Here is a 57,671-nt window from a genome sequence, read left to right as displayed (position 1 = left end):
GAGATATAAGTAAAGATTTAGAAGCTATGAAGAATTTTGAGCAAGTTCGAATCATTGAAACCATGGGCAGGAATTCTGGTTGGCTAGCTGCTGCAAGCGGCTTATTAAAAGGTTCTATAGAGGACGGTCCGCATTTAATTTATATCCCTGAAGTTCCAGTTACGAAGCAAAATTTATTGCTGAATGTACAAGACATGGTTAAGGAATTTGGCATGGCAACAGTGGTTGTCAGTGAAGGGGTTCGTTTAGGCGGGCAGCCAATAGGAAAATCAGTCTTGGATGGAAGAGTGATTTTAGGGGGGATATCGAGCGTCATTGAGAATCTTGTCACGACTGAACTAGGTCTTGTCGCAAGGGCTGAGATTTTAGGCATGAATCAACGCAGTTTTCTAGCAGCAGCATCATCTCAGGATCGGATAGAAGCATATGAAGCAGGTAAAAAAGCAGCTGAACTTCTATTAGCTGAACAAACCCAGTTAATGGTTTCTATTCAAAGAAGTGACGAAATCCATTATACTTTTAAATTAGAGAGTTGTCCGCTTGAAAAAGTGGCAAAAGGTGGAGAAAGATTGTTGCCAGCCGAGTTCTCTTCTAACTATGGAGAATATAATAAGTGGCTTACACATCTAATAGGAGAACATATTCCACCTTATCCCCCTGCTCTCAAAAGGAGAGGTATAAATGAAAAACAGTATAGTGGATGCAAATAAAAATGAACCTTTATATCATCAAGTAAAAGATATCTTAATTAGCCGTATTGAAAACCGTCAGTGGACCCCTGGTACGATTATTCCTACTGAACAAGAATTGATGGATGAATTCAATGTCAGCCGTACCACAATTCGTGAGGCAATCTCTATTTTAGTGAATTCGGGTTTGCTTGAAAGAAAACAGGGCAAAGGCACGATTGTAAAGGCACAACAGCTAACAGGAAGTCTCGGAAGATTAAGAGGCTTTGCAGAAGAAGTAATGGAAAAAGGACTAATTCCACATTCAAAATTGTTACGTATGGAATTTAGTGACACGCTATTTCATGAAAAAGCCATGCTGAATATACCAGAAGGAGAAAAAGTATTGGTAATTGAGCGTGTTCGGCTGGCAAATGAGATTCCCATTGCGATTGAAAGATCATGCTGGCCTGAAAAAATCGGGAATATGTTAATCGAGCATGATTTAGATAAGGCCAAATATTATGAAATTCTTGAGAAAAATAATATCTTTTTGAAGCAAGCCAATGAAAAAATCATTGCCATAAATGCGACCATTCAAGAAGCGGATCTTCTAGGAATACGAGCAGGTGAGGCTCTGCTTGAAATGTCCCGTCTAAGTTTTGGGATTGACAATCGTCCTATGGAGTATACAAGAACAAAATATCGAAGTGATCAATACAGCTATAGTATTGAATTAAAACGTTGAGGAGAGTTTGATTATGCCGTTTATTTCAGGAAAAGTCTTATTAGATCATGCTTATGAGAATAAATATGCGATTGGGGCTTTTAGTGCTCATAATGCAGAAACGATTCAAGCCATTCTTTGGGCAGCCGAAGAAGAGCAGGCTCCGATTATGATTCAAGTAGGACAGCGAGTTATCCATCATATTGGACTTGAACAAATGACAAAAATGATTGAAGTGTTTGCAAAGGATATCACAGTTCCTGTTTGTATCCATCTTGATCATAGTCGTGAATATAACCAAACGATGCAGGCTATGCAATTAGGATTCCAATCTGTTATGTTTGATGGATCTTCACTTTCTTTTGAAGAGAATACAACGACAACAAAAAAGGTAGTGGAAGCCGCTCGTGCTTTAGGTATTGGTTCAGAAGGAGAGATTGGAAAGATTGGCGGGACAGAAGATGATATTACAGTAGCTGAAGAAGACGCGATGATTACATCAGTAGAAGAAGCAGTGTCATTTGTGGAAGCGACAGATGTAGACTATTTAGCTGTTTCAATCGGTACTGCCCACGGGATTTATAAAAATCCTCCTAAACTCGCGTTTGAAAGATTAAACGACATTTCTCAAGCGGTTAAAAAACCAATCGTTCTACATGGCGGATCAGATGTGCCAAATGACCAAATTGAAAAAGCAATCTCGCTTGGAATTGCAAAAATTAATGTTGATACAGAACTGCGACAAGCTTTTACGCAAGGTATGCTGGATGTTTTACAGAAAGATCCAAACGAATACCACTTAGCCGTTTCACTTGGTCAAGGCCGGGAATTCATGAAAGCAAAAGTTCAAGAAAAAATCCGCTTATTTGGAAGTGTGAATAAAGCGAAGCACTTTATTGAAAACCAAAACATCGTGATGTTATGATAAATAAATCACTATGTTATGAATCGCTTAGTCGAAAGGTGGATCAATCATAGAATTCAAGTGTATGGTGTCTTATCACATCATCGCTTGAATTCTACATTAGGTGACAATATGAATATTTTAAAACCAACAAATAGCTTTCTGGAAAAGTGGATTTTTATGATTCTCCCGCTGCTCATGTTTTTTGGCATACTTTCAGGAGAATTTCTTGAACATCTGACAATCTTAACGCCATATTTATTTATGGTGCTAACATTTATCTCATCTTTTTCGGCAGATTGGAGGAAATTTAGTTATTTCATCACCAAACCTTGGTTATTTATCGTAATGACATTGGTGCTTCAATTGATTATTCCCTTCTTTACTTTAATCGTTGTCGGAAAAGTTTTCCCTGGTGAGCCGGATTTAATCGTTGGAATTACACTAACGATGATGCTACCTATTGGTGTTACATCGATTTTTTGGGTGGGTTTTGCTCAAGGTAACGTGACGATGGCTTTATCTTTAGTTTCATTAAATACGTTATTGAGTCCCTTCATCATTCCTGCAACCTTTTATTTAATGTTAGACTCTGTCGTTCAATTGGACACAGGTAATCTCGTTCTAAGCTTACTCAAATTAGTGTTGATTCCTTCGGCACTAGGAATGGTTGTAGGGGAATGGATACGAAAAAAGAAACCATCACCAATCTTTATAACTGCTTCTTCTTTGATAAGCAAAATTTGTTTATATTTAGTCGTTTTATTTAACGCAGCTTCTATTTCAAGCAATCTTGAACTAGTAAGCGATAAAATCGTCCATTTAGTTATTGTACTCTTTAGTTTAATGGCTGCTGGATATTTGATTCATTTTGGACTTAGCATGTTGTTTACGCAGGATTTGGAGAATCGTATATCTGTCGCTTATTCAGGGGGGATTAGAAATTATACGGTTGGTGTCGTTTTAGCAACAACTTTCTTTACACCTCTGGTTGCCTTTCCCGTTTTACTTGCGATGCTTCTTCAACATCCGATTGCAATGCTTTTTAACATTTTTTTCAACATCATCAAACGAAATAAACGTCCTAAATTAGATGTCAGTTACGAATCACGGTTTAAGGTTTAAAATTTTTAATAGTAAAGGAGTAAAGCGATATGCCAGTTGAATTAAAAAACGAGCATTACCCTTTGTACATCAATGGTAAATGGATTGAAACGAAAGAGAGAACAGAAGTGAAAAACAAATATACGAATGAAACGTTTGCTACGATGGGACTAGCTTCGAGCACGGATGTTGATTCAGCGATCTCCTCGGCAAGAAAAACATTTGATACAGAAAAAAGGTTATCTCCATATAAAAGATACGAGATTCTAAAAAAAGCGGCTGATTTATTGCTGGAAGAGAAAGATGAATTAGCTAAAATCATCACAATGGAGGTTGGAAAACCTTACAAGGATTCGTTAGTAGAGGTAGAACGTGCGGCTCAAACCATTGAAATTTCAGCAGAAGAAGCAAAACGCATTCATGGTGAAGGAATTCCTGTTGAAGCTTCTCCAGGATCTGAAAATCGAATGGCCTTTACAATACGTGTACCGGTAGGCGTTGTATGTGCGATTACCCCATTCAATGTTCCTTTGAACTTAGTAGCTCATAAAATTGCACCGGCACTTGCGGCAGGGAATACGGTTGTACTGAAGCCAGCGGAAAAAACTCCTATTATTGCGGCTAAATTTGTTCAAATCTTAGAACGAGCAGGTTTACCAGCTGGCTATTTAAATATGATTTCTGGTCCTGGCTCTGTTATTGGAGAGCTTTTAATTCAGGATCCGCGAATTAATTTATATACGTTCACAGGAAGTCCTTCTGTAGGTCTGAAGATCAAAAATGGAATTGGTCTCCGGAAAGCATCTCTTGAACTTGGTTCAAATTCAGCTGTTATTGTTCATGATGATGCAGATCTTGAGAAAGCAGCAGCATTATGTGCCGGTAAAAGTTTTGCAAATGCTGGTCAGGTTTGTATCTCAGTCCAACGAATTTATGTTCATAGAAGCGTGGAAGAAGAATTTTTAGCAAAATTGAAAGCAGCAACCGATAAATTAGTTGTTGGAGATCCATTTTCCACAAATACAGATATCGGTCCAATGATAAGTGAGCAAGAAGCCCAGCGTGCGGAAGATTGGGTAAATGAAGCGGTAGAACAAGGCGCTAAACTTGTGACAGGCGGAAGACGAGAAGGCTCCCTATATTATCCAACAATCTTATCACAAACTAAAGCAGATATGAAGGTTATTTGTGAAGAGGTATTTGCCCCAATTGTAAGTGTCATAGCTTACGATACCTTAGATGAAGCTTATTCGTTAGTCAATCAATCAAAATATGGCTTACAAGCTGGTATTTTTACTAGCTCCTTGAATATAGCAATGGAAGCTGCGAAGAAAATTCATACAGGTGGTCTGATGATTAATGATGCTTCTCAATATCGAGCAGACCAAATGCCGTATGGTGGAGTAAAAGAAAGCGGATGGGGAAAAGAAGGACCAAAATACGCGATTGAAGAAATGACAGAGGAACGAATTGTTGTTATAAACCTGTAATGATTTAATGTTTGTAGGATTTTAATAGAAAGATAGAATCTCAATTAGTGAATAGGATAAAATGGCGAAGCTATAGATATTTACCTTATTAAGGACAGACTTCACCCTGTGGTGTGGGCTGTCCTTTTGGTGTGCTATATTTACTAGCTGGGCGATGCAAGTCCGCTATGATACGGAGTTTGAAGGAAGCAGCAGGTAAATGAGGTGAAAGATTACGTTAGCTTGTTTTTCAAGAAAAGTAGTGGAATTAAGACTGGGTTTAACTCTAGTTCAAAACCTAAGTAGAGGGAAAAGTGTTCAAAAAAGGTAGAGTCTACAATTTATTTCCCCTTATTTATTCCGATTTTTCATAAATGCTATTCTTTTTATTTATTTTACTTATGGAATAGAAGGCAGTACACTTTAAATTAGTAGATAGATGAATAACGAACATTAAGGCCGCTATTTCAAGATTCAATTGATGCTAAGAAGTTAATTGGGGGATTAAGATCCAATGTGTCTTACTTGAAGCTTTTTGTAAGCGCTATCCCATTTTGCGGTTAATCTCTTTTAAAAAGTTATCACAGGTATTTATGAATGAGTGGCCATTCATGACCTTGGTCTTTACAAATAGCGGTTATTAAAGATATGGGTGAGATTTTTAACGATAAAATGTTCGCACTAACAATAGGGGGAGAATGCTTTGAAGGCGATGATTTCATTTTCAAACAAATTGATGCAAAGGTATATGCCTGACCCGTTTTTGCTTGTCATTGTACTTACGTTTTTTGTCATCGGTCTGGCTGTTTTTTTGACAGATAGCACGCCTGTTCAAATTCTGGGATATTGGGGTGACGGTTTCTGGAATCTGTTGGAGTTTTCGATGCAAATGGTGTTAATTGTTGTCACAGGACATGTGATGGCAAGTAGTCCATTTTTTAAAAAGTTATTAGGAAGCTTAGCCAATGTGCCAAAGTCGCCAGGTCAAGCGATTATCCTTGTCACGCTTGTCGCGCTCATTGCCTGCTGGATCAACTGGGGATTTGGTCTCATCATTGGCGCGTTGTTTGCAAAAGAAATCGCGAAAAAGGTAGAGGGTGTCGACTATCGCTTGTTAATTGCAAGCGCTTATAGTGGATTTATTATCTGGAGCGGGGGACTTTCTTCTTCCGTAGCCTTAACGATTGCTACACCGGGTCATTTTACAGAAAAGCTCATAGGGGTTGTTCCAACAAGTGAAACGCTGTTTTCACCATTCAACCTCATTGTTGTCATTGGGTTAGTGATTTTAGTGCCAATTATTAACCGATTCATGATTCCGCCAAAAGAACAAGCTTTTATAATCGATCGTAAACTATTAGAAGAAGCAGATGATCTGCAAGCAAGTACCGTTGAGGCGATTGACATGACACCTGCCGATCGTTTGGAAAACAGTAAGCTTCTATCCTTATTGATTGGTTTATTAGGTCTTGCTTTTTTAGGCTATTATATCGCGACGAACGGATTTGCGATTAATCTTAATATCGTTAATTTTCTCTTTCTCTTTATTGGCATCATCTTGCACAAAACACCAAAGCTGTTTCTAGAAGCAATTGCCGGTTCCGTCAAAAGTGCAAGCGGAATCATTATTCAGTTTCCATTTTACGCAGGGTTAATGGGAATCGTAACGGCTTCAGGGCTGGCTGGGATCTTATCGAACGCATTTATCTCTATTTCGAATGAAAATACCTTTCACATGTTTACGTTATGGAGTGCAGGTCTTGTCAACTTTTTCGTACCTTCAGGCGGGGGACAATGGGCTGTTCAGGCACCTGTTATGCTAGAGGCTGCGCAAACATTGGGCGTTTCGTTACCAAAAACAGCAATGGCTGTTGCCTGGGGAGATGCTTGGACAAATATGATTCAACCGTTTTATGCCTTGCCAGCTCTAGCCATTGCGGGTTTAAAAGCAAAAGATATCATGGGCTATGGGTTGATTATTATGTTAATTACAGGGATCTTTATTTCCGCCGTTTTTTACTTTTTATAATCCATCCTTGAGAATCCATTTCGATCGATTTCTAAATGGATTCTTTTTATATGTAAAGGACTTTTCGGACAGCCCTGTCCCTTTTTTATTAGTAGTCTATTTGGTGGAAAATGTCGAAAAATTTGTCCCTTTAAATTACCATTATATGGGAAAAACGGACTAACAATTTATCATTCTCGGATGTATAATCTAATAGATTTACATAAATATTTTTAGGGGGATTTTATGAAAAAATCAATTGCTTTATCATTATTGTTAACGCTTGGCCTGCCGTTTGGACAAGCATTTGCAGCAGAGGAGCCTGCTACATACCGTATTTCCGGGGCGGATCGTTATGAAACATCGGCAAATCTATCTTATGAGGGCTGGGAAACGTCTGATGTAGCCGTTCTTGCAACGGGCCGCGATTTTCCAGATGCTCTTAGTGCAACTCCTTTGGCATACAAATATAATGCGCCATTGCTGTTGACACAAACAGACTCTTTGCCTGCTAGTGTAGCAGAGGAATTGGATCGCTTAGGGGTAAGCAAGGTGTACCTTATTGGCGGAGCTTCAGTTATTTCAGCAAATGTAGTAAAACAGCTTAATGAGTTGGGAATCACTCAGGTTATTAGAATTAGTGGGAAGGATCGCTATGAAACATCAGTTAAAATTGCAGAGAAATTAGGAGCATCTGATGGGATTGTGGTTGCAGCGGGACAAAGCTTTGCTGATGCACTTTCAATTGCGCCAATTGCAGCAATCATTGAAACACCGATCCTTTTAACAAAGAAAGATTCGCTTCCTTCATCGGTTGCAACCTATATTAATACAGAAGATTCAATTGAAGGTTCGTTAGTCGTGGGCGGAACAGGGGTTATTTCCAACAGTGTTATGGCAGATTTGCCGTATCCTGAGAGAATTAGCGGAAAGGACCGTTATGAAACAAACAGCGAGATTATTTCATTCTTTGCTGAAGCGGGCCTTCTCGATATGGATTATCCATTTATCGCAACTGGTCAAAACTATCCAGATGCGCTTTCAGCATCTGCGGTGGCAGCAGGATGGTATAATGGCGTGATCCTAACAGACCCTAACAGTCCAAAGACTTCAACAAAATCAATCATCCAACAATACGGTGATTTGGCTGAAGAATATATTATCGTTGGTGGACAAAAAGCGCTTCCTGACAGTGCTGTTAATGCATTGTTTGAGTAAATGACCAAATAAAAAGCATGTAAAAAAGCTGCCGCATCTTTAAATGATGCGGCAGCCTTTTTGTTAAAAACGATTAATATAATGTGACCAAATCTGTATTTGGATAATAGAAATCTAAAATGGTCTGATAGCTTTGTCCAGCGACTGCACGGGCTTGGGCACCCCATTGGCTCATGCCAACGCCATGGCCGAAACCAGTTCCGCTTAAATGAAGGGTGGTAATGACATTTAACGCATCCTTTAATTGCTCGATTTTTGCTTGGGAAACTGCGCCGGTTCCGCCAAGAACCGAAATTTTCTCAACTTGATCCTTGTAACCTGTTAAGAAAGGTTGAAGGGTGTCGCTTAGTTCTGCACCTACAAGGATGAGCGGCGCTTTTTTCGCTCCGGCTAATGATGAGCTTGTTAACGCATCCGGGAAGTTAAGTCCTGTTGAATAGAGGACTTCAGATCCAGTGAAGGATTGTTTGAATCGTTCCAGGATTTTTGCCAATGTTTCGTAGCGGTCAGTACCAGATAATCTTGTCGTGGCAGGATTGATGCCTCTCACTTGGTTAAATACAGTATTTGAGACTGCATTACCTCCACCTAAAACAAAGCTGGACTTACTAGCGTGTGCAGAAACAAAGTCTTTACTTACTTTAGGTAATTCATCCTTCTTCGTTAACACAATCGCATATTTATTGATGGCCGCAACAGAAGAGCCGGCCAATGCATCAGCAAAGTTTTCTCCTGATGCCACAAAGAGACCTTGGACATTTGTTAACATCTTATTAATGGCTGCATTCGTTTCATAACGGGTTGGCCCGCTAATACGCGATACTTGATTTACGCTGCTTATATTATCTATCTGTGCCATGACTTGATCTGATACGGCTGTTTTACCGCCAATAATATAAACCTTCGTTGCTTTTAATCTTTGAATCTCTTGAACAACAGAACTGCTCAAATTCGTTGCATCTGTTAGCAGGATTGGCGCATGGCCAAATTGACTTGCTAGCGGACCAGCAGATAAAGCATCGGCATACTGTTTGCTTGTTGCGATAAAAACGGTTTTGTAAGCATGGCTTGCAGGGAAGCCGCTTGGATAAAGCTGTTTCGAAACCTCTACGGATGTTGCAATCCTCTCTGCACCGCTTACTCGCTGAATATCTGTAGACGTAGGCGATGCAATGGTATCAACGAGCAAGCTCTTCATGTTCATTGATCCAAAAATGGCACGAATTTGATTTGCCGTTAAGTCAGGATTTTGATACGTCATTTGTTTGATATTTCCTGCTGCATCCTTCACAAATCCAGAACTGTTTTTCTGAATATAGGTGATCTGGGCAGCACCGCTTATAATTCGTTTGCCGGCTGTTCTTGCCGGATCGATGGTGAATTCTTCAATCGATAAAATTTTAATATCTGATGTAGAGCCAAGACCTAGTTGTTGTTTAACCCAAGTCTTTACATTGCTTCTGACGATCGCATCTTTTTCCTGAACACTACTCCACCACGTTTCAGGCTTTTTCAGATCATAGCCTTGTAATGAAATTTGGTCTTCCTGGATTTCGATATTCCAGCGTTGTTTAGGATCATATCCATCTAGTTTAGCTGGTAAGTATGGAACCGCTTGGTACCCCCATGCTCCTTGATTCGACTCTGTATAACCTCCATTGCTTGAGGTAAACACAGCATCAATAAGGGACCCGCCATACTTTAATACTTGGCCTCTAGTTGCTTCAACAACATCTGAGATTTCGTCCCGGTAGTGGCTTTCCTCAATTCCGCCATAAACCTGATTCCCTTGGGTATCATTTACTTGGTAGCCTTTTTTGGCAACATAGGTTCTTGCCGCAATAGATTGAGCTTTTAACGCTTCTTCATGCCAGCCAGCAAGCGCTTCTCGCGGGACAACACCCTTGATATACTCTTCTAACAAAATTCTATTATACGGACGAATATATTTACTAGATTCGATCTTAAATTCAAACGAGCCGTGATATCTTCTTGAAGTCTCAGCGGTTGTACTGACAATTTGAACCGTATTGGCTGCATTTGAAGGGATAAGGTGAAGGTTTCCTGTTACATCTCCACGTTTATTCGTTTGGTCATAGACCGCTACTTTTCCGTTTTCCAATTTTAACGTCATGCTCGTAAGCCCTTTAATTAAAAGGTCATTCGCACTATTTCCTGTTGTGTATGTACCTGATAGGTTAATATGTAAAGCATTTTTATTTCCGATATAATTCCGTAATTCAACTGTTACATAAGGTTCGCTTGCTGCACTTGCTTGGATGTTAATTTGCAATAAGAGTGAAAATAGAACGACAATTGCTAGTGCGATCTTAGTAAACTTGCGCATCTCATTCCCCCGAGTCTATTAATATAGTACTATTTATTTATATCAAATAATCAAATGGATTTAAATAGAAAAAGATCCTTTTTTAAGGAAAAATTCCCCGAACCTAAAGTACTATATAATAGAAATAGTGCCCAATCTCGGAATAATCAAGAAAGTCTAACTGTATGTACGCTCCTTCTTTGGACGAATTGAATAATCAATTTGCAAAAACGGAATACCAAAAATCCGCATCTTGTGCTTGGCTGTGAGAAATCCTTCGCTTGTCTCTTGAAGTAAAAAGTACTCACATAATGGCAACTTGAATAGAGAGCGGCCAACTGCCAAATAAATACCTGCGTCTCCGTTTCCCTTGCTTGATAGAATAAGAGAATCGCCTACCACGTCAAGCTGCAGGATTCCGATCATCGATGAACCCGGAAGAGGAAGTGCGATATTCATATACGTTCTGGCCGCTGATTCATGCTGTGAATAAATCGCTGTAAAAACGGTTTTGTTGTTCACTTGACGTACCCAAGCGCGCGGCCTTTGTCTTCCGTCCAACAGAGGATCAACAGCTCGCAAGGTAAAGGTCATTTCCGTCCACTTGCTGGTGAGCGGCAGATTTAGTTGCTGAACCTGTGAGCTGATCAATTTGTAGCAAAAAGCAAATGGTTTAAACCAGACAGCCCATTTTACAGAAGCCAATAATTGATACTGATTTGTTTGTTCATAAAAATCCACGATGGTTTTTGGCAGCGCCTTTGTGTCAACGAATTCATGTAAATGATCAACAAGCCCGGCATATGGTTTGCCAGAATCTTTTAATCTCCCGCGAAGCTGGCTAACTGGGAAATTCCACTCTCCATGCTTCGTTGCCGGTGGTGCCAGCACCCAGCCAATGACACCTGCCAAGCCAAACACAACACAGTTGAGAAAGCCATGAAATGTGAGCATAACATCCATGCTAATAGACCAAACGCCAAATGCATTGCCTGCCGCATAAAGCATGGAAAATAAGATCGTGATGCCTAGGGCACAGTAGGAAAGGCGAATAAGCACTCCCTGCAGCTGTGAAGCAAAACGAGTGCGAAAAGCAAGAATGATAAAGCTATAAATCGCAAAAATATACAACAAGACTGAAAGAACCTCAAGGATCGGCGAAAAGGTGATGCCAATCGCGACGAGCATCGGGCCTGCCAAAATGATTGAGACAATCACCCGATACAAGGCAGAATCATGCAGCCGGCCAAATAGTCCAAGCGAAACCGGCAATAAAAACGCCGAGTAATGAAAATGGATCGCTGTTAACCAAGTGATGAGCAGACTAAAGCCCGTATCGATACCCGCTATATAAGCAAAGAACCATAATCCTCCGATAAATAAATACATCATCCCGATATCAATTGAGATCTCTGCCCAATTGGTAAAACCACGCTGAAAGAAGCGCTGTGCACCTCTAAAGGCAACATAACAAGTAAAGAGCAAATATAGAAAAGCGAGAATGATCTGCCCTGTACTTGATGTGACAGTAAATAATAAGAAAACGGCGAGCATCGCCATCCAATGAATGAGAACGGTGTATCGCTTTGTCTCCAAGAGCAGCTGGAGCATGATGGGCACGAAGATCAGTTGTGCAGCTGTCAGCATCAGCAGGTAGGGCTGGTCTGTCAAAATTGTACTTCCTAAGAAGAAAAGAAGCCCTGCAATAGTAATTGGACTAATAAGACTGCTCTTTAAATTCGCCTTCATACCTCATCAACCTTCCTAGCAAACGGTTTTGAATATCAACTTGAATCGTATATGCTTTCCGCACCTCATCATACCCTTCCTCAACCGTTACATTTCCTTGGAACATAGCCGGGATTGGAAGCTCATGCTTGCCGATCAACAGACGCTGTGCACCTGAGTGGATGCGCATGCGCCCATCAGGTGTCACTGTAAATGATAAATCCGAATAAAATAACCTCGGCTCTCCTAAATAATCCTTCACAACCTTGCGCTTTTTATCAATGGTCATAAACGCATGGAAATGCCTTGTCACCTTTTCAAAGTAAAATTTCCGCTCCCAATAGATTTCCGCTTCACCGGTTGGCAAGAGCCTGCACGTATTTTTAATGGAAAACGGCACATTCTCACCGCTTTCGGGAAAAAGAAAATTCCAGCGGGTCGCTATCGATAAAAAAGGTGTTAACCAAGCAGCCCCTGTTTCAATCTTTGCCATCGTGCCAACGGCAAAAAACGGCTGGTCAATGGGCAAGGCATAACGTGCTTGCAGCATCGGGTGAAGCCTTTGGAAATCTTCCCCTAAAAGGTCGCGATAGATTGTCACGATGCACCACCCTTTCTCGTACGCTTGCAGCTTGCTGCCGTGGGCACATCCTTTGCCAACAAGAGACCAAGCAACGAAAGCACCCAAAGGCTGGCATTCAATGTAACAGGATTAAACGGGTGTAACGAGATTGAAGGATCAGCTAATAAGGCGCTAATGGTTAAGATCGGAAAGATCAGCAACTGCAGCCTAAGTAAATGCCTTTTCTTACGGTAAAGGAGCCAAACGACTGCAAAAAGGATCTCGAGAATCCCGACAGCGCTTACGGCTTTTTCAGCAGCAGTTCTTTCAAATGCAGCCAATTGCGAAAGCATGGAGATTTCCTCAGGATGCCGGGCAATCAGCTTCGGCACCAGCCCATGATACAGCCAAACAAAGAAAAACAACATGGTGATAAGGATGTTACTAGAAAAACGTATGTATTGTGCCCGTGGTGATTCACCTTTTTCAATCCATCGTTTCAGCACATCAAAGCTAAGCGCAGTTGCCCACCCCATAAGCGGACGAAAAAGAAGATCCATCAGCCGTCCAAGGGCACCATAGCGCACCTCATAGTCATATTGCGTAAGAAAAATGATCCCATTATCTGCTGGAATGTAGCGCCAATATCCTTTCCCTTCACGAATCGGTGATATTTTCTGGTCAGTACCAAAATGCAGTGAGGAAGTTTTCGAGCCATCCTTCTTATGGTGTGTCCCGATGCTTTTTCCCCAGCCGGCCACTTTGAGGCCCAGACCTATTTTCGTTTCATATAAAAATTCTTGGGGATCAGCCTCGGATTCTTTCGGTAAATAGGTAATGGAAGAAAAACGCAAATCCCATTGCTCATGGAGTTCAGGGGTTTGCGTCATCTGCCATACCTCATCAATATTGGCTTGAATGGGAATTTCGACATAGATTGGCTTCGGTTTCATTTGGATCACCTCGGTTAAAACGTAACATATGGATGAAGCTAGGATGATAGAATGGCAGATATACTGCTATTCAACATCTTACTGTTAATAGAACACCATAATATATTTGTGATATATTTCACATACATTATAACATTTAATTGGGAATAGTTAGATATAAAAGATAAAAATTAGTTTGAAGACTCTTACATGTGGAGAAACAGGAAAATAAATTATCAACAAGCAATGATAAAAAACTTGTTATCTATCATTTGATATTCTCTAAAAAGGAAAAACTCCTTGTTTATAAAGGAGTTTCTTTGAATGATCAGATTGCTTTGGATGTGGTATAAGGTTGTTTTTCCTTTTTGAAGTAAATGATATAGAAATTCCATAGCTTTTCTCGATAGATTTATCTTGATAATCACCCACCTCCTCGCATTGAGGATCATGTATTACTTTGTGAGTTTTAACTAAATCTGGTTCTTGATTATTTTTACGAATCTTATTGGTCTCATGGATTAAATCATATAAAGATAACCACACCCAAATACTTGTAAAAAACCAAATAATCCATGATGGAATAGGAGGGAGTTCAAAAAAATGACAGTCTTGTTAGTGGGATGAACATTTAAGACATTACTAAATAAACCACCAAGACCAAATGCTACTCCTACACAAGTAACAAAAAACGAAAGGTTTACATAAAATGGAGTTTTGTTTTGGGATTTCCCATCAAAAGATAAGTAGATTTTAATGTAATCTAGAAAGAAAGGAAAAATAAATAGAGTTAAAGCTGAAAAAAATGTTCGATCATCAATTTGTTCATTTTTATTTAATTTAAAGAAAAGTGTTTCTGAAAGGATAAATACCCAAGTAAACAAGGCATATATAAATCTAATTAAAGAATAAGTCACATTTAACCCCCCTTTAAGTGTAACAAATAACCATTATAACTAAATAATTCCAGTTAATAGTTTGATTTTACTTTAAAGTAAAGAGAGATGCCATATACAACTTCTAGTTACTAAATCACATTTTAAAGGGGGAAAAAATGACCATATGTATATGGTTTAAGGGGTGGTTCTTAAGAATTGTATCATCACAGTCAATGAATTGACTCACTTTTTGATTAGTGAAAAGTACCTGATCCTCCTAATTAAGAGGCTCCAAACATATTATCCATACATCAACATTAAAAAGAATGCAATTCCGATTCTGGAAATGCACTCTTTATTAGACTTATTCCACCTCAAGCGTCTGTCTAGCCATCTCTTCATATTCCTTAAGCCCGGATAAAATAGCAAATTCAGCAATGGCTACCGGGTATGCGGCATTCAATTCAATGATATGCTCCTTCATCAATGGCCAAACATATCCTCCAGCCTCGTTGTAGGTATGGATGAGAGATTCTAGGCCCGATTCTCCAAACGCGCGGTAATGGAACACAAAATCAATCGATGGGTCAGCAACCTTGCCTTCTGTCCAATCAATTAAGCCGGTTACATTCGCCTCATGATCGATTAGTGTATGACCGGCATGAATATCTCCATGGATCATTGCGGTTTGCTTTGGCCACATCTCCTCATTGTTGACCCAGGCTTGCCACCTGTTCCATAGTGACTCCCCTACTCCAAACCTTTCTTTAACGGCAGCCATCCGACTCTTCATTGATTGTCTTATGTCTGCTGGTGATTGCACCTCCAAGCCAATCTCTTTTACTTTTTTATGAGGAATACGGTGCAAGGATGCCAACATTTCTCCTAGTGTACGGTGAAAATTCTCGGGTACATTGTTTTCATCGATTTCCCACATATAGGACTGTGTTTCATGGTTGATCGTTCCTGCAGGGGTGCCAGTTAATTTTCGGTAGGCGATCAGCTCATCCGTGTAGATCGACCAATTCGGGGCTTCGAAGTTAACGTTCGCATTGACAAGATCCAGCGTTAGCTTCTCTGGTTTTGTCCGCGGAATGACATCCTCCCGACGGGGAATTCTTAGAACCCATTCATGTTGCTGCCGATCCTTTGCAAAGACCACCTGAAAATCAAGGCCAGACTCGTTAAAGACAAAGGTATCAGCATCTACCTGTAAGCCGTGCTTCTCTGTAAGTTCTAAGATCTGATTTGTTGTTTTGCTCATATTATCACTCCTCAGTTACGTAAATTTCCATTAAAATCTCACTAGCTGCCCACGTTGGCTGAGGAGAATGGGAATGATTCATTTTTAAACAACAAAAAACAGACGAAGACGTCTGTTTTTTGATAGTAATTTGGATTATTAGATTGACAGACCTATCCCGTTTCCCCCACCAACTGGGAGCTAATGAGCACTATTGAATTTAGTGGCACAATTCGGAATAAGAACCAACATCCATAATCCCTCCGTTCATAAAAGTTATCTTTAGTATACCACATTCAGGAGGAATTTGTTGGAATTTTTTATGAATTTACACCTTCACATACACTTTCTTCTTATGCAGCGTAAGCGCAACGACCGTCCAAAACAGCAGCATCAACAACGCATAGGTTAATTGCGGCAGAGGACTAAAGGATTCAATCCATTGCAGCAATAGGGCTGACAAGGGTTGCTGTCCTTTCGTTGTTGCAAGTGTGATATGTGTCATTACCGAAGCAATAATGAACTTTCCGAAGTAAATTAAAAAGCTGTTGCGGCCAAAGGCTTCCAAAAATGTAACAAGCGGTCCAAGCGCTGTCTTTTTGGCATCGATATGTTTCCGATAGTCGGCAAGCAAATAAAAGCCTGAAATTAAAAAGGCCGTTACACCAGCAGAGATTAAAGCGAACGATGGCATCCACATTCTTTTATTAAAGGGGAGCACTTGATGGACAAGCAGGGCGAGGATCACGAGCAACACACCCAACAACAAGATTTCCTTCCAGCCGCCGCTCTCTTTTTTCGTCAAGATTAAGCGTCCGATCGCATAACCGAACAGGACATTCGCTAATGCGGCAAAGCTTGTCACAAGTCCTTCTGGATCAAAGCCCCTTTCTCCTTGGGCATACATATGGTTTTCGCCAAACACCTTCTCATCAATAAGTCCTGAAAGGTTACAGGTTGGCTGTGGAAGGCCGCCTTCACATGACTGGCTTGTTGAGAGCATAGCGGTTCCATAGACAAAAAGAATAAAGCAGGCGATCAATACTAATTTGATTGGCGATTTGATAAACTTTGTAATCGTCACCGTAGCAATCCCTAACAGGGCAAACATTTGTAACACTCCGGTGAGCCTGAGCGTGGAAAAATCGAGGCTCCAGGTGACGATCATCGTAAAAATGATGCCATATACAATAAGGCGTATCGTTCGTTTGATGATTTTTTCCCATACGACACCTTTTTGATAAGCGATGGCCATGCTTGTCCCAAAAATCGTGATAAAGGCAGGCAAAATGAGATCAATGATCGTCAGGCCGTACCACCCTGCATGACGTAAATACTCATAACCCCCAGAGGGAATGGTGCTTAAAAACACGGATAACACGACAATCAATCCCCGTGCCATATCAAGGGAATAAATTCTTTTTTTAATAGGCTTTTGTTGCGATTGTTCCATTACGGTTTCCTCTCAAATCCTTTTATTCTTTCCTAGGAAATTATACACTAGCTTGTAGAACGAGTGGTAAGTGATATACAAAAAAATGCTATCATAATTGGTATCAATTGAAAATGGAGGATTTCAATGAGAATTCTTTTTGTCTTACTTTCAACATGTTTATTGGCGATCGCAGCGGGCTGCACTGAAAAGCAAACGGCGGTCTTTTACTCGCCACATGCCGATGATGAGGTGTTAAGCTTAGGACCGTCCATTTTGGAACATCGAGTACGCGGCGATAAAATTGTTATTGTTTTATTATCAGAGGGGAAGGCGAGCGGAGCCTTTGAGAAAGTCAATCAAAAACTAACCGATAAAGGGCTGCCAACGATATCAAGAGACGAATTCGCAGCAGCGCGGGTAAAGGAATTTAAAAAATCAGTGAAAGCCTTAGGTGTGGCTGATGAAGATGTTCATGTGTACCAGCTGCCTGACGGTGATATCCAAAAGGATGAGGTCAAAGAGATTATGAAGGAAATGAATGAGCGGTATCCGGCTGCAAGCCATCATGCCCTGTCTTACAATGACCCGCATCATGACCATGCTGCCTCAGGCTATGCATTAAAGGAATTCCTGGAGGAAGAGCAGGACATATCCGGAACCTTTTATCTACCTGTCCAAGAGCATCAAAACCTCGAGTATGAAGGAATCTATAAGGTTCCCGGAAAATATCATGAGGATTTTGCCGAAAGCTTAAACGCGTATTCAATTTGGGACCCGGAAAACGGCTTTTATGCGATCGGACATACATCTGTTAAGCCATATTTCAACACAGCAGAAAAAATGAAGGAAAGCAGATGGCATAAATAAAAAAAGCGCAAGGCGCTTAGCATTCGGCGACAAGCATAAGGCGAACAGGAATAGAAGGTGTTCTTTACCTTCAATTCCTGTTTGACTAGACCCTAGAGCCGATGGCGCCTAGAGCTAGATTCAGAAACGCAAGCTATGTTAAGAAAATATATAAATTCTGATATTATAACAAAAACCCATTCTTACCCCTTGTTCCATCAGGCAAACAAGGGAAAGAATGGGTTGAATATATTTGTACGATCTAAATTTTATAAAAAGCTTTTTACGACTAGAAAGAAGGCCATCCACAATGGAATACTAAGCAACATCCCCCACATAATTCCGTTAAACACATTTCCTTGTTGTTCCATGATCAGCACTCCTTCATCTTTTAAGGTAGATTACTTTAAGCTTGTCCTTATTATATTTGAAAACGCTTTCAATGTATATAGTTTTTATACAAATTGGTAAAATTTAACCTAAAATTTTAAAAGTTTATATCTGCTTTTTGTGTCTTTATGACTATATGCAAAAGGTAATAAAACGATAAAGAGTGGCAAAAACTAAGAAGACTTCACAAGCAAAAGGAGGCGATAACGATGGGAGCAAAAGGCAACTCAGGCAAAGTCACGGTCATCTTCCATTATGCTGACCATATCGAGAAAAAAGAACATACTCAAATCGAATTAAATGCCTTATTAGGGGCAGACCTCATTTTCATCGATGAATTTAAAGAGGCGAAGAAAATTGACAAAAAGATTTGGAAAAGCCATGTTAACGGAATGAATTTGGATGTGTATTTAAAGTGAAGGCACCTGATTATTGGGTGTCTTTTTCAAACACCCAGAAAGAACGTCATCTTACGTAACAAGAACAAGGTAAGATCCTTCCAAATTTCTTAAAATAAAAGAAACAGGCAGCACCATCTCGTTAGGTAAAGTGACAAGTTTTCAGGTTTAAGGCAGGAAGAGGATGGCTATATAAGTTAGAAAGAGATAAAAAACAAGGAGTGGATGTCGGGATGGATAAGAATTCACTTAATACGATGAACAAACAGACAAAGGAAATGTTTGACGCTCTAGCTGCAGAGCTGATCGTCGACAAAGCAATACGCGATTTTCAAAAAGAGCAGCTGCACAAAGGAATTGACCAGTCGCTACAGGAGCGAAACAAGGAAGAGTTCCTGCGCTTGACAAAGGCATTAAACGAACTTCACTAAAAAAATTAAAAATTGATCGTTTTTAAGTATAAGAATTTACTAGTTTGGTAATCATGGAGATAAGAAGAAAGGAGAGAGGAAAAATGGCAAAAGAGAAGAAGCTTGATTTAACGGATTTTATAAAGGGTGAACGCTTTGAATTGCATTCCTACCTGAATTATTTAGTCAGTCAAGTATCTGCTACGGTTGGAGAAGAGTCTAAGGAGAAAACGGTCTAAACTGAAAGGAAAACACGGAATGGTAAAAAGGAAAGAATAAAGCGACCTTGTGATTCTCATTTAGAAGACAAGGTCGCTTTTGTTGTTTGCTTATTAACTTTTGATGAATGTTTTAAAAAATATAAGTGCAAAATAAAGACACCAAATCAATTATGCAAACAAGGTAAGTATGTACTTATGTGATCAATTAATGCATCAATAGCGTTAAGCTCGCACTTAGAAGAATCGTCACCGCTGGTACAGCAATCATTAAGATCAGTTTATTTCGCTTCTTTGTCCTCTCGATCTCCTCAGGAGTCATCCACATTGATTTTGCCATGAAACTTAGCCCCTTCTCTTCTATTTTATGGGTAAAACTGTGCATTATAGGTAAGCGCTTTAAATTATAGTATAGGTAACCTCTACTAAACAAGGGCAAATTCCTCCAAATTTCGACTTTTTTAACCATGCTTAAAGTCCAGTATTTTTTCTGAAACCCTTTCATACCTAGGTCGTCTAATTTAGTAATGATGTCAATTTCTTGCAAAGGAGAGAGTCTTTTGAAAAAAACAATGCTTTTATTGATGTTTTTAAGTCTCACCTTTTTTGTACTGGCGTGCGGTTCAAATAAACAAACTTCCTTGACAACAAGTGAACAACCTCAATCAGGATTTAGTCGAAGAAGCAGCTAAGCCTTGGTTTGATGAGATCAAACCAAAAGAAATCGAGGGCTATGTATTTAAAAAAGAAAACGGCAATATTCTGGTCGTTAACCCGAATCCAAGAAAAATAGAGGGGGTAAAGACGATGCATGATGCCATTTGGTTCACATATGACCCACATTCAGTTGAAATTGGCGACAGGGTTCAAGCAACCTATGAAGTCGTGGAGACCTCCTACCCGGCACACGCAAAAGCAACTAAAATCAAGAAACTAGAAAGCCGAAAGCCTCAAGGGGCTGAATTGTCAGAGGCCGAGGCGGTAAAAAAATCTCTAGAGACACATAAACAGAAGCTAAAACAAGTACATAACGTAATGAACCTGATGGATGATTCCAGATCATCTATAAATTGAAAGAAAGAGAAATTGGATAAAAGCAGAACTAAATTTAGTATCCGCTTTTCCTATATAGCTCTTGAAGAATTTGTTTCATACTTTAAGTGTGTAATAAATTAACCTGACAATATATGTTGCTTTCTAGAATCCAGTTAATTACTACTACCAATAAATATAATCCCAAGGCAAATTACTTATACCGTATACGTTGCTTAAATAGCTGATGCTAATTTTACTGCTAGAGAACATAAACCTTTAATATTAGATATGTCTAGAAAAATCCTACATTCCTTGATTATTTCCTTGCCTTTATTTGTTCTCGCCTCCTTAAAGGCAAAATAAAAAGCCATCTTTAGGATGACTTCTGAAAAACAATTTATTGTTTAGTTTGTTTACTGTACTTTACGAATATCTTTAACAGTGACCAATACGAATCTTTTGGCTCAAAATTACTATCGAATATTAACGGTTTTTCTTCTTCCCTTCTCCAGGTATATTTATCTGTAAATCCCCACACTACTAGCGCAGTACAAGATTCAGTTTTCAAACAGATACTCAATATATTTGAGTACATTTTTGATTGCTTATTTAACCTATAATTCATTGAACCTCTGTCGACAATCCCTATATCTAATTCTGTAATGTGTGTTTGGATATCTATTTTATTAAGCCGATCCATACTCTTTTTTACTTTTCTAAGATTTATATCTTGTCCTATCCTTGTGTGCATCTGATAGCCCACACCAGAAATTGGAACACCGTCTTCTTTAAAATCTTTTAACATTGAATATAGAGCATCTGATTTAGGATTAATGCCAGCAATTCCATAATCGTTATAAAATAACAATGCGTCAGGATCAGCTTCATGCGCCCAGTAATAAGCTAAACGAATATACTCTGGTCCAATTGTCCTTAACCAAATAGAATCCCTTAATGTACCATCATCATTCAATGCCTCGTTTACAACATCCCAAGCATATACTTTATCTTTATAACGGCTAACCACAGTTTGAATATGTTCCTTTAAGATTTTTTTCATTTCTTCTTTAGTAAAATCACCATGTTCTAACCAATCAGGAATACTTTTGTGCCAAACAAGTGTATGTCCTCTTACCTTTTGATTGTTATCGATAGCATATCTTACTAATTTATCAGACTTAGAAAAATCGAAACTATTTTTTCCAGGATGTATAGAGCTAAATTTCATTTCATTTTCTATGGTTACGATATTAAATTCTTCACTCAATACTTCCTCATAATTTGGATCATTTATTAATGGGCTTAAACTAATAGCTGTTCCTATATAAAATCCCTCTTTTTGAGCTAGTTCTCTTAAGTTACCAATCGGGACTTTTTCATCTTCCTTTAGATTGAAAAACACGAATATTACAATTGTTACACCGAGTAATGTGAAAAATAAGAACTTTTTCATGTGTCTATGACCCTCCTATTCCATGTAATACTTAGTAACATAGGATTATTAAACTAAAAATTTATGTAAAATTCTATCAGAAAATAAAACTTTTGTTGCATTTGATTGGAAAATATTTAATAATAGTTTACGTGTTTGTTACAAAACTAGAAAAAGGGGTTAAGAAATGGAATATGCTCTTGAACAAGGAAATTTGTCTGTTAAAGAGAATAAATCTCTTCCAATCTATCTTGTATTTTTATTGATTCCGCATATATTGTTATATACTTTGATTTCTAACCTTCATGAATTAAGTATTCCTTTTGCAGGTTTAATATTAGTGTCATTTATTATGGTTTTATTGTTTGTAAATTACTTTAAAACTCCAATTTACCTATTTTACCATTTAGTGTTTTTAATTGCTTCTCAAAACATCCTAGCTGGACTAGGCATGAACCTTTTTGAGTATCAGGTTAATGGTGAAAATATTAAAATGCTAATGGTGTATAAAGAAGTTTTTGCAATACTATTAATTGCTGCGCTTTATATTCGATATGCGAAAAATTTTAATTTAATAAAGTTCGAAAAATTATTACCTTTTTTTATTATTTACTTACTATATAGCTTCGTTACTTCCTCAGCAGACATGGAAAGTAAGTTTTATTACATGAGAGGATTTGCCATACTTTTTGTATCTTACTTTTTAGGAAGATTATTGTTTTTTGCAATAAAGAAACATCAACACAGGGTTAATACCTTACTTTCATTTGTTGTAGTATTAGGTATAATATCAGTTATTTTCGGCTTTTTATTTTTCATCATTGACCGATCTTCTCATATATGGAAAGAATGGTTTAACTTAGGATATGTTATGCAAGCTAAAGGAACCGCGTATACTGATCACCCTGACTGGAGTACTCCAATTGGTCAGTATTACATTCCAAGAATGTTTTCATTTTTCTTCGATACTATTAATTTGAGTTATTTCATTATGTCAGCAATAATATGTTCATTGTTCCTTAAATCAAAATTGATGTTTATGGTAAGATTTTTATTGTTTATTGGTTTATTATGGACACTTGGAAAAGGAGCTTTAGGGATACTAGTACTTGTATATGTTTGGATAATTGCTTTATATAGAATTAAATTTCACCCTAGATTTTTTATTACAACCTTTATAAGTGCAATTGTATTTGTATTCTTTTTCCTAAAAAACAGCGGTATTAAATCAAGTATAATTGTACATTTTAATGGTTTCATTGAGCCACTTCTTAATTCTCCAACACATCCATTAGGTAATGGTATTGGGAACGGTGGTGTGTATTATGCTATGAAATACAATATATCTCCACTTTCAATTCTCCATATGGGTGCAGAGAGTTTCTTTGGTACCATGATTTATCAGCTTGGTTATCCAGGAACAATAATTTATGTTTTATTCCTTGTAGGATGCATCAGATATTTACTTAAGCTTGCTTATAGTGAACTACCGAAAATTGATTTTACCTATATTGCATTATCTGGTATTGTATTTGCTTTATTCACAATTTCTTTATTCCAAGAAGCAACCTTCGGCTTAAACTACACTGGTATTTTGCTTATATTAGTAGGTTTTTATATTTCTAAAGTTCAAGATTCGCTAAAAATTAAAAATAACACCGTTTAAGCAGTTACTTGGAGGTTAAAAATAAAGCCAAATATTTAAATGATAATTAAAAAATGTCCTAATTCGGAACAATAAATTAACAAAAGTTTTGATTAAAGACCGCAATTTTAACTTAATTAGAATTTGAATTATGCCAAATTCTTTCATTAAGACACACATTTTCTGAATCAATTTAGGTGAAAGTCTACTCAGTTTTTTTGGAAGCTACGTTGTAATATGGCATTTAATTCTAATAAACATTTGAAGTTCTTTTTCATCTTTTACATGTTGGGTGAATCTTGTTAAACTTTCCAACTCATTCAACTGTGTAATGATGAATAGTTAAAAAACTTGTAAGTTGTTAACTTTTTAATGATCAATAACTGCAATAAAAATCCCAAAAATCCTTTTTGTTATTTATTTTTACTTATTTATTGTGGATTTTGCGGTACCACAGTAAAAGCGTGACACTTTAATACGATGTTAATTTAAATTTAATGAAAAAATTATAAAAATAGAGCTTTTGAATCAGGTAATCGAATAACTCTTTCCTTTTTTGTTTGATTCAAATTACCCAAAAATAATTGTGAAAAAATACAAATAGATGATAGAATAAGTTTTTTAATTGAATAATAGGATGAATCACATGCTTTTTTGTAAAAAAATGTACTTTCTTGGTAGATATAAAGGGTGATATTCATTATAATAAATTAGTCATATTAAATTTATAGATTAAAATTTCTGGAGGTTAACATGGAAGGTACAATTAGCTTGAAAGAACTATTTCTTACATTAAAGAAACGTCTTTCACTTATTATAATCATTGCAGCAATTGCAACGACAACGAGTGGTATTGTAAGTTATTTTCTTTTGACACCAATATATCAGTCTTCAACACAAATATTAGTGAGTCAATCTAAAAGTGAAGAACAAGTTTATAATTATAATGAGGTCCAAACAAATCTTCAATTAATTAACACCTATACCGCCATTATCAAAAGTCCAGCCATATTAGATAAAGTCGTTGAAGAAGAAAAAATAAATACAACATCTAAGGATCTAAACGAGTTAATTACAGTTTCTAGTGAACAAAATTCACAAGTAGTTAATATATCAGTGCAAAATGAGGATCCACAAAAAGCAGCTAATATTGCGAATGCAATCGCTAAAATATTCCAAACTGAGATAACAAAAATTATGAATGTTGACAATGTTTCCATTCTAACACAAGCCCAAGTTGGAGAAGACCCATCACCAATTAAACCAAAGCCGGCCTTGAACATGGGTATTGCCTTAATAGTTGGCTTAATGGTTGGAGTAGGTTTAGCATTCTTACTCGAATATTTAGATAACACAATCAAAACCGAAAAGGACATTGAAACTCAGCTTGGCCTTCCGGTATTGGGTGCAATTACAACAATTTCAATGAATGATGAGATGAAAGAGCAACCTAGTAACGCAACAACGTTAAGAACGCGAGGTGAGTCTGTTGGCTCGTAAGGATCGGAAACAATTATTTCAATTACAAAATAGAAGTTTAATCTCGATGACAAACCCGAAATCGCCAATCGCAGAGCAATTTCGGACAATCCGTACCAATATCCAATTTTCAAGTGTTGATGAAGAGTTGCAAACGATGATTGTCACTTCATCAGGTCCAGGAGAAGGGAAGTCAACGACGACTGCTAACTTGGCTGTTGTGTTTGCACAGCAAGGAAAACGTGTCCTATTAGTAGATGCAGATTTACGTAAACCAACTGTGCATTACACATTCAGACTTGAAAATCATATTGGATTATCGAATGTGTTAACAAGACAATCAACTCTTGAGGAGGCAGTTCAAACAACATCTCAAGATAAACTTTGGATATTATCCAGCGGTCCAATTCCTCCAAACCCATCGGAAATATTAGGTTCTAAAGGAATGCAGGCAATGATTGAGCAAGCGAAGAATGAATATGATGTCATCATCTTTGATACGCCACCTGTGTTAGCTGTTACAGATGCTCAAGTATTGTCGAACTTAACAGACGGAGTTGTGCTTGTTGTTAGCAGCAGAAATACAGAGATTGATGCAGCAAAGAAAGCGAAAGAGCTACTTGAAAGTGCTAAAGCAAAAATACTAGGTGTGGTATTAAACAACAAAAAGGCGCAAGATAGTCAATATTATTACTACTATGGGGGAAAATAATCACAATTCGATAAAAACCCCCTCTTTTCTTTTGTTTTTTTTGTGTATTAGGATGTAATTTATGTAAAATTATAGAGAAATAGTATCGGATTTTAACCAATATATTCAAATTGGAGGTAGGTAGATTGATAGATATACATAGTCACATTTTACCTGGAGTGGACGACGGGGCACAAACAGTTGAAGATGCGATTAGTATGGCTAAGCTTGCAGTTGAAGAAGGTATTACAAAGATCATTGCTACACCTCATCATCAAAATGGTAAATATATAAATAAAAAGCAAAATATTATAGAAAGAGTATCAGAATTTAACATGATTCTTCAGCAAGAGAATATTTCTTTAGAGGTTCTACCAGGGCAGGAAACAAGGATCTATGGTGAACTGATAGAAGATTTTGTTAAGGGAGATATTCTTCCTCTTAATAACACAAAATATTTATTCATTGAATTGCCTTCAGGACATGTACCAAGATATACGGAAAAGCTCCTTTATGATGTTCAATTAAATGGATTAACTCCTGTGATTGTACATCCTGAGAGGAATTCGGAAATAATAGAAAATCCTGAGATTTTATTTAATTTGGTTAAAAAAGGTTCTCTAACTCAAATTACAGCATGTAGTATTACGGGACATTTTGGGAAAAAAATTCAGAGGTTCTCGACCCAGCTTATAGAATCACATCAAACTCATTTTATATCTTCAGATGCTCACAATATCTCCTCAAGAAGCTTTCGAATTAAGGAATCGATTTCTGTTTTAGAAAAGGAGTTTGGAAGTCAGATAGTATATTTTTTTCAAGAAAATGCTGAACTTCTTTTAAAAGGTCAAACAGTTTATAAACCGGAACCAAACCAAATAAAACGTAAAAAGTTTTTAGGCATATTTTAAGTATTAATTTAAATTAATTGAACCGGTGGAGGTACTCAGTCTAACTTTGGGTGCCTCCTTTATAAAAAAATTTTGTCTTAATAATGCGTTAGGATGACTTAAATAGTCGTGAGTTTGAAAAGCAAAACAAAGATATTTAATCTAAATGAATTTAGTGAATAAAGTGTATTTCCGCTAGAAATTTTACATTTTAAATAAATAGAAAAAGGTGAATATATATGAAAATTGCTGTAGTAGGAACTGGATATGTAGGTTTAGTTACTGGTACATGCTTATCTGAAATTGGACATACTGTAACGTGCATTGATATCGATCAAAACAAAATAAATAAAATGCGCGAAGGTATATCTCCGATTTATGAACCAGGTCTAGATGAATTAATGAAGAAAAATATAAATGAAGGACGTTTGTTTTTTACAGCTAATCATGATGAAGGATTTAAAGATGCAGACGTCATCTATATAGCTGTAGGTACTCCCGAAAAAGAGGATGGTTCGGCAAATCTTTTATTCGTCGAACAAGTGGCTAAAGACATTGCGAAACATGTTGAAAAAGATGTAATAGTTGTTACGAAGAGTACAGTTCCTGTAGGAACGAACGATTGGATTAAAGAAGTTATTCAAACAAATCTAGTAAATAATGTAGAAGTTGATATAGTATCAAATCCTGAATTTCTGCGTGAAGGTTCTGCAATTTATGATTCTTTTCATGGAGATCGTATTGTAGTTGGAGCAGAGAATGATAAGGCAGCAAATACTATAGAGGAAATTAATAAACCTTTTGGAATACCGGTATTTAAAACTGATATTCGAAGTGCTGAAATGATTAAGTATTCAGCAAATGCTTTTCTTGCGACTAAGATAAGTTTTATTAATGAAATTTCAAACATTTGCGAAAAGGTCGGAGCAAATGTTGAGGATGTTGCTAATGGAATGGGACAAGATAACAGAATCGGTTCACAATTTTTAAACGCTGGAATTGGATATGGCGGCTCTTGCTTTCCAAAAGATACAAAGGCTCTTGTCCAAATTGCAGGTAACGTAGAGTATGATTTTGAACTTTTAAAAGGTGTAATAAGAGTGAACCAAAAACAACAAGAAATTATATTAAATAAGCTGGAAGAGCGATTTAATAATCTAGAAGGGAAAAATATTGCAGTATTAGGTTTAGCGTTTAAACCGAACACAGATGATATGAGAGAAGCAGCTTCTATTGTTATTACAAAATATTTAATTGAAAAAGGAGCAAAAGTGTTTGCTTACGATCCAGTAGCAATGAATAATGCTAAGAATATATTGGACCCTAAAGTTAACTATGTATCAGATACCATTGATGCTTTAAAAGGATCAGATGCAGCATTAATTCTTACAGAATGGAATGAGTTTAGAGATTTAGATATACGTATATTTGAAGATAATATGAAACTACCCATTATTTTTGATGGTCGTAATTGTTTTGATCTTGATGTAGTCAAAAACTTTAAAGTGGAATATTACTCAATGGGAAGACCTTCTATTATAAATAATGTTGTTTTGGATGTTAAATAACAAGGGGGATTCAGAATGAAAAAAGTAAGAAAAGCAATTATACCAGCAGCAGGATTAGGAACTCGATTTTTACCAGCAACGAAAGCAATGCCAAAGGAAATGCTTCCGATTTTAGATAAACCAACGATTCAATACATTGTTGAAGAAGCGATTGCTTCAGGGATTGAGGATATTATCATCGTAACAGGTAAGGGGAAACGTGCCATTGAAGATCACTTTGATGTGGCACCGGAGCTTGAACGGAACTTATTTGAAAAGGGAAAAACTGACTTGCTTGAGAAAGTCCAGCATTCCAGCAATCTAGCAAACATCCATTATATTCGTCAAAAAGAACCAAAGGGCTTAGGCCATGCGGTATTGTGCGCAAGACAATTTATTGGCAATGAACCATTTGCGGTCCTGTTGGGGGACGATATTGTTGTGAGTGATACACCGTGCTTAAAGCAGCTGATCGATGAGTATGAACATACCAACTCTTCAGTTATTGGCGTTCAAACAGTGGAAGATAACCAAACCCATCGCTATGGAATTGTTGATCCAAAAAGCATTGAAGGAAGACGTTATCAAGTGAATAACTTTATTGAAAAGCCTGCTCCTGGTACAGCGCCGTCAAACCTTGCGATCATGGGACGCTATATCCTGACTCCTGATATCTTCAGCTTTTTAGAGAATCAGGAATTAGGTGCCGGTGGAGAAATTCAATTGACAGATGCTATTCAAGAATTAAATAAAATTCAACATGTGTATGCATTTGACTTTGAAGGATTGCGTTATGATGTAGGAGAAAAGATAGGGTTTGTAAAGACTACAATTGAATTTGCTCTAAATAATGATGAATTGGGTAAAGAGATCTACTCCTTTATGGAAAAGCTTCTGGAAGAAAGCAGATTCCGTAAGCAAGAAGTGTAAGAAGGAGTGGATAAACAATGAAGGAGTCTTCAGCAACAGCTATTTCATATATAGATCCATCCATTGAAAAAAAATTAGCAAGCACCCAATCCTATGAAAGATGGAAGAGATTGATAGATATTGTCGGTTCAGTTATCGGCATTTTTATCTGCCTTCCGTTGTTTCTTCTCGTCGCACTCTTAATCAAGCTTGAAGATCCAAAAGGAAAAATCTTCTTTTCGCAAGCAAGAGTGGGACTTAATGGGAAGGAATTTAAAATGTACAAGTTCCGATCGATGGTGCATGATGCAGAAGCGCGGCTGGAAAAGCTGCTGGCACAAAATGAAGTAGAGGGCGCCATGTTTAAGATGAAGGATGATCCTAGGATAACAAAGGTCGGGAAAATCATTAGGAAAACCTCCATTGATGAATTGCCACAATTTTTTAATGTGTTAAATGGCAGCATGAGCTTGGTAGGGCCTCGTCCCCCGCTGCCACGAGAGGTAGCAGAGTATAACGATTATCACAAACAACGGCTGCTCGTAAAGCCCGGTTGTACAGGCCTATGGCAGGCTACGGTTAGAAACAGTGTAGGTTTTGAGGAAATGGTAGAATTAGATCTTACTTATATTAAACAAAGGTCGATCCTCTTTGATATTAAGATTGTATTTATGACCGTTATTACATTAATAAGAGGTAATGCGTATTGATGAAAGTTATGTGCAAATCGAAAGCTTTACCCATAACTTTATAGAAATCATTTTTATTATTTTTCATAATAATATTTTTATATAAGGGATATTGTTATTTTTATTTTTGCCCCTTATCAATGAAAAGGAGTCTTGTAGATTTCTAACAGTTTTTTTCTGTTTAAATTCACCAAAGTTATCTAACATATTTTTAGGCACTAAATTTTTGGTGAATAGTTTTTTATTCTTTCAAACTTTTATATATACGGTTTAGTTAACGGAAGTTCCTATCATTTTATTTCTTGTGACAATTACTAACTCGTTTATTATATGTTCAACTTGTCAATGTATAATAATCAAAATATATATTTCATGACAATCATATTAATTTTAGCGTATCAGCTTCGATACGATGAGGGTGAGCAAAATGAGTAAAACATATTTAGGTTATTACGGCATGCTGAATCTAGGCGATGATTTAATGCTGAAGACATTATTGGAAACAGGTACGAATGAAAAAAGAACGGTCATTCAGTTTAAAGATAACCCTCTGCCAGGTCAAGACAAGAACATCAAATTTTTAACTTGGCCTGATGGGAAATTTACTAAAATTACATTCGCACTTCGCTTAATTTTGCAATCAAAAGAAGTCATCTTTGGTGGCGGCACATGCTTTACTGATGAAGATGGCGATGGCTTCTTTAAATACATGGTCATGGCCAAGCTCTTAGGAAAAAAGGTGAAATATAAAGCGATTGGGATTGGAAATTTAAAGCGAAAATCAAGGATCTTCAAAACGAAAATATTATTATCGATTGCGGATGAAATCACAGTTAGAGATGAACAATCCTTTAACAGGGCCAAGAAATTTACCAAGGATAAGAAGAGAATTGTGAAGGAAGATGACTTAGCGATTAAGTCAATCGGGAACATTATTAAACAGGAAAAATTCACAGTGAATCGTAAGGACCCATATCTAGCATTGGGATGGAGAGATTTAAAAAGGTACGACTGCAAGGAATGGAATGACCCAAATTATGTGGTTGATTATATTTTGAAGCTAGCGAAGGAAAAAGGATTAAAGAAAATCGTGATGTTTGATGTCGATTCCTATTTTGACGCCGATATCAATCAAACCCTTTATGATTTGCTAGTGGAAAAAACGGACTTGGATGTCGTCTACAACAAGAGTACAGACATCATTGAAAAGATGAAAGTGATCTGTGAATCAAACTTTGTTTTCACGTCAAGATTGCATGTTGCAGTCATTGCGGAAGAAGCAAATCTTCCATGTGAAGCTCTAAATTACTCGCCGAAGATTCAATATTATGTTGATGAGGTGCGTAGTCAGCATGTCAAAGTAGTGTTATTTACATGAAACTGATTTTTCTTTATTTATTTCAGTTATTGTCAGTATTATCAGGTTTTATCTATCAGGTCATTCTGGCAAAGAATGTTACGGTTGAGGAGTTTGGGACCTTAAATGTCATTATAACCGCAATTGTTATTTTCGGTACGATTGGCTCGTTTGGGATTGGTCCCAATCTTCTAAGAATCTATAACAAATTTGATCTTAAACAATCGATAAAACCTATTTTTACTTTACTGATGATCACAAGTTTATGTTCAGTTATTATATTTAGTCTTTTCTTTCTTACTGTTGTTGATGATTTAATCATTATTCTCTTGATATTTTCGATTGTTCTATTAGTAACAAGGATTTTTACGCCTGTTACAGAAGCTGTTTTCCAGATCAATGATCAAATGATCTCTTTGAGTTTATTACGGTTTTACCAGCAGTTTGCGAGACTATTGGCAGCTGTTCTCTTAATCTTCTTACCTTTTAATGGATTGGATTTTTTAATTCTAGCTGGTGCTCTATCGCTTCTTTCGATTTATATTTCGCTTGTTTCATTTAGGGATCTGAAGCAAAAAAAGAACAACTACCAGGATTCGGTTATAACCGATGTAAAATCGGCCTTTACGTTTACTGTCCCATACGCAGGGGCCAGCATCTATTACCAAATTTATTTTCAGGTGAATATTATCCTGTTTGGTCTTTTACAAATGGATACAGAAGCAGCCTATTATTCTGCTGTTTTTAATTTCATGAATGTAGCAAGTGTTTTTCTGCTTCTTTATTTTCAAACCTATATGCTTCCAAAGATTCACCAAAACTATCGCTATGACTATTTTGCGGCGTTCAGAAAAACGACGATCATGTTAGCTCTGTTATCGGTAATTCCCATTTCGATCATCAGTTATTTTGGCCAGGAGATCATTCAGCTGGCATATGGGGATGATTTGCTAGACGCAAGTATTTATTTTTCCATCATGATCTTTTTTGTCCCAATCCGGATTTTAATCAATGGGTTTGGATCTTTATTAATTAATGAGGATACAGTTGAGCAGAAATCAATCATACAACGATATGCAGCCATCCTGTCGATTTTAATGGGTTTCCTATTTATCTATTTATGGGGGATCCTAGGCGCCGTTGTTTCCTTCTATATAGTTGAACTATTTATTTTAATAAGATTCACACTCTTGGTGTCTAGAACAATAAAAAAATTAAGGAGCATCTAATATGGAATTTATCATATGGGGGAAATATCAATCTAGAGCGGAACGGTTAGCAAGTTATCTAGATTGTAATATCCATTATATTCATTCGGATCAATCTATACTTGTCAGGTATATGTCTAGTCTTACCAAGTCCCTGAATATTATGTTGAAATCAAAATCTGACACGTTTATCATTCAGCTTCCGCCTAATTTAATTATCTATCTGCTTCCCTTGATTAAGATGTTTAATAAACGAGCAAAAATCATACTTGATATGCATAATGGCGCAACAAGGGGGAGTTGGGGGAAGCTTCCTTTTATCTGGAAGATTATGGATAAATATTCAGATCTGATCATTGTGCATAACGAGGATTATTTTAAAGAAATCACGAATACAGGCAAGGTAACGACGAAGTTAATCGAAGTGCTGCCTGATCCGCCGGCAGAAAAGCATCGAACGGCAATTTTAGGTTTAAACCATTCAGATTTCTTGAAAGAAGGCAAAACAAACGTTCTAATTCCTTGCTCATATAACCCGGATGAACCGATTTTTGAGCTGGTGGAATTAGCCAAAATGAATCCGGATCTTCATTTAATTTTAACAGGGAATAAAAATAAGGCCTTCAAGTTATTAGGTGATAGGGAGATTCCAAAGAATATTACATTCTCCGGCTTCATAAGCGCAGAGGAATACAAATATTTGTTCTTGCATGCTGATGTAGTAATGGGGTTAACAAAGAATGAAAATATTCAATTAAGTGTCTCGACGGAAAGCTTATCCTTCGGAAGACCAGTTATTTTATCTGATACAAAAACTTTAAGGAAGCTGTACCCAAATGGATTTATCTTTACGGTTAACCAGCCTGAACAAATGAAAGACTGTATCAAGCACTACTTAGAGGATTATCAAGAGCTTACGAAGGAATTAGGTGTAGTCCGACAAGAAAAAATCAACAAGTGGAACGTTAAATTAGAAAAGTTGAGAGGAGAATATAATCTATGAGAATTTTATTTACCTCTTCTACAGGTGGACATTTAGAACAATTAAAGGTATTGATCAATGAATTAAATGTTGGAAAAGAGACAGAGCGATATGTATTAATAGAGAAAAGTCCTTTTGAAAATAAATTTAAGAATGTCAAAGATATCTTCTACTTAATTCAGCAAGATCGAAAGGATAAATATTTTATTTTTAAATTTATCAAAAACATCTTTACAGCCTTTAACGTATTACGAAAGGTAAAACCTGACTTTTTACTAAGCACAGGTGCAGGCGCCACACTGCCAGTAATTATCTTAGCAAAATTATTTGGGACGAAGGTCATTTATGTCGAGAGCCTAGCTAAAATCAACAATCTGACGATAACAGGTAAAATCAGCAGCAAATTCGCCAATCGATTTTATGTTCAGTGGAATGAACTATCACAAAAAGTACCAAATACCGTTTATAAAGGAAGATTATATTGATATTTATTACATTAGGAACACAGAGGTTTCCATTTAATCGAATAATTGATCAGGTGAAAGAACTTAGAAAAACGTATAAAGGTGACATCGTGATTCAAAGTGGCTATACAACATGTGAGCTAAATGGTGTTACTTCCCAGAGTTTTATGGATAGTGATCTTTTTATCAATAATATCAATAAAGCTGACATTATTATTACACATGGTGGCACATCGAGTATTATTAAATCACTTGAAGCTCAAAAAAAGGTTATTGCCGTTCCTCGCTTAGCTAAATTTAAAGAACATGTTGATGACCATCAGCTTGATATTTGCCTAACCTTTGAGAAAAAAGGGTACCTTACCGTTTTAAAAGAGAATGAACATTTAATTGATAAAATTGAAAACTTGAAAAACCAAACTTTTAATCAATATGTCAGTAATAAACAGGATTTATTAAATGATATTGCACTTTATATCGAACAGGTAGGTGGACAGGCATGAAGTTGATTCTACTATCCGGTGGAAGCGGAAGCCGATTATGGCCACTTTCAAATAATGCCAGGTCAAAACAGTTTTTAAAAGTGTTAAAAAACGAAAATCAGCAATTAGAATCAATGGTTCAACGGGTTTGGGGGCAGTTGAAAACAGTTGGTTTGGCAGATTCAACGATTATTGCCACTAGCAAATCCCAAGTCGATATGATTCAAAGCCAGTTGAATAATTCGGTAGATTTAGTGATTGAACCAGTGAGAAGAGATACGTTTCCTGCCATTATTCTTGCAGCTTCCTATTTGCACAGTGTGAAAAAGGCTTCATTGGATGAAGTCGTTTCCGTTTTACCTGTAGACCCTTATGTGGAAGCTTCGTTTTTTGAAAGAATGCTTGATATAGAGGATGTGCTAAACACAAGCCAAGCTGATATTGCATTAATGGGGGTTCAGCCGACATTCCCTTCTGAAAAATATGGCTATATTGTACCTGATCCCGATACAAAAACGAGTCAATATCAAGTTGTCAATCGATTTGTCGAAAAGCCAAAAGAGAACCATGCGAATGAGTTAATGGAAAATGGAGCCCTTTGGAATTGCGGCGTATTTGCTTTTAAACTGGAATATATCATCAAACTTCTAGAAGAGAAAGGTCTCCCAATCAATTATGATGAATTGTTAGAAGGCTATGGTGAATTGCCAAAGATTAGCTTTGACTATGAGGTTGTGGAAAAGGCTGAGAAAATTGTCGTTCTTCCTTATGATGGTTATTGGAAGGATTTAGGGACGTGGAATACGTTGACAGAAGAAATGGCAGCTGGATTGATTGGAAAAGGTCAAATTAGCCAGGAATGTGAAAACACGCATTTAATTAATGAATTAGATATTCCAGTAGCTGTCATGGGATTGTCAAATGTCGTAGTGGCGGCAAGTCCAGATGGAATCCTGGTTACTGAAAAAAGTGCAAGTCCTCGCGTGAAAGAAGTGGTATCCAATCTAGTCGATCGTCCGATGTATGAGGAACGTCGCTGGGGCTGGTATAAAGTCCTTGATCACAGTAAATTTGACGGCGGAAACGAAGTTCTGACAAAGCGAATTGGCGTAAAAGCCGGTAAAAATCTCAGTTATCAGTTCCATCATCAACGAAGTGAAGTATGGACAATTGTCAAAGGAGAAGGTGTCCTTGTGTTGAATGGCAAGATGAGCGTGGTCAGACCGAATGATGTCATTCAAATTAACAAAGGTGAATATCATGCCCTTAAGGCAGTAACAGATCTAGAGCTAATTGAGGTGCAAAGCGGCAGCGAGCTCATCGAAGAGGATATCGTCCGAGTTTTGATGAACTGGAATGAGATTGAAGAACTATGTTATGCGTCTACTAATTAAGTTCAAATATTTCTATATTAAAAGGTAAGCTGATAGAACTGGAATATAAAATTACAGAATAAAGCTCTGCTGACTTTTCAAGAAAAGGTTCAGAAAAGCAATCAGAATTATATGGTAACATCCTTCTTTCAACTTGTATATCTGCTAATAATTGCAAAGCTTTATGTAGGATTTACGGACAAACATAGCTGGATACCAAAACAAATCGAAACAGATGATTACCCACTTATCATTGATCGTAATTATTAACTAAACCAACTTATGATTTGGTTAAACGATATTTTGTTATCAATATAAAAGGAGTTAAAATTGAGCTATACATTTTTTGAATAATACTTTCAGTACAATCAAAAATTTTATAGTCTTTTAATGTATGCGAAGCAGAGAAAAAGCTGTTATCTATTTCAGCCTTTACTCCTTTGCTTTTCATATCGAATAAGTCAGGGAAGCTTGGACATATACCGCTTATATTGCTGCATGTGATTTCTTTATCACCAAGGCAGGCTGGGGTACTATAGGAGAAGCTGTCGCAGCTGGAGTGCCGTTGTTAATTATTGAAAGAGAAGGAATGAGAGAGGATAAGAATACAGTTGAGTATTTAAAGGACAAAAATCTCGCTGATGCAATTAGTGGAAGCGACTTTAAAGATTTCGTATTGGATGATAAGAATACATTCTTAAAGACAACATATAAAAAAGGTCAACGCAATGCTGTCGAAGAAATTGCTGGAGATATTTTAAGATTAATTGCTTATTAAGTAAAGGAAATACCAGGGATAATCATAAGAATGTTCAAATCAAGCAAAGTATACGAAGAAGTGAAGGCATCTTTTACACCTTTTCTCCTTCGTATTTTATTTTCTACATACCAAACCCTATCAATAACGGAATCTCGTAACAGGGAATCATGTCTTTAAAGTTTACTTGTTTCTTAATGAAAGTTTTAACTCTTTTTCAACACTTATCATAACATCCCTTGGCGTAAACCCCTGTTCCTTTAGCTTTTGAATGAACACGATCCATTTTGGTTCAATATGAATTGTTTCTTCATCTAATCCTATTAGGTACAATGGGGAAACTTGATAATAATTCAATAAAAACTAAATGTTCACATTTAAAGGATTTGTACTTCACTTGTTCTAACTTATGAAAACAGTTAATGACAACCCTTACTTACTCTTATTTCTTTCAATCTCTTCCCTATATCCATTTTCTCTCCTCTTTTCTTTTGATTATTTAAGTAGATTGTATTCAGAGAGATACTCCCTAGACAAATAGCCACCCTTCCCACCTAAATCCTTCTACCTATCCCATTTTCTAACATCCAAACAATAAAAACCCAAAGGATCAAATTCTATTGAGAATTGTAAAAATAATCAGATATTTTACAAAGCTTTACTTAAATTTAACATTCAAAAAATTGGAAGAAACGTTTGACGATTAGTAAATACCGCCTAAAAAATTCGAACCATTAGTACTACCTAAAAGCAACTAAATTATCACCAATAGACTAGTTTGTAAAAAAGCAACAACTAAATTTTGGATGGTGTTTGTCTAATATAGTATGACATCTCGAAAAGAACTTGTCTTTATGAATGTTTATGTAGCAGGTGCCCAAAAACGCTGGAAATACTGTATATCTACGGATATTTCCCGAAATTGTAAGCGTTGAATAGGTAACGTTTACAATTGGTGGGGGATTAAAGCGTTGATTGGAATAACGTTTTTATGCAATTAGTCCCTCCCCTTTATACCGGGGCAAATTCAGTCCCAAAAGGATCGGGAAATGAAATTGGTCGTAATGACCCAAAGAAATCGCCAAAAAAAATGGTAGAATAAGTCACGTAAGGTGGAGTAATTGAGAAATATTCCTAATTACGTCACATTATGTAACAATAGTAAGATCTGTTCGACAAATTTTTTGTTTAGCAGCTATTGCTAGAACGTAATTGATTAAAACGATGGAGGTTATCATGGAAGAAACAATCAGCTTGAAGGAGCTGTTTCTGACACTCAAGAAACGTCTCTTACTCATTCTACTTATTGCAGCAATTGCGACTTCAACGAGCGGTGTTGTTAGTTATTTTCTGCTCACACCGGTTTATGAATCATCAACACAGCTTCTCGTCAATCAAGCAAAAACTGATCAGCAAGTGTATAGTCCTAATGAGGTTCAAACGAATCTACAGCTCATTAATACGTATAACGTCATTATCAAGAGTCCAGCTATTTTAGATAAAGTTATTGCTCAAGAGAAGCTGCCGATGACTGCTGAGGAACTAAACGAAATCGTGACAGTATCAAGTGAAGAAAATTCACAAGTTGTTAATATTGCGGTTCAGCATGAGGATCCGCAGCAAGCTGCAGCTATTGCGAATTCCATAGCCGCTATTTTTAAGACAGAAATTACGAAGATTATGAGTGTTGATAACGTAAGTATTTTAACTCAAGCACAGGTTGGTGAGGATTTGTCACCAGTCAAGCCTAAACCAATTCTTAACATGGCCATTGCCTTAATGGTAGGGGTAATGCTTGGAGTCGGACTGGCATTTTTACTTGAGTATTTAGATAACACGATTAAATCAGAACAGGATATTGAAAAGCAGCTAGGCCTTCCAGTATTAGGTGCAGTTACGGTGATTAATACGGATGGCGAATCAGCTAAAATGGTTAGCCAATCAGCGGTAATCAGAACGCGAGGTGAGTCAGTTGGCTCGTAAAGACAAAAATAAAGCATTTAAATTACAAAACAGAAGTTTAATTTCTATGACAAGTCCAAAATCACCGATTGCCGAGCAATTTCGGACAATCCGTACGAATATTCAATTTTCAAGTGTTGATGAAGAGGTAAAAACGATCATCGTCACGTCCGCTGGGCCGGCTGAAGGAAAATCAACAACAACGGCGAATCTGGCTGTTGTCTTTGCCCAACAGGGGAAAAAAGTGTTAATGATTGATGCGGATTTACGCAAACCAACCGTCCATTACACATTCAATAAAGAGAATTATATAGGTTTATCAAATGTTTTAACAAAACAAGAAACGCTTGTTGAAGCTATTCAAACAACTTCACAAGAAAATCTCTTTGTCTTAACAAGCGGTCCCGTCCCGCCAAATCCATCAGAACTTCTCGGGTCAAAAGGGATGCAGTCGATGCTTGCGGAGGTTAAACAGGAATTTGATGTGATCATTCTGGACTCGCCGCCTGTATTAGCTGTAACAGATGCCCAAGTCTTGTCAAATCTTACTGATGGTGTGGTATTGGTTGTTAGTTCGGGAAAAACAGAAGTGGATGCTGCGAAGAAAGCAAAGGAGCTTCTTCAAAGTGCAAAAGCGAAAATACTCGGAGTTGTTTTAAACAACAAGAAGGCTCAGGACAGTCAGTATTATTATTACTACGGTGGAAAATAGTTCCTTCTGCTTTAATCTCGAAATTGCCCTTTTGCGGCATCGTATAGGGAAATGAATGAAATAAGTAATTTTCCTTGGAGGGAAGTATAATGATCGATATTCATAGTCATATTTTACCCGGAGTGGATGATGGAGCCCATTCTGAACAAGATGCGATCAATATGGCGAAGCTGGCGGTGGAAGAAGGAATCACCAAGATCATTGCAACTCCCCATCATCAGAATGGTAAATATCGGAATAATAAACAGGATATTTTAAAGAGGGTAGATGAGCTTAATCATTTATTTCAAAAAGAGAAGATCCCGTTAGAGGTTTTACCAGGACAGGAGACGCGCATCTATGGTGAATTGCTGGAGGATTTTGAAAAGGGCGATATTCTTCCACTCAATCAAACAAATTATTTATTTATCGAACTGCCTTCCGGGCATGTCCCGAGGTATACGGAAAAGCTGTTGTTCGATATTCAAATGAAAGGTTTGACACCGATTATTGTTCATCCTGAGAGAAATGCAGAAGTGATGGAGAATCCTGATCTGTTGCTGAATTTAGTCAAAAAAGGCTCGCTGACACAGGTAACAGCAGGGAGTGTTACCGGGCATTTCGGAAAGAACATTCAAAGGTTTTCTATGAAATTGATTGAAGCGAATTTGACACACTTTATTTCTTCTGATGCCCATAATATTTCCACAAGAAGCTTTAAGATGGTGGAATCGATTTCCAAAATTGAAAAGGAATTTGGCAGCCAAGCCGTTTACTACTTTCAAGAAAATGCTGAACTTCTTACACAAGGGCAGGTGGTGTACAGACAAGAACCAAGTAAAATCAGGCAGAAAAAATTTTTGGGGCTCTTCTAATAAAATAGGAGTCACATTTAGCTGCCAGGTTATGTTTAAAAACAATGACTCCTGATATTTGCAAACAACACGTGCAAAACAGCAGGCTTGTGTCGAATTATGTCTGAATATTCTGAATTGTTTAGAGGGGATATATTTAAGAAATCGACATGATCATTGGTTAGACTGCCTGAATTTGTTGAAGAATCTTGTGTCAATTCTTTTCTGTGAATACCTCTTAAAAATTAATAACTTTAGAAAAAGGTGAACGAATATGAAAATTGCCGTAGTTGGAACTGGTTATGTTGGGTTAGTGACGGGTACATGCTTATCTGAGATTGGTCATCATGTAACATGTATCGATATTGATCAGGTCAAAGTAAATAAAATGCGTGAAGGGATCTCTCCCATTTATGAACCGGGTCTTGACGAATTGATGAAAAAAAATATTCAAGAAAACCGCCTGTTCTTTACAACCAATCATGATGAAGGCTTTCACGAGGCAGATGTTATCTATATTGCGGTAGGTACTCCGGAAAAAGCGGATGGTTCAGCTAATCTTACATTTGTTGAGCAGGTAGCAAAGGATATTGCAGCACATGTGAAAAAAGATGTCGTTGTCGTCACGAAAAGCACCGTACCGGTTGGCACAAATGATTGGATCAAATCAGTGATCGAACAGCATCTTGTTCATCCGATAAAAGTAGATGTCGTATCAAACCCAGAGTTTTTACGAGAAGGATCTGCCATCTATGATTCTTTTAACGGGGACAGAATCGTTGTTGGCGCTGAAAATGAAGCGGCAGCCGCAATGATCGAGGAGATTAATAAACCATTTGGCATTCCGATCATGAAAACGGATATTCGCAGTGCCGAAATGATTAAATATGCGGCAAATGCGTTTCTTGCGACAAAGATCAGTTTCATTAACGAGATTTCCAATATTTGCGAAAAGCTTGGCGCGAATGTTGAGGATGTTGCCAATGGAATGGGCCAGGATGGACGAATTGGCTCGCAATTTTTAAATGCCGGGATCGGTTATGGCGGCTCCTGCTTTCCGAAGGATACAAAGGCGCTTGTGCAAATTGCCGGCAATGTTAAATATGACTTTGAGTTATTAAAGGGCGTCATTCGCGTCAATCAAAGGCAGCAGGAAATTCTTTTTGAAAAGCTAAAAAGTCGCTTCGATCAATTAGAAGGAAAGAGAATTGCTGTATTAGGATTGGCCTTTAAGCCTAACACAGATGACATGAGAGAAGCACCGTCCATCGTCATTACGAAAGAATTGCTTGTAAAAGGAGCAGAGGTCGTTGCTTATGATCCTGTTGCAATGGACAATGCCAAAAACGTTTTAGATCCTAACATCAACTATGTTTCTAGTGCGATCGAAGCCTTAAAAGGCGCTGATGCGGCATTAATCTTAACGGAATGGAATGAATTCAAAGACCTTGATATTGGAGTATTTAAGGAAATGATGAAAACTCCTGTTATTTTTGACGGTCGTAATTGTTATGACCTTTCAATAATCAAAAACTATGAAGTTGAATATTACTCAATGGGTAGACCGTCTATTAACTCTTTACATTTACTAAGTGTTGAATAAATAGGAGGAATTGAACATGACAAAAGTGAGAAAAGCCATTATTCCAGCAGCAGGACTAGGAACTCGATTTTTACCAGCGACGAAAGCAATGCCAAAGGAAATGCTTCCGATTTTAGATAAACCAACGATCCAATACATCGTAGAAGAAGCGATTGCTTCAGGGATTGAGGATATTATCATCGTGACAGGTAAGGGAAAACGCGCGATTGAAGATCATTTTGATGTGGCGCCGGAGCTTGAACGGAACTTATCTGAAAAAGGCAAAACAGACTTGCTTGAGAAGGTCAAGCATTCCAGCAATCTAGCAAACATCCACTATATCCGTCAAAAGGAACCAAAAGGCTTAGGCCATGCTGTATTGTGTGCAAAACAATTTATTGGCAATGAACCATTTGCTGTCCTTCTGGGAGACGATATTGTTGTGAGTGATACGCCGTGCTTGAAGCAGTTGATGGATGAATATGAAAACACGAACTCTTCAGTCATTGGCGTTCAAACAGTGGCAGATAACCAAACTCATCGCTATGGGATTGTTGATCCTAAAGTTATTGAAGGACGACGTTATCAAGTCAATAACTTTATTGAAAAGCCTGCTCCTGGTACTGCGCCATCAAATCTTGCGATCATGGGACGCTATATCCTGACTCCTGACATCTTCAGCTTTTTAGAAAAGCAGGAATTAGGTGCCGGCGGAGAAATCCAATTGACAGATGCGATACAGGAATTAAATAAAATTCAACATGTCTATGCATTTGATTTTGAAGGAATTCGCTATGATGTCGGCGAGAAGATGGGATTTGTAAAGACAACGATTGAATTTGCGCTGAATAATGATGAGCTGGGTGAAGAGATCTTCAATTTTATGGAAAAGCTTCTGGAAGAAAGCAAATTCCGTAAGCAAGAAGTGTAAGAAGAGGTGGATAAACAATGAGGGAGTCTTCAGCAACAGCTATTTCATATATTGATCCATCGATTAAAAAAACATTAGCAAGCACGCAATCCTATGAAAGATGGAAGAGATTGATTGATATCGTCGGTTCAGTTATCGGTCTTATCATTTGCCTTCCGCTGTTTCTTCTCGTCGCACTCTTAATTAAGCTTGAAGATCCGAAAGGGAAGGTCTTCTTTTCACAAGCAAGAGTAGGACTTAATGGGAAGGAATTTAAAATGTACAAGTTCCGTTCGATGGTGCATGATGCAGAAGCGCGGCTGGAAAAGCTGCTGGCACAAAATGAAGTAGAGGGCGCCATGTTTAAGATGAAGGATGATCCTAGGATTACAAAGGTCGGGAAAATCATTAGGAAAACCTCCATTGATGAATTGCCTCAATTTTTTAATGTATTAAATGGCAGCATGAGCTTGGTGGGGCCTCGTCCCCCGCTGCCAAGAGAGGTAGCAGAATATAACGATTATCACAAGCAACGGCTGCTGGTAAAGCCCGGTTGTACAGGCTTATGGCAGGCTACGGTTAGAAACAGCGTTGGTTTTGAGGAAATGGTGGAATTAGACCTTACCTATATTAAAAAGAGATCTATTCTCTTTGATATTAAGATCGTCTTTATGACTGTTATTACATTAATAAAAGGAAATGCATATTGATGAATGTTTATGCGAATCGCAAGCTTTACAATTTCTTATATGTATTGATCATACCTGTTATTTATTTACTTGTGGTCGTACTTAATAAGCTGCAGCTAGAGAAATATTTTCTCATGCTAAGCGTTGTATCCTTAGTGATGTTACTTGTCTTTATAGTGTCGAAAAAGAAAACCTTTCTATACGGTTTGCTTTTTGCGACACTCGCTTTTAATATCGAGTATCCAATTATCGCAGAAGGTCTTGGCTTTGGGGGCACACATGTAGGAGGGTTACGAGCAGCTGTTGTGGTTAACCACTTTCAGCTGATCATTTTTGCGATCCTTGCATGGACTTATTTTGCCAAACCGGAGAAGCCAACAATCGAAAAACAGAATGATTCATTTATGATGACTGTTTTATGGATCTTTTTCTTTGGGACGGCACTGCTCTCTACCTTCTTATCCGAGAATACCTTCGCTTCATTATATGTTTTGTTGCGGTATATTTGTTTATTCTTTTTGGCATTCATCCTGATAAGGAACCGCCTGACATTGAATTTGACCTATATGATCTATGGGCTGATGGTTCTCATCCCTGTGGAAATGGTCATCAGTCTCATTCAGTTTGTAACAGACAGCTATGCAGGATTTCGTATCTTAGGGGAAAGCTATGAGCCATTTCGGGCAACATCTCTCATCGATGAGTCTGAAAAAGGCGTGAGCGGAACTCTTTCCCATCCAGGGATTATGGGCCTGTTTCTCTCGCTCACCATTCCATTGCAGATGTATTTCTTTCTTTCGGACAGGAAATATGCGTTTAAAAAAATGAGGTTCATCTTATTCCTTTTAACGATGGTGTTAATCATTCTTACAGCATCGCGAACCTCGCTCTTTATTACACTTTTTGCGATCGGAATGTTGTTGCTGTTTCATGTAATCTCACAGAAACGGTTTAAAAAATCGAGTGTGTTGATTGTGTTATTTTCTATCATCCCTGTTTCTGGCATCTTTTTCTATGCCTTGTCTAAGCTGGGGATTGTTGAACGGTTTCTCAATAGCGATTTTATTTACCAAATCTTTTACCGAAGCGATTTAAATGTGATGGCACTCTCTATTTTCGGTGAATCAGCCAAGAATATGATTTTTGGTACAGGTTTAAATGCTTATACTGATGTGATCTCCTCACGAGGTACAGGTTTTGCCTATGAGCATCCAGTGCATAACTTCTTTCTGCTTATGCTTGTTGAGGGTGGTATCCTGCATTTCTTAAGCATCGCGATCTTTTTTGTTTATGTCATAGCGATTTTGATTAATAGCATCCGCTTAGGTAAGCAGCGATTGCTGGCATTTACCCTGTTCGTGACGATCGGCATTTCCTTTATTTATTGCATGTTCGGCTGGGCGATGTACCACAATCAGAACATGTATTTCATGACAATCATATTAATTTTAGCGTATCAGCTTAGATACGATGAGGGTGAGCAAAATGAGTAAAACATACTTAGGCTATTACGGCATGTTAAATCTCGGCGATGATTTAATGCTGAAGACGTTATTGGAAACTAATACGAGTGAAAAAAGAACGGTGATTCAATTTAAAGATAATCCCCTGCCAGGACAAGACAAGAACATCACGTTTTTAACATGGCCTGATGGGAAATTTGCCAAAATCACCTTCGCACTTCGCTTTATTTTGCAATCAAAGGAAGTCATCTTTGGCGGGGGCACCTGCTTTACTGATGAGGATGGCGACGGCTTTTTTAAATACATGGTCATGGCAAAGCTATTGGGGAAAAAGGTGAAATATAAAGCAATTGGGATTGGAAATTTAAAGCGTAAATCACGGATTTTCAAAACGAAAATATTATTATCGATTGCTGATGAAATCACAGTTAGAGATGAACAATCCTTTAACAGGGCCAAAAAATTCACCAATGATAAGAAGCGAATTGTGAAGGAAGATGACTTAGCGATTAAATCGATCGGGGACATTATCGCAAAGGAAAAATTCGAGACGAATCGCAAGGAGCCGTATTTAGCATTGGGATGGAGAGATTTAAAAAGGTATGACTGCAAGGAATGGAATGACCCCAATTATGTGGTTGATTACATTTTAAAGCTAGCGAATGAAAAAGGCTTGAAGAAAATCGTGATGTTTGATGTCGATTCCTATTTTGACGCCGGCATTAATCAAACCCTTTATGATTTGCTGGTGAAAAAAACGGACTTGGATGTCGTCTACAACAAGAGTACGGACATCATTGAAAAGATGAAGGTCATTTGTGAATCAAGCTTTGTTTTTACATCAAGATTGCATGTTGCGGTCATTGCGGAAGAAGCAAATCTTCCATGTGAAGCCCTAAATTACTCACCGAAGATTAAGTATTATGTCGATGAAGTTCGCAGTCAGCATGTCAAAGTAGTGTTATTTTCATGAAGCTGATTTTTCTCTATTTATTTCAGCTATTGTCAGTACTATCAGGGTTTTTCTATCAGGTCATTCTGGCAAAGAACGTAACGGTTGAGGAGTTTGGGACCTTAAATGTCATTTTAACCGCGATTATTATTTTCGGAACGATCGGTTCGTTCGGGATTGGTCCCAATCTTCTTAGGATCTATAACAAATTTAATCTTACACAATCGATCAAGCCTATTTTTACGTTGCTGATGATCACAAGCTTGCTTTCGATCTGTATATTTAGTCTATTCTTTTTTACTGTTGTCGATGATGTAACCTTTATTCTCTTAATCTTTTCGATTGTTTTATTGGTAACAAGGATCTTTACGCCTGTTACAGAAGCTGTTTTTCAGATCAATGATCAAATGGTCTCTTTGAGCTTATTACGATTTTATCAGCAGTTTGCGAGATTGTTGGCAGCTGTTCTCTTAATCTTCTTACCTTTTAAAGGACTGGATTTTTTAATTTTAGCTGGTGCTTTATCGCTTCTTTCGATTTATATTTCGATTGTTTCATTTAGGGATCTGAAGCAAAAAAAGAACAACTACCAGGATTCGGTTATTACCGATGTAAAATCTGCTTTTACATTTACGGTGCCATACGCAGGGGCGAGCATCTATTATCAAATTTATTTTCAGGTGAATATTATCCTTTTCGGTCTTTTGCAAATGGATACAGAAGCAGCCTATTATTCAGCGGTGTTTAATTTCATGAATGTGGCAAGTGTTTTTCTGCTGCTTTATTTTCAAACCTATATGCTTCCAAAGATTCATCAAAACTATCGCTATGATTATTTTGCGGCGTTCAGAAAAACGACGATCATGTTAGCTCTGTTATCGATCATCCCAATTTCACTGATTAGTTATTTTGGGCAGGAGATTATTCAGCTGGCATATGGGGATGATTTGCTAGACGCAAGTATTTATTTTTCCATCATGATCTTTTTTGTTCCAATCCGAATTTTAATCAATGGATTTGGATCCTTATTAATCAATGAAGATACAGTTGAGCAAAAATCAATTATTCAACGATACGCAGCCATTATTTCGATCATCATCGGCTTCCTATTTATTTATTTATGGGGCGTACTAGGCGCCATTGTTTCTTTCTATATCGTTGAACTATTTATTTTAATAAGATTTTCACTCTTGGTGTCGAGAACAATAAAAAAATTAAGGAGCATCTAATATGGAGTTTATCATATGGGGAAAATATCAATCTAGAGCGGAACGATTAGCAAGCTATCTAGATTGTAATATCCATTATATACATTCGGATCAATCAATACTTGTTCGGTATATGTCTAGTCTTATCACGTCCTTGAAGATTATGTTGAAATCCAAATCTGACACGTTTATTATCCAGCTTCCTCCTAATTTAATTATCTATCTGCTTCCTTTTATTAAGATGTTTAATAAAAGAGCGAAAATCATTCTTGATATGCATAATGGCGCAACAAGGGGGAGCTGGGGGAAGCTGCCTTTTATCTGGAAGATCATGAATAAATATTCAGATCTGATCATTGTGCATAACGAGGATTATTTCAAGGAAATCACGAGTTCAGGCAAGCTAACGACGAAGTTAATCGAAGTGCTGCCTGATCCGCCGGCAGAAAAGCATCGGACAACAATTTTAGGTTTAAACCATTCGGATTTCTTGAAAGAAGGCAAAACAAATGTCCTGATTCCTTGTTCATACAACCCGGATGAACCAATTTTTGAACTGGTGGAATTAGCCAAAAAGAACCCTGATCTTCATTTAATTTTAACAGGGAATAAAAATAAAGCCTTCAAGCTATTAGGTGATACAGATATTCCAAACAATATTACATTCTCCGGCTTCATAAGCGCAGAGGAATACAAATATTTGTTTTTGCATGCTGATGTCGTAATGGGCTTAACAAAGAATGAAAATATTCAATTAAGTGTCTCGACGGAAAGCTTGTCCTTTGGGAGACCGGTTATTTTATCTGATACGAATACCTTAAGAAAGCTGTATCCAAATGGCTTTATCTTTACGGAAAACCAGCCTGAACAAATGAGTGTCAGCATTAAGCAATATTTAGACGATTATAATAAGCTGACGAAAGAATTAAGTGAAGTTCGACAAGAAAAAATCAATATGTGGAACGTGAAATTATTACAGTTGAGAGGAGAATATAATCTATGAAAATTCTATTTACCTCTTCTACGGGCGGGCATTTGGAACAATTAAAAGTATTAGTCAACGAATTGAATGTTGGAAAAGAGACGGAGCGCTACGTCTTAATTGAGAAAAGCCCTTTTGAGAATAAATTCTTGAATGTGAAAGATGTGTTTTATTTTGTTCAACAGGATCGCAAGGATAAGTATTTTATCTTTAAGTTTATCAAAAACATTTTTACAGCCTTTAACGTTTTAAGAAAAGTAAAGCCTGACTTTTTGCTAAGCACAGGGGCAGGTGCTACATTGCCAGTGATTGTCCTGGCTAAATTATTCGGAACGAAAGTCATTTATATTGAGAGTCTTGCCAAAATCAACAATCTGACGATAACAGGTAAAATCAGCAGCAAATTCGCCAATCGATTTTATGTTCAGTGGAATGAACTATCACATAAAATACCAAATACCGTTTATAAAGGAAGATTATATTGATATTTATTACATTAGGAACGCAAAGATTTCCATTAAATCGGATTGTTGATCAGGTGAAGGAACTTAGAAAAACATATAAAGGCGACATCGTGATTCAAAATGGCTACACAAAATGTGATCTGAGCGGGGTTCTTTCCCAAAGCTTTATGGACAGCGAGCTGTTTGTTAATTACATCAAAGAGGCTGACATTGTGATTACACATGGCGGCACTTCCAGTATTATTAAATCGCTTGAAGCGCAAAAGAAGGTTATAGCTGTTCCGCGCTTAGCTAAATTTAAAGAGCATGTTGATGACCATCAGCTTGATATTTGCTTAACCTTTGAGGAAAAAGGCTACCTTACCGTTTTAAAAGAGGATGAACATATCATCGATAAAATTGAAGGCTTGAAAACACAAACGTTTAATAAATATATCAGCAATAAGCGTGATCTATTAAATGATATTGCACACTATATCAAACAGGTTGGTGAATATGCATGAAATTGATTCTATTATCCGGCGGGAGCGGAAGCCGATTATGGCCGCTTTCAAATAATGCAAGGTCCAAACAATTTTTAAAGGTATTGAAAAATGAACAGCAGCAATTAGAATCAATGGTGCAAAGAGTTTGGGGGCAGTTAAATACAGTTGGTCTGGCAGATTCAACGATTATTGCGACGAGCAAATCCCAAGTTGATATGATTCAAAGCCAGCTGAATAATTCGGCTGATTTAGTGATTGAGCCTGTGAGAAGAGATACGTTTCCAGCCATTGTACTTGCTGCTTCCTATTTGCACAGTGTGAAAAAGGCTTCATTAGATGAAGTCGTATCGGTTTTACCTGTTGACCCTTTTGTTGAAACCTCGTTTTTTGAAAGAATGCTTGATATGGAAGGTGCACTAAAAGCCAGCCATGCTAACATTGCGTTAATGGGGGTTCAGCCGACATTCCCATCTGAAAAATATGGGTACATTGTTCCTGATCCTGATCCAAAATCGAGCGATTATCAAGTTGTCAATCGCTTTGTCGAAAAGCCAAAAGAAAGCCATGCGAAAGAGTTAATAGAAGATGGAGCCCTTTGGAACTGCGGCGTGTTTGCTTTTAAATTGGAATATATCATCAACCTTCTTAAAGAGAAAGGTCTTCCAACCAATTATGATGAATTGTTGGCGAGCTATGGGGAATTGCCAAAGATCAGCTTTGACTATGAGGTTGTAGAAAAGGCTGAGAAGATTGTCGTTCTTCCTTATGATGGATATTGGAAGGATTTAGGGACATGGAATACGTTGACAGAAGAAATGGCAGCTGGGTTAATTGGAAAAGGCCAAATTAGCCAGGAATGTGAAAACACGCATTTAATTAATGAATTGGATATTCCGGTTGCGGTCATGGGATTATCAAATGTCGTGGTAGCGGCAAGTCCTGATGGAATCCTGGTTACTGAAAAAAGCGCAAGCCCTCGCGTGAAAGAAGTGGTATCCAATCTAGTCGATCGTCCGATGTATGAAGAACGTCGCTGGGGCTGGTATAAAGTCCTTGACCATAGTAAGTTTGACGGAGGAAACGAAGTTCTGACAAAGCGAATTGGTGTAAAAGCCGGTAAAAATCTTAGCTATCAGTTCCATCATCAACGAAGTGAAGTATGGACAATTGTCAAAGGAGAAGGTGTCCTTGTGTTGAATGGCAAGATGAGCGTGGTCAGACCAAATGATGTCATCCAAATTAATAAAGGTGAGTATCATGCGCTTAAGGCAGTGACGGATTTAGAGCTGATTGAGGTGCAAAGCGGCAGCGAGCTTATCGAAGAGGATATCGTACGAGTCATTATGAACTGGAATGAGATTGAAGAGCTTTGTTATGCTCCTTCTAATTAAACTTAAATTCTATAAAAAATTGTATCTTGAAGCGCTCTAAGCGCTTTTTCCTTTGTTTATAAAATAGTTGGACGCTTCACAAGCAAGTTGTTTTTAAAAGGAGGGAAATCTCATAAGAACAAGTTATTTCCGAAAAAGGTATTGGATGTCGCGGGAAATGAGGTATTACCCGATCATTATCGTCCTGATAGGTATCGCTGCTTTTTTCTTTTTCACCTTTTTATTTGACGAAGAGCCACTGAAAGAATACGCGGAAAAAAGTGATTTCTTAATCGGTTCTGCCGTAAGATATGACCCATTAATGAAGGAAGAGGGCTATAAGGAAAAGATAAAAGAAGAATTTAATGTCATGACAGTGGAAAATGAAATGAAGTTTAGTACGATCCATCCAGAACCGTACGTCTATGATTTTACAGAAGCAGATGCCATCGTTGAATTTGCAAATGAAAACAACATAAAAATAAGAGGACATACATTGGTCCATCGGTCACTTCCTAAATGGCTTACAGAAGGAAATTATTCAAAAGAAGAAGTCCGTGAGATACTTGAATCTCATATTAAAACTGTCGTTACTCATTATCGCGGAAAAGTATTTGCCTGGGATGTTGTGAACGAAGCTTTTACAGAAGATGGAGAGTATCGAGATAATTTTTGGCTGCGCAAACTAGGCCCCGAATATATTAAACTTGCATTTAAATGGGCGCATGAAGCAGATCCTGATGCTTTGCTGTTCTATAACGACTATGATAACGAAGAAGTAAATAAAAAATCGACAGCTATCTATGAACATATCAAAAATATTAAAAGCAAAGGTGTCCCTGTCCATGGCGTTGGTTTTCAAATGCACACTACGATCAATCATGAGTTTGATTTTAACAGTATAAAAGAAAACATGAACCGATTAGCTAAATCAAACCTGCAGGTACATATAACGGAATTGGATATAAAATTGCAGAATAGAACCGAGCTGACGTTCGAAGAAAAGCTAGAGAAGCAATCGGACATATATGGGGACATCCTTTCCGCTTGTTTATCTGCCAATAATTGCAAGGCATTGGTGATGTGGGGCTTTACGGACAAACATAGCTGGATCCCAAAACAAACCGAAACAGATGATTATCCACTTATCTTTGATCGCAATTATGAACCGAAACCTGCTTATGATGTGTTGAATGATATTTTGTCATCACAATAGGAGACAACAAGGATTTATTGCAGGTTCAATGTTAAAACTGTCAATCTTTTATAATATGCGAAGCAGAGAAGGAGAAGCTATTTATTTCAGCCTGTTCTCCTTCTCTTTTTCTTTCGAATTGTGCAATAGAATCATATCATTAGTTTATGTAATAAGCCTGCCTATACAGCTCCTCCAATGCCTGGCTTACCGCTTCCTTTTCACTAAGAGCGCCAATACCCTCTGCATAAAAATCCTTAAAAGGCTCTTCCTCTTGACAAATTGTGGCCACGGCACGGTAGTGATCAGAATACTGGACCGTTTCCAATTCGACTTCATCCCCATGCTCATTGACAAATTGTGTGACCTCCCGCGCAACAAAATTCAATGAAGAATATAGTTCTTTTCTGTCCATTCCTATTCCTCCTCCTAAAATGATCTTACAATCCTATGATAAACGAACTAAGTCCTTAAGGCCTATAAATTTACAAAAAATACATAAAATCTATACGTTGAATTAAAAAATTCATTCGTTTGCAAGAAACCATTTACGTTTTTTACATTCATATTATTTTCTCATCATGATAACGGTTTATTTTAGGGGACCAAGCCTATGTTGATACAATTAGCCGCCCGCCATTTTTAACGAGAAGCCTTCTTTTATGTGCAGGTATTTAAAACAGAATAGGAGGAAAAACCGACATAAGGTATATGAGAAGAATAGGAATAAAACGTTGGTTTAAACACCATGATCTTTGCATAGTTGGCAAATGTTACGTCGGAATTGGCGGAATTGGCGAATTAAATCAGTCATTTCTCATTTTATTATAAATTGCACAATCATCTGTCATCAGAACAAATATTTAAGGGAATAATTTACTAATAATTGAAAATTTAAACATTTTGCAATATGATTAATTTAGTTCAAAAGTATCAATTGAGGGGTGATTCTTTTATACTGTCTAAATTATGCGCGAAGCACTAAACGAGCAGCTAGTAAACTATTAATCACTATTTTTATGGCACTTGTAAGTATCATGGCTTTTGTATTTTCGGTGGAAAGGTAAAGCAGTCTATTCCAAAGCAAGAAGTCGCACCAGAAGGGGTGAGGGAAAAACAAAAGGAAAAACGGTTCTATGTATGATGTGGAGGAATAAGCGGTCACAAGACTTTCGACGGTGCTGTGCTTAAGGACTCGGGTAGCTGGATAAATACCAACTATATTGGTATTATATCTGACTCCTTTTGAAATGAAAAGTTTTATTAAACGTTGAAAGGAGCAAGAACATGAGCAAGGATTATATTGTAAATGTAGAAAATAGTGAAGTCATTATTACGGAAGCAACGATGGCCCTGATCCCTAAATATGAATTAGGTACAGGAAACCCTCATTGTACAATTTTGGGACAATATGGAGCAAAAGAGGTGGAGCAAAGTACGCTCGCTATTGTAAAGGAAAGCTGTATCTTTTATGGCAGTGATTTTAATGGGAGAATTAATTCAGCGCGAAAGATTCTTAAGAGACAAAGGAATCTGCCTATCATGATTAGTTTAACCTTCAAACACTGCATGATCCCGTTATCCTCACCTATGAAAGAGGATTGCCCATGGATCGCCTTTCGGCATGTAAAAAAAACGTTCCCAAATCGAGAGAACTCGATTATCCTTTTTTCAAACGGTCAGCGGCTAAAAGTGAATATTAGTTGGAAGGTGCTAGAGGACCGCATCAACAAGGCAGGTCGTTTAATCAGTACATATGATTACAGGTATGAAAAAATGAAAGATCTCTACATAACGAGTATGGTGGCGGAGGGCCGAGAGGATGACCTATTTTCCAAACAAGAAAGTCTATACAGGGTGCAGCCGTCTATAGACATGGGATGATATTGAGGTCGGATACGAAGGCACCACTAATAACTGGAAGGTTTGTGCTGCTTCAAGTATCCGAACATTCCACTTTTTTGCTTCGGCTTTTTAAAATGGGAAGCAGAAGTATAAAATTTCAACTTAGTTTTATATCTAGCTGCAGCGTAGTTCAATCAGCATGTGGGCCTTTTACAGATTTCAATATTTCATAATGTGGCGCGTTTATCGAATAACGCGTCTTTTTGTTTTGGCTATATTCTTGCATAACATTCTATAAGGAAGTCCGAAAAGTTGTTTAAGAGGTATACTTGGCGTGAATATACCTCATGCTATTTTGTGAAAAACAAATATTGACAGGACACTATTAGGTGTCGTATTATAAAAATGACACTGAATGGTGTCAGATTAGTAATTAGCCATTTGGATCCCTTCGTACCATCAATAGATCTCTACTACAGTAAATAATAGTTGGAGGGAGTGTTGTGAGTGAGCATAACAAATCACGGGACGTGTTTGACGCGATTGCAGATCCAACCAGGCGCAGACTAATTCGTCTGTTAGCAGATGTTGAGGAGATGCCGCTTCATGAATTAACGGCGCAATTTCAAATGGGTCGTACCGCTGTTTCTAAACATTTGGCTGTCCTTAAAGAAGCTGGTTTAGTTGCTGACCGTAAAGTTGGCAGGGAAACAAGGTATCGATTAATTGCGGCTCCCTTGCAGGAAGTGAAAGATTGGGTATCTTTTTACGAGAAATTTTGGAAGGAAAGAGTGGCACTTTTAAAAATTTTATTAGAGGAGGAATAAATAATGGCCGAATTTTCATTGGATTTTCAGTTTATAAGCTCAATTAATAAGGTGTGGAACGCATTAACAGATTCGGATACGCTTGCAAAATGGGTCATGGAAAATGATTTTAAACCAATCGTGGGACATAAATGTCAATTCCGAAATCCGCAATGGAATTTAATTGTAGATAGTGAAGTATTAGTTGTAGATGAGCCAAATAAATTATCTTACACGTGGGTAGGCGGTCCGATAGACACGATCGTCACATGGACATTGAAGCACGAGGATGGAATAACCTACTTGCATCTTGAACATACTGGATTCGAAAAAGAAGATCAAGCATTCAATGGTGCAAAATATGGTTGGGCGAATATGGTTGACGAACTAAAAAAAGTGTTAGGGGAATTGTAAGAACCTCTGAACCTGGTTTTAGATCCGCTATCGAAGCAGGATAAGCAAACGGACCAGTTTAGGACTGAGCCGTTTGCTATGAAAACTAAATTTTTGTGAATGTAGAGAATATCAATATGAACATACATCAGCTCATTGAATAATTGGAGAGAGGTGTTCTAATGACAGATAGTAGAAGGAATCGTAAGGTTGATGGATTTATTAAGAAAGCGAAAAAGTGGCAGGAAGAATTTGAGACGCTGCGAAATATCGTTCTTGACTGTGAGCTGGACGAAGATATTAAGTGGATGCATCCTTGTTACATGTATGAGAATAAAAACATCGTACTAATACATGGATTTAAAGATTATTGTGCACTTTTATTTCACAAAGGTGCCTTGCTAAAGGATCCCCATGGGATTCTCATCCAACAAACGGAGAATGTCCAGGCGGCGCGCCAGATTCGCTTCACCAATATTCAAGAAATTGTTGAAATGGAATCCATCTTGAAAGAGTATATTAAGGAAGCCATTGAAGTTGAAAAAGCTGGTTTGGAAGTGGAGTTTAAAAAGAATACAGAATTAAACATTCCTGAAGAACTTCAAACTAAATTCGATGAACTCCCAGCTTTGAAAACGGCATTTGAAGCATTGACCCCGGGACGGCAAAGAGCATACATTCTTCATTTTTCTCAAGCTAAACAAGCCAAAACCCGTGAGTCAAGGATTGAAAAAAGTATGGAGAAAATTCTGGCTGGAAAGGGATTAAATGATTAGTATATTTGGGCACGATCCTTCACAAGGAAAGTGCTCATTTTCTATTTTTATCCTATTTAATGGAATAACGCTTTATGGCTGTTTTTCCAAACTTCTAATAACACGTCATTGATACAGTCATCGATTGAATCACGTTTATCAATTGGCTGAAATATTTTAACTGCAATGGCTTTGACAAAGGCGATATACTGCGAATAGCTACTACTTAACTAGACAGAAAAAGCTGTGTCTGTAACTAAAATAAAGACATTTTTCCTATATTCATTATTAATTTCAATACTGGAGACTTATGGAAGTGGCATTTTAATTATAGTAACATTTACTTATCTATAATAGGAAATTATTGTATTAGAATGGTATTTGAGGATTAGAGCAAAAGTACGGGGTGAAAAGATGAATTCGGATAAAGTTAGAGCCTTAGCAAAAGTGTTTCAGGAATCTTCTGAGGAGTTAAAAGTCGATGAAGCAAAATTAATGCAAAGTATACATACAAATACAGCAACATGGTCAGGTGAAGCCCGGAAAAAATTTGATTCGATGCTTGATGAAGCTGCGATCTTATATCAACGACACTCAGACAATCTTTATCAAATCAGCAGAGAATTAGAAAGCGCAGCAAATGATGTTGACAGAGTAAGAGAAGAGATTGAAAGACAAAAAGAATTAGAGCGGCTTGCTTGTATGAAGGATGAGTAGAAATGAAACCGAAAAACAGGGATCGTAAAAGTTTGGAGGAGGAAGGCTGGATTCTCCCGGATAAGAATAAGGACTCTAAAGACGGTAGTTTACTTCCAGGTTGCAGTGATTTTTTTGTTTTGATTATTCAATTAGGTGTTTTGGTACATCAAGTAATTTGACCAATAGATAAAACTAGGAGGAAATAAATGAGTAATGATAAGTCGAACTATGAAAATAACAACGAAAAAAAGCCAGTAAAAGATGGTTGTGTCTTACCTGGGTGTGTAGACTTTTTTCTACTGCCTCTACAGATTGTTATATTAGGACATCACTTTTTTACTAGTATTACATAAATGAAATATTAGAAATGTTAAAAAGCTAAAAGAAAACGAAAAAGAGAGTGATAGAATGGGGAATAAAATATCAGTAAATCCAGATCGTTTAGAAGATTTAGCAAATGAGCTTGTCTCGAAATTGTCAAAAATTGAAGCGGAATACAAGGATCTACATTTAGAGCTTTACAACCTAATTAGCAGTGCTCCAGCAGAATATAGTCATTGTTTTTATCAAGTAGGGGATCCTTGGGGAACGGGAAATCAATTAGTTGATCTTCTGAGTGAAATGGAGATTGACCTGCGAATGACGGCAAATAAATTTTCAGATGCTGATAACTTAGTTGGAAAACTTTATAAACTGTATGATCAATATGGCGCACTCACTGCGATGGGTGCTTTAGCTACAAAACAACTGACATTTTACGGACTCGGTTTCACACAATTTACAAAGAATGCGGATGGGTTATTTACATATAAGCATATGGGGGCACTCAATCAATTATCGGATTTGATTGACAATTCCAAGTATAAAACTGTGGGCAGAGGATTACTAAGTCCAAGCTTTTTATTGAAAAAATATAAAGATGTGCCATTTGCAGATTTGGTGCATAAAAAAATTGCAAAATATTTACCAGACGATGTAACTAAGTATACAGATAGTTCAAGAGCTTTATATAGAGGGGTTCTAAATAATACTTTAGATTCTACAAAATTTAAATCATTTGTTCAAACTGGAGCAAAATTCGCAAGAACAAATGCCGTTAGTACATTAGCAGTAACAGGAATAATGGAAGCAGGCGGAATGAGTCTAAAAATTTCTGAAAACTATGCGAAATATGGAAATAATCCAGAGGTCTTAAAACGCGAAAATGCAAAAGCGGTAGGGAATGCAGTGAATAATACTGTTGCAATTACAGGAGGTTCCATTGCAGGTGCTGTAGTAGGAGGGGCATTATTAAGTTGGGCTGGGCCAGTAGGTACTGTAGTAGGAGCTACTGCTGGTTCTTTCGTAGGAGGAATTGTTGGAGAGCAAGCTGCCAAACTTACTGCAGGAATAGCGGAGAAAGCGGCTATAGCTTTTAAAGAACCTATACACGCTGGGGTTGAGTTTTTTAAAGGCGGTCTCGAAAAAGCCGGGAAAGTTGTTGAAGGTGTAAATAAAGGTGTTGATTTTGTAAATGAGCAAATTAAGGAGACAATTGCTGACCCAGTAGGGAAGGTGAAAGAAATTGGTTCAAAAGCAAAAGAAACTGCGAGCTCTCTTGTCGATGGAGCAAAAGATTTTCTCGAGGATAAATTGTCATTTTTTTAAGGAGGCCATATGAATACGATTCAATTAAGTATTGAGGAATTACTTTTTTCCTTTTATAGTGAAGGTTTATTTGAACAAGGAATATCGATTAAAGAAGCCTATTTTCCAACGCTTCAGGATGCGGAGTTAAAATTAATGCTGGAAATTGCCTCTCGCTCCTTGTTAGCGAAAGATATGATAAAGGAAGTTGATAACCAATATAAATTAAAAGATGAATTTGCTTCCTATATTCAAACATTAAATAATGCAGAAAGTACTGTTAAGGCTTCGAAACATCAGTCTGACTTAAATGGAGAAGAAAGTATCTCCTTCCAT

Annotated in this window: 59 protein-coding genes (2 of these 59 cut by a window edge); 49 read left to right on the top strand and 10 right to left on the bottom strand. The window is 37.4% G+C overall.

Annotation, left to right across the window (positions count from 1 at the left end; genetic code table 11):
* The 7 genes from ACSVDH_RS27980 to ACSVDH_RS27950 form a co-directional block, all read left to right on the top strand.
* Positions 1-710, top strand: the 3' portion of a protein-coding gene (locus ACSVDH_RS27980) for a diphosphate--fructose-6-phosphate 1-phosphotransferase (protein ID WP_439250811.1). The gene continues 469 nt to the left of window position 1, outside the view; 710 of the gene's 1,179 nt are visible here — the last part of the coding sequence; its start codon lies off the left edge, out of view; the stop codon is at positions 708-710.
* A complete protein-coding gene (locus ACSVDH_RS27975) occupies positions 682-1,416 on the top strand; it encodes a GntR family transcriptional regulator (RefSeq protein ID WP_439250810.1) in 735 nt (244 codons plus the stop codon). The genes ACSVDH_RS27980 and ACSVDH_RS27975 overlap by 29 nt, the downstream gene beginning before the upstream one ends.
* Positions 1,417-1,429: 13 nt before the next feature.
* Positions 1,430-2,320, top strand: a complete 891-nt coding sequence (locus ACSVDH_RS27970) for a class II fructose-bisphosphate aldolase (protein ID WP_439250809.1) — start codon at positions 1,430-1,432, stop codon at positions 2,318-2,320.
* 111 nt (positions 2,321-2,431) lie between these two features.
* The gene (locus ACSVDH_RS27965) at positions 2,432-3,424 is read left to right on the top strand and encodes a bile acid:sodium symporter family protein (RefSeq protein WP_439250807.1); all 993 of its coding nucleotides are present in this window, start codon (positions 2,432-2,434) and stop codon (positions 3,422-3,424) included.
* 29 nt (positions 3,425-3,453) lie between these two features.
* Entirely contained in the window at positions 3,454-4,893 is a 1,440-nt protein-coding gene (locus ACSVDH_RS27960) for an aldehyde dehydrogenase family protein (protein WP_439250806.1), read from the top strand.
* A gap of 682 nt (positions 4,894-5,575) precedes the next feature.
* The gene (locus ACSVDH_RS27955) at positions 5,576-6,901 is read left to right on the top strand and encodes a short-chain fatty acid transporter (RefSeq protein WP_439250805.1); all 1,326 of its coding nucleotides are present in this window, start codon (positions 5,576-5,578) and stop codon (positions 6,899-6,901) included.
* A 225-nt stretch (positions 6,902-7,126) separates the two neighbouring features.
* Entirely contained in the window at positions 7,127-8,098 is a 972-nt protein-coding gene (locus ACSVDH_RS27950; protein ID WP_439250804.1) for a cell wall-binding repeat-containing protein, read from the top strand.
* A 73-nt stretch (positions 8,099-8,171) separates the two neighbouring features.
* Here ACSVDH_RS27950 and ACSVDH_RS27945 read toward each other — a convergent pair whose 3' ends face one another.
* The 7 genes from ACSVDH_RS27945 to ACSVDH_RS27915 form a co-directional block, all read right to left on the bottom strand.
* Entirely contained in the window at positions 8,172-10,445 is a 2,274-nt protein-coding gene (locus ACSVDH_RS27945) for a SpoIID/LytB domain-containing protein (protein ID WP_439250803.1), read from the bottom strand.
* Positions 10,446-10,601: 156 nt separating this feature from the next.
* The gene (locus ACSVDH_RS27940) at positions 10,602-12,173 is read right to left on the bottom strand and encodes a YndJ family protein (protein ID WP_439250802.1); all 1,572 of its coding nucleotides are present in this window, start codon (positions 12,171-12,173) and stop codon (positions 10,602-10,604) included.
* Positions 12,142-12,753 (bottom strand): DUF4166 domain-containing protein, encoded by a 612-nt coding sequence (locus ACSVDH_RS27935; RefSeq protein ID WP_439250801.1) that lies wholly within the window; start codon positions 12,751-12,753, stop codon positions 12,142-12,144. Before ACSVDH_RS27935 ends, ACSVDH_RS27940 begins: the two co-directional genes overlap by 32 nt.
* Positions 12,750-13,667, bottom strand: a complete 918-nt coding sequence (locus ACSVDH_RS27930) for a DoxX-like family protein (RefSeq protein WP_439250800.1) — start codon at positions 13,665-13,667, stop codon at positions 12,750-12,752. Before ACSVDH_RS27930 ends, ACSVDH_RS27935 begins: the two co-directional genes overlap by 4 nt.
* A 500-nt stretch (positions 13,668-14,167) precedes the next feature.
* On the bottom strand, positions 14,168-14,563 hold the full coding sequence (locus tag ACSVDH_RS27925; protein WP_439250799.1) for a hypothetical protein: 396 nt from the start codon (positions 14,561-14,563) through the stop codon (positions 14,168-14,170).
* A gap of 325 nt (positions 14,564-14,888) precedes the next feature.
* On the bottom strand, positions 14,889-15,788 hold the full coding sequence (locus ACSVDH_RS27920) for a macrolide 2'-phosphotransferase (RefSeq protein WP_439250798.1): 900 nt from the start codon (positions 15,786-15,788) through the stop codon (positions 14,889-14,891).
* Between the two features lie 307 nt (positions 15,789-16,095).
* The gene (locus ACSVDH_RS27915) at positions 16,096-17,220 is read right to left on the bottom strand and encodes a heparan-alpha-glucosaminide N-acetyltransferase domain-containing protein (RefSeq protein ID WP_439250797.1); all 1,125 of its coding nucleotides are present in this window, start codon (positions 17,218-17,220) and stop codon (positions 16,096-16,098) included.
* Positions 17,221-17,346: 126 nt separating this feature from the next.
* Here ACSVDH_RS27915 and ACSVDH_RS27910 point away from each other — a divergent pair, with 126 nt between their 5' ends.
* The 4 genes from ACSVDH_RS27910 (at position 17,347) to ACSVDH_RS27895 (ending at position 19,485) form a co-directional block, all read left to right on the top strand.
* On the top strand, positions 17,347-18,069 hold the full coding sequence (locus ACSVDH_RS27910; protein ID WP_439250796.1) for a PIG-L family deacetylase: 723 nt from the start codon (positions 17,347-17,349) through the stop codon (positions 18,067-18,069).
* A gap of 578 nt (positions 18,070-18,647) precedes the next feature.
* On the top strand, positions 18,648-18,857 hold the full coding sequence (locus ACSVDH_RS27905) for a hypothetical protein (RefSeq protein ID WP_439250795.1): 210 nt from the start codon (positions 18,648-18,650) through the stop codon (positions 18,855-18,857).
* Between the two features lie 212 nt (positions 18,858-19,069).
* Positions 19,070-19,267 carry an IDEAL domain-containing protein gene (locus tag ACSVDH_RS27900; protein ID WP_439250794.1) on the top strand — a complete coding sequence of 66 codons (198 nt, stop codon included), beginning with the start codon at positions 19,070-19,072 and terminating at the stop codon, positions 19,265-19,267.
* Between the two features lie 83 nt (positions 19,268-19,350).
* Positions 19,351-19,485 (top strand): hypothetical protein, encoded by a 135-nt coding sequence (locus tag ACSVDH_RS27895; protein ID WP_439250793.1) that lies wholly within the window; start codon positions 19,351-19,353, stop codon positions 19,483-19,485.
* Between the two features lie 187 nt (positions 19,486-19,672).
* On the opposite strand, the gene ACSVDH_RS27890 is transcribed toward ACSVDH_RS27895, so the two are convergent.
* The gene (locus tag ACSVDH_RS27890; RefSeq protein ID WP_439250792.1) at positions 19,673-19,804 is read right to left on the bottom strand and encodes a hypothetical protein; all 132 of its coding nucleotides are present in this window, start codon (positions 19,802-19,804) and stop codon (positions 19,673-19,675) included.
* Positions 19,805-20,115: 311 nt separating this feature from the next.
* Between ACSVDH_RS27890 and ACSVDH_RS27885 the strand changes: the two genes are divergently transcribed.
* Entirely contained in the window at positions 20,116-20,538 is a 423-nt protein-coding gene (locus ACSVDH_RS27885) for a DUF3221 domain-containing protein (RefSeq protein WP_439250791.1), read from the top strand.
* Between the two features lie 358 nt (positions 20,539-20,896).
* Here the strand turns inward: ACSVDH_RS27885 and ACSVDH_RS27880 are convergent, their stop codons facing one another.
* A complete protein-coding gene (locus ACSVDH_RS27880; RefSeq protein ID WP_439250790.1) occupies positions 20,897-21,952 on the bottom strand; it encodes an endo-1,4-beta-xylanase in 1,056 nt (351 codons plus the stop codon).
* 166 nt (positions 21,953-22,118) lie between these two features.
* Here ACSVDH_RS27880 and ACSVDH_RS27875 point away from each other — a divergent pair, with 166 nt between their 5' ends.
* From ACSVDH_RS27875 to ACSVDH_RS27740, 28 genes are all read left to right on the top strand, one after another.
* Entirely contained in the window at positions 22,119-23,597 is a 1,479-nt protein-coding gene (locus tag ACSVDH_RS27875; protein ID WP_439250789.1) for a hypothetical protein, read from the top strand.
* 732 nt (positions 23,598-24,329) lie between these two features.
* Positions 24,330-25,076 carry a YveK family protein gene (locus tag ACSVDH_RS27870; protein WP_439250787.1) on the top strand — a complete coding sequence of 249 codons (747 nt, stop codon included), beginning with the start codon at positions 24,330-24,332 and terminating at the stop codon, positions 25,074-25,076.
* Positions 25,066-25,767, top strand: coding sequence for a CpsD/CapB family tyrosine-protein kinase (locus tag ACSVDH_RS27865; RefSeq protein ID WP_439250786.1), 702 nt, complete (start codon positions 25,066-25,068; stop codon positions 25,765-25,767). The genes ACSVDH_RS27870 and ACSVDH_RS27865 overlap by 11 nt, the downstream gene beginning before the upstream one ends.
* Positions 25,768-25,892: 125 nt before the next feature.
* Entirely contained in the window at positions 25,893-26,657 is a 765-nt protein-coding gene (locus ACSVDH_RS27860) for a tyrosine-protein phosphatase (RefSeq protein WP_439250784.1), read from the top strand.
* Between the two features lie 218 nt (positions 26,658-26,875).
* Positions 26,876-28,204: a UDP-glucose dehydrogenase family protein gene (locus ACSVDH_RS27855; protein ID WP_439250783.1), complete on the top strand. Its 1,329-nt coding sequence runs from the start codon at positions 26,876-26,878 to the stop codon at positions 28,202-28,204.
* 15 nt (positions 28,205-28,219) lie between these two features.
* Positions 28,220-29,113, top strand: coding sequence for a UTP--glucose-1-phosphate uridylyltransferase GalU (gene galU, locus ACSVDH_RS27850; RefSeq protein WP_439250782.1), 894 nt, complete (start codon positions 28,220-28,222; stop codon positions 29,111-29,113).
* Between the two features lie 17 nt (positions 29,114-29,130).
* Positions 29,131-29,802 (top strand): sugar transferase, encoded by a 672-nt coding sequence (locus ACSVDH_RS27845; protein WP_439250781.1) that lies wholly within the window; start codon positions 29,131-29,133, stop codon positions 29,800-29,802.
* 406 nt (positions 29,803-30,208) lie between these two features.
* A complete protein-coding gene (locus ACSVDH_RS27840) occupies positions 30,209-31,159 on the top strand; it encodes a polysaccharide pyruvyl transferase family protein (RefSeq protein ID WP_439250780.1) in 951 nt (316 codons plus the stop codon).
* Positions 31,156-32,367 carry an oligosaccharide flippase family protein gene (locus ACSVDH_RS27835; protein WP_439250779.1) on the top strand — a complete coding sequence of 404 codons (1,212 nt, stop codon included), beginning with the start codon at positions 31,156-31,158 and terminating at the stop codon, positions 32,365-32,367. The genes ACSVDH_RS27840 and ACSVDH_RS27835 overlap by 4 nt, the downstream gene beginning before the upstream one ends.
* Before the next feature lies 1 nt (position 32,368).
* Positions 32,369-33,349 carry a glycosyltransferase gene (locus ACSVDH_RS27830; protein ID WP_439250778.1) on the top strand — a complete coding sequence of 327 codons (981 nt, stop codon included), beginning with the start codon at positions 32,369-32,371 and terminating at the stop codon, positions 33,347-33,349.
* Entirely contained in the window at positions 33,346-33,813 is a 468-nt protein-coding gene (gene pssD / locus ACSVDH_RS27825; protein ID WP_439250776.1) for a PssD/Cps14F family polysaccharide biosynthesis glycosyltransferase, read from the top strand. Before ACSVDH_RS27830 ends, pssD (ACSVDH_RS27825) begins: the two co-directional genes overlap by 4 nt.
* Positions 33,810-34,295, top strand: a complete 486-nt coding sequence (pssE, locus tag ACSVDH_RS27820) for a PssE/Cps14G family polysaccharide biosynthesis glycosyltransferase (RefSeq protein ID WP_439250774.1) — start codon at positions 33,810-33,812, stop codon at positions 34,293-34,295. The genes pssD (ACSVDH_RS27825) and pssE (ACSVDH_RS27820) overlap by 4 nt, the downstream gene beginning before the upstream one ends.
* The gene (locus tag ACSVDH_RS27815; RefSeq protein ID WP_439250772.1) at positions 34,292-35,668 is read left to right on the top strand and encodes a sugar phosphate nucleotidyltransferase; all 1,377 of its coding nucleotides are present in this window, start codon (positions 34,292-34,294) and stop codon (positions 35,666-35,668) included. The genes pssE (ACSVDH_RS27820) and ACSVDH_RS27815 overlap by 4 nt, the downstream gene beginning before the upstream one ends.
* A gap of 469 nt (positions 35,669-36,137) precedes the next feature.
* Positions 36,138-36,425, top strand: a complete 288-nt coding sequence (locus ACSVDH_RS27810; RefSeq protein ID WP_439250928.1) for a glycosyltransferase family protein — start codon at positions 36,138-36,140, stop codon at positions 36,423-36,425.
* Positions 36,426-37,640: 1,215 nt separating this feature from the next.
* Positions 37,641-38,387, top strand: a complete 747-nt coding sequence (locus tag ACSVDH_RS27805) for a YveK family protein (protein WP_439250770.1) — start codon at positions 37,641-37,643, stop codon at positions 38,385-38,387.
* Positions 38,377-39,078: a CpsD/CapB family tyrosine-protein kinase gene (locus tag ACSVDH_RS27800; protein ID WP_439250768.1), complete on the top strand. Its 702-nt coding sequence runs from the start codon at positions 38,377-38,379 to the stop codon at positions 39,076-39,078. Before ACSVDH_RS27805 ends, ACSVDH_RS27800 begins: the two co-directional genes overlap by 11 nt.
* Before the next feature lie 89 nt (positions 39,079-39,167).
* The gene (locus ACSVDH_RS27795) at positions 39,168-39,932 is read left to right on the top strand and encodes a tyrosine-protein phosphatase (RefSeq protein WP_299094518.1); all 765 of its coding nucleotides are present in this window, start codon (positions 39,168-39,170) and stop codon (positions 39,930-39,932) included.
* A gap of 253 nt (positions 39,933-40,185) precedes the next feature.
* The gene (locus ACSVDH_RS27790) at positions 40,186-41,514 is read left to right on the top strand and encodes a UDP-glucose dehydrogenase family protein (RefSeq protein WP_439250766.1); all 1,329 of its coding nucleotides are present in this window, start codon (positions 40,186-40,188) and stop codon (positions 41,512-41,514) included.
* 16 nt (positions 41,515-41,530) lie between these two features.
* A complete protein-coding gene (gene galU, locus ACSVDH_RS27785; RefSeq protein ID WP_439250765.1) occupies positions 41,531-42,424 on the top strand; it encodes a UTP--glucose-1-phosphate uridylyltransferase GalU in 894 nt (297 codons plus the stop codon).
* Positions 42,425-42,441: 17 nt separating this feature from the next.
* The gene (locus ACSVDH_RS27780) at positions 42,442-43,113 is read left to right on the top strand and encodes a sugar transferase (RefSeq protein ID WP_299094515.1); all 672 of its coding nucleotides are present in this window, start codon (positions 42,442-42,444) and stop codon (positions 43,111-43,113) included.
* Positions 43,113-44,585 carry an O-antigen ligase family protein gene (locus tag ACSVDH_RS27775; RefSeq protein ID WP_439250763.1) on the top strand — a complete coding sequence of 491 codons (1,473 nt, stop codon included), beginning with the start codon at positions 43,113-43,115 and terminating at the stop codon, positions 44,583-44,585. The genes ACSVDH_RS27780 and ACSVDH_RS27775 overlap by 1 nt, the downstream gene beginning before the upstream one ends.
* The gene (locus ACSVDH_RS27770; protein ID WP_439250761.1) at positions 44,578-45,528 is read left to right on the top strand and encodes a polysaccharide pyruvyl transferase family protein; all 951 of its coding nucleotides are present in this window, start codon (positions 44,578-44,580) and stop codon (positions 45,526-45,528) included. Before ACSVDH_RS27775 ends, ACSVDH_RS27770 begins: the two co-directional genes overlap by 8 nt.
* On the top strand, positions 45,525-46,736 hold the full coding sequence (locus tag ACSVDH_RS27765; protein WP_439250760.1) for an oligosaccharide flippase family protein: 1,212 nt from the start codon (positions 45,525-45,527) through the stop codon (positions 46,734-46,736). The genes ACSVDH_RS27770 and ACSVDH_RS27765 overlap by 4 nt, the downstream gene beginning before the upstream one ends.
* 1 nt (position 46,737) lies before the next feature.
* Positions 46,738-47,718 carry a glycosyltransferase gene (locus ACSVDH_RS27760; RefSeq protein WP_439250758.1) on the top strand — a complete coding sequence of 327 codons (981 nt, stop codon included), beginning with the start codon at positions 46,738-46,740 and terminating at the stop codon, positions 47,716-47,718.
* A complete protein-coding gene (gene pssD, locus ACSVDH_RS27755) occupies positions 47,715-48,182 on the top strand; it encodes a PssD/Cps14F family polysaccharide biosynthesis glycosyltransferase (RefSeq protein WP_299094510.1) in 468 nt (155 codons plus the stop codon). The genes ACSVDH_RS27760 and pssD (ACSVDH_RS27755) overlap by 4 nt, the downstream gene beginning before the upstream one ends.
* On the top strand, positions 48,179-48,664 hold the full coding sequence (gene pssE / locus ACSVDH_RS27750) for a PssE/Cps14G family polysaccharide biosynthesis glycosyltransferase (protein WP_299094509.1): 486 nt from the start codon (positions 48,179-48,181) through the stop codon (positions 48,662-48,664). The genes pssD (ACSVDH_RS27755) and pssE (ACSVDH_RS27750) overlap by 4 nt, the downstream gene beginning before the upstream one ends.
* Positions 48,661-50,037 (top strand): sugar phosphate nucleotidyltransferase, encoded by a 1,377-nt coding sequence (locus tag ACSVDH_RS27745; RefSeq protein WP_439250757.1) that lies wholly within the window; start codon positions 48,661-48,663, stop codon positions 50,035-50,037. Before pssE (ACSVDH_RS27750) ends, ACSVDH_RS27745 begins: the two co-directional genes overlap by 4 nt.
* A gap of 157 nt (positions 50,038-50,194) precedes the next feature.
* The gene (locus ACSVDH_RS27740) at positions 50,195-51,232 is read left to right on the top strand and encodes an endo-1,4-beta-xylanase (protein ID WP_439250756.1); all 1,038 of its coding nucleotides are present in this window, start codon (positions 50,195-50,197) and stop codon (positions 51,230-51,232) included.
* Positions 51,233-51,371: 139 nt separating this feature from the next.
* On the opposite strand, the gene ACSVDH_RS27735 is transcribed toward ACSVDH_RS27740, so the two are convergent.
* Positions 51,372-51,626 carry a hypothetical protein gene (locus tag ACSVDH_RS27735; protein ID WP_439250755.1) on the bottom strand — a complete coding sequence of 85 codons (255 nt, stop codon included), beginning with the start codon at positions 51,624-51,626 and terminating at the stop codon, positions 51,372-51,374.
* 872 nt (positions 51,627-52,498) lie between these two features.
* Here ACSVDH_RS27735 and ACSVDH_RS27730 point away from each other — a divergent pair.
* From ACSVDH_RS27730 to ACSVDH_RS27690, 9 genes are all read left to right on the top strand, one after another.
* Complete coding sequence (locus ACSVDH_RS27730; protein ID WP_439250753.1) at positions 52,499-53,095, top strand: competence protein ComK; 597 nt, start codon at positions 52,499-52,501, stop codon at positions 53,093-53,095.
* Positions 53,096-53,559: 464 nt separating this feature from the next.
* Positions 53,560-53,883, top strand: a complete 324-nt coding sequence (locus tag ACSVDH_RS27725) for an ArsR/SmtB family transcription factor (protein ID WP_439250752.1) — start codon at positions 53,560-53,562, stop codon at positions 53,881-53,883.
* A 3-nt stretch (positions 53,884-53,886) separates the two neighbouring features.
* Positions 53,887-54,276: an SRPBCC family protein gene (locus tag ACSVDH_RS27720; protein WP_439250751.1), complete on the top strand. Its 390-nt coding sequence runs from the start codon at positions 53,887-53,889 to the stop codon at positions 54,274-54,276.
* A 161-nt stretch (positions 54,277-54,437) separates the two neighbouring features.
* Positions 54,438-55,031: a YdeI/OmpD-associated family protein gene (locus tag ACSVDH_RS27715; RefSeq protein ID WP_439250749.1), complete on the top strand. Its 594-nt coding sequence runs from the start codon at positions 54,438-54,440 to the stop codon at positions 55,029-55,031.
* 393 nt (positions 55,032-55,424) lie between these two features.
* Positions 55,425-55,727, top strand: coding sequence for a WXG100 family type VII secretion target (locus tag ACSVDH_RS27710; protein ID WP_439250748.1), 303 nt, complete (start codon positions 55,425-55,427; stop codon positions 55,725-55,727).
* Positions 55,728-55,729: 2 nt separating this feature from the next.
* Complete coding sequence (locus ACSVDH_RS27705) at positions 55,730-55,888, top strand: hypothetical protein (protein ID WP_439250747.1); 159 nt, start codon at positions 55,730-55,732, stop codon at positions 55,886-55,888.
* 27 nt (positions 55,889-55,915) lie between these two features.
* On the top strand, positions 55,916-56,062 hold the full coding sequence (locus tag ACSVDH_RS27700) for a hypothetical protein (RefSeq protein ID WP_439250746.1): 147 nt from the start codon (positions 55,916-55,918) through the stop codon (positions 56,060-56,062).
* Positions 56,063-56,117: 55 nt separating this feature from the next.
* Positions 56,118-57,356: a YfjB-related protein gene (locus tag ACSVDH_RS27695; RefSeq protein WP_439250745.1), complete on the top strand. Its 1,239-nt coding sequence runs from the start codon at positions 56,118-56,120 to the stop codon at positions 57,354-57,356.
* Between the two features lie 9 nt (positions 57,357-57,365).
* On the top strand, positions 57,366-57,671 hold the beginning of the coding sequence (locus tag ACSVDH_RS27690; RefSeq protein WP_439250744.1) for a YfjC family protein. Its footprint extends 492 nt past the window's final position; 306 of the gene's 798 nt are visible here — the first part of the coding sequence; the start codon lies at positions 57,366-57,368; its stop codon lies off the right edge, out of view.

Origin of the sequence: Metabacillus sp. Hm71 (genome assembly GCF_051842955.2) — a bacterium.
Classification (GTDB): Bacteria; Bacillota; Bacilli; order Bacillales; family Bacillaceae; genus Metabacillus.
Note: the sequence above shows the minus strand (reverse complement) of the source record. Positions and strands in the feature narration are given on the sequence as shown.

What these genes read in the sequence shown, in the direction of transcription:
- ACSVDH_RS27940 (WP_439250802.1), bottom strand. Translation starts at nt 12,173, where the DNA reads ATGAAGGCGAATTTAAAGAGCAGTCTTATTAGTCCAATTACTATTGCA.
- ACSVDH_RS27720 (WP_439250751.1), top strand. Translation starts at nt 53,887, where the DNA reads ATGGCCGAATTTTCATTGGATTTTCAGTTTATAAGCTCAATTAATAAG.
- ACSVDH_RS27910 (WP_439250796.1), top strand. Translation starts at nt 17,347, where the DNA reads ATGAGAATTCTTTTTGTCTTACTTTCAACATGTTTATTGGCGATCGCA.
- ACSVDH_RS27790 (WP_439250766.1), top strand. Translation starts at nt 40,186, where the DNA reads ATGAAAATTGCCGTAGTTGGAACTGGTTATGTTGGGTTAGTGACGGGT.
- ACSVDH_RS27715 (WP_439250749.1), top strand. Translation starts at nt 54,438, where the DNA reads ATGACAGATAGTAGAAGGAATCGTAAGGTTGATGGATTTATTAAGAAA.
- pssD (WP_299094510.1), top strand. Translation starts at nt 47,715, where the DNA reads ATGAAAATTCTATTTACCTCTTCTACGGGCGGGCATTTGGAACAATTA.
- ACSVDH_RS27960 (WP_439250806.1), top strand. Translation starts at nt 3,454, where the DNA reads ATGCCAGTTGAATTAAAAAACGAGCATTACCCTTTGTACATCAATGGT.
- ACSVDH_RS27775 (WP_439250763.1), top strand. Translation starts at nt 43,113, where the DNA reads ATGAATGTTTATGCGAATCGCAAGCTTTACAATTTCTTATATGTATTG.
- ACSVDH_RS27975 (WP_439250810.1), top strand. Translation starts at nt 682, where the DNA reads ATGAAAAACAGTATAGTGGATGCAAATAAAAATGAACCTTTATATCAT.
- galU (WP_439250782.1), top strand. Translation starts at nt 28,220, where the DNA reads ATGAAAAAAGTAAGAAAAGCAATTATACCAGCAGCAGGATTAGGAACT.
- ACSVDH_RS27890 (WP_439250792.1), bottom strand. Translation starts at nt 19,804, where the DNA reads ATGGCAAAATCAATGTGGATGACTCCTGAGGAGATCGAGAGGACAAAG.
- ACSVDH_RS27705 (WP_439250747.1), top strand. Translation starts at nt 55,730, where the DNA reads ATGAAACCGAAAAACAGGGATCGTAAAAGTTTGGAGGAGGAAGGCTGG.
- ACSVDH_RS27840 (WP_439250780.1), top strand. Translation starts at nt 30,209, where the DNA reads ATGAGTAAAACATATTTAGGTTATTACGGCATGCTGAATCTAGGCGAT.
- ACSVDH_RS27835 (WP_439250779.1), top strand. Translation starts at nt 31,156, where the DNA reads ATGAAACTGATTTTTCTTTATTTATTTCAGTTATTGTCAGTATTATCA.
- ACSVDH_RS27815 (WP_439250772.1), top strand. Translation starts at nt 34,292, where the DNA reads ATGAAGTTGATTCTACTATCCGGTGGAAGCGGAAGCCGATTATGGCCA.
- ACSVDH_RS27945 (WP_439250803.1), bottom strand. Translation starts at nt 10,445, where the DNA reads ATGCGCAAGTTTACTAAGATCGCACTAGCAATTGTCGTTCTATTTTCA.
- ACSVDH_RS27780 (WP_299094515.1), top strand. Translation starts at nt 42,442, where the DNA reads ATGAGGGAGTCTTCAGCAACAGCTATTTCATATATTGATCCATCGATT.
- ACSVDH_RS27765 (WP_439250760.1), top strand. Translation starts at nt 45,525, where the DNA reads ATGAAGCTGATTTTTCTCTATTTATTTCAGCTATTGTCAGTACTATCA.
- ACSVDH_RS27830 (WP_439250778.1), top strand. Translation starts at nt 32,369, where the DNA reads ATGGAATTTATCATATGGGGGAAATATCAATCTAGAGCGGAACGGTTA.
- ACSVDH_RS27740 (WP_439250756.1), top strand. Translation starts at nt 50,195, where the DNA reads ATGAGGTATTACCCGATCATTATCGTCCTGATAGGTATCGCTGCTTTT.
- ACSVDH_RS27875 (WP_439250789.1), top strand. Translation starts at nt 22,119, where the DNA reads ATGGAATATGCTCTTGAACAAGGAAATTTGTCTGTTAAAGAGAATAAA.
- ACSVDH_RS27855 (WP_439250783.1), top strand. Translation starts at nt 26,876, where the DNA reads ATGAAAATTGCTGTAGTAGGAACTGGATATGTAGGTTTAGTTACTGGT.
- ACSVDH_RS27760 (WP_439250758.1), top strand. Translation starts at nt 46,738, where the DNA reads ATGGAGTTTATCATATGGGGAAAATATCAATCTAGAGCGGAACGATTA.
- ACSVDH_RS27795 (WP_299094518.1), top strand. Translation starts at nt 39,168, where the DNA reads ATGATCGATATTCATAGTCATATTTTACCCGGAGTGGATGATGGAGCC.
- ACSVDH_RS27700 (WP_439250746.1), top strand. Translation starts at nt 55,916, where the DNA reads ATGAGTAATGATAAGTCGAACTATGAAAATAACAACGAAAAAAAGCCA.
- ACSVDH_RS27900 (WP_439250794.1), top strand. Translation starts at nt 19,070, where the DNA reads ATGGATAAGAATTCACTTAATACGATGAACAAACAGACAAAGGAAATG.
- ACSVDH_RS27770 (WP_439250761.1), top strand. Translation starts at nt 44,578, where the DNA reads ATGAGTAAAACATACTTAGGCTATTACGGCATGTTAAATCTCGGCGAT.
- ACSVDH_RS27895 (WP_439250793.1), top strand. Translation starts at nt 19,351, where the DNA reads ATGGCAAAAGAGAAGAAGCTTGATTTAACGGATTTTATAAAGGGTGAA.
- ACSVDH_RS27870 (WP_439250787.1), top strand. Translation starts at nt 24,330, where the DNA reads ATGGAAGGTACAATTAGCTTGAAAGAACTATTTCTTACATTAAAGAAA.
- pssD (WP_439250776.1), top strand. Translation starts at nt 33,346, where the DNA reads ATGAGAATTTTATTTACCTCTTCTACAGGTGGACATTTAGAACAATTA.
- ACSVDH_RS27695 (WP_439250745.1), top strand. Translation starts at nt 56,118, where the DNA reads ATGGGGAATAAAATATCAGTAAATCCAGATCGTTTAGAAGATTTAGCA.
- ACSVDH_RS27745 (WP_439250757.1), top strand. Translation starts at nt 48,661, where the DNA reads ATGAAATTGATTCTATTATCCGGCGGGAGCGGAAGCCGATTATGGCCG.
- ACSVDH_RS27730 (WP_439250753.1), top strand. Translation starts at nt 52,499, where the DNA reads ATGAGCAAGGATTATATTGTAAATGTAGAAAATAGTGAAGTCATTATT.
- ACSVDH_RS27845 (WP_439250781.1), top strand. Translation starts at nt 29,131, where the DNA reads ATGAAGGAGTCTTCAGCAACAGCTATTTCATATATAGATCCATCCATT.
- ACSVDH_RS27880 (WP_439250790.1), bottom strand. Translation starts at nt 21,952, where the DNA reads ATGAAAAAGTTCTTATTTTTCACATTACTCGGTGTAACAATTGTAATA.
- ACSVDH_RS27710 (WP_439250748.1), top strand. Translation starts at nt 55,425, where the DNA reads ATGAATTCGGATAAAGTTAGAGCCTTAGCAAAAGTGTTTCAGGAATCT.
- ACSVDH_RS27735 (WP_439250755.1), bottom strand. Translation starts at nt 51,626, where the DNA reads ATGGACAGAAAAGAACTATATTCTTCATTGAATTTTGTTGCGCGGGAG.
- ACSVDH_RS27920 (WP_439250798.1), bottom strand. Translation starts at nt 15,788, where the DNA reads ATGAGCAAAACAACAAATCAGATCTTAGAACTTACAGAGAAGCACGGC.
- ACSVDH_RS27905 (WP_439250795.1), top strand. Translation starts at nt 18,648, where the DNA reads ATGGGAGCAAAAGGCAACTCAGGCAAAGTCACGGTCATCTTCCATTAT.
- ACSVDH_RS27950 (WP_439250804.1), top strand. Translation starts at nt 7,127, where the DNA reads ATGAAAAAATCAATTGCTTTATCATTATTGTTAACGCTTGGCCTGCCG.
- ACSVDH_RS27805 (WP_439250770.1), top strand. Translation starts at nt 37,641, where the DNA reads ATGGAAGAAACAATCAGCTTGAAGGAGCTGTTTCTGACACTCAAGAAA.
- galU (WP_439250765.1), top strand. Translation starts at nt 41,531, where the DNA reads ATGACAAAAGTGAGAAAAGCCATTATTCCAGCAGCAGGACTAGGAACT.
- ACSVDH_RS27970 (WP_439250809.1), top strand. Translation starts at nt 1,430, where the DNA reads ATGCCGTTTATTTCAGGAAAAGTCTTATTAGATCATGCTTATGAGAAT.
- ACSVDH_RS27965 (WP_439250807.1), top strand. Translation starts at nt 2,432, where the DNA reads ATGAATATTTTAAAACCAACAAATAGCTTTCTGGAAAAGTGGATTTTT.
- ACSVDH_RS27915 (WP_439250797.1), bottom strand. Translation starts at nt 17,220, where the DNA reads ATGGAACAATCGCAACAAAAGCCTATTAAAAAAAGAATTTATTCCCTT.
- ACSVDH_RS27930 (WP_439250800.1), bottom strand. Translation starts at nt 13,667, where the DNA reads ATGAAACCGAAGCCAATCTATGTCGAAATTCCCATTCAAGCCAATATT.